This window comes from Amycolatopsis sp. DSM 110486, from assembly GCF_019468465.1.
Taxonomy (GTDB): domain Bacteria; phylum Actinomycetota; class Actinomycetes; order Mycobacteriales; family Pseudonocardiaceae; genus Amycolatopsis.
Map to the genome: position 1 here is coordinate 5,266,365 of NZ_CP080519.1, position 55,842 is coordinate 5,322,206.

The 55,842-nt window shown below is 70.5% G+C and carries 56 protein-coding genes and 1 pseudogene (1 of these 57 cut by a window edge); 32 read left to right on the forward strand and 25 right to left on the reverse strand.

Going from position 1 to position 55,842, the window contains the following annotated elements:
• Positions 1-105: 105 nt before the first annotated feature.
• The 3 genes from K1T34_RS25685 to K1T34_RS25695 all read left to right on the forward strand — a co-directional run bounded on the left by K1T34_RS25685 (position 106) and on the right by K1T34_RS25695 (position 7,233).
• A complete protein-coding gene (locus tag K1T34_RS25685) occupies positions 106-1,419 on the forward strand; it encodes a Bcr/CflA family multidrug efflux MFS transporter (RefSeq protein WP_255638709.1) in 1,314 nt (437 codons plus the stop codon).
• Positions 1,420-1,540: 121 nt separating this feature from the next.
• Positions 1,541-6,643: a DUF6531 domain-containing protein gene (locus K1T34_RS25690; RefSeq protein WP_220246727.1), complete on the forward strand. Its 5,103-nt coding sequence runs from the start codon at positions 1,541-1,543 to the stop codon at positions 6,641-6,643.
• Positions 6,644-6,687: 44 nt separating this feature from the next.
• Positions 6,688-7,233, forward strand: coding sequence for a type VII secretion system-associated protein (locus K1T34_RS25695; protein ID WP_220246728.1), 546 nt, complete (start codon positions 6,688-6,690; stop codon positions 7,231-7,233).
• A gap of 4 nt (positions 7,234-7,237) precedes the next feature.
• On the opposite strand, the gene K1T34_RS25700 is transcribed toward K1T34_RS25695, so the two are convergent.
• A complete protein-coding gene (locus K1T34_RS25700) occupies positions 7,238-8,095 on the reverse strand; it encodes a sigma-70 family RNA polymerase sigma factor (RefSeq protein WP_220246729.1) in 858 nt (285 codons plus the stop codon).
• 64 nt (positions 8,096-8,159) lie between these two features.
• Between K1T34_RS25700 and K1T34_RS25705 the strand changes: the two genes are divergently transcribed.
• The gene (locus K1T34_RS25705) at positions 8,160-8,633 is read left to right on the forward strand and encodes a nuclear transport factor 2 family protein (RefSeq protein WP_220246730.1); all 474 of its coding nucleotides are present in this window, start codon (positions 8,160-8,162) and stop codon (positions 8,631-8,633) included.
• Here the strand turns inward: K1T34_RS25705 and K1T34_RS25710 are convergent.
• Complete coding sequence (locus K1T34_RS25710) at positions 8,625-9,080, reverse strand: hypothetical protein (protein WP_220246731.1); 456 nt, start codon at positions 9,078-9,080, stop codon at positions 8,625-8,627. The two genes, K1T34_RS25705 and K1T34_RS25710, sit on opposite strands and share 9 nt — an antisense overlap.
• Before the next feature lie 173 nt (positions 9,081-9,253).
• On the opposite strand from K1T34_RS25710, the gene wrbA reads away from it, so the two are divergent.
• Positions 9,254-9,904, forward strand: coding sequence for an NAD(P)H:quinone oxidoreductase (wrbA, locus tag K1T34_RS25715; RefSeq protein WP_220246732.1), 651 nt, complete (start codon positions 9,254-9,256; stop codon positions 9,902-9,904).
• Between the two features lie 16 nt (positions 9,905-9,920).
• On the opposite strand, the gene K1T34_RS25720 is transcribed toward wrbA, so the two are convergent.
• Both K1T34_RS25720 and K1T34_RS25725 read right to left on the reverse strand, forming a co-directional pair.
• The gene (locus K1T34_RS25720; protein WP_220246733.1) at positions 9,921-11,279 is read right to left on the reverse strand and encodes an MFS transporter; all 1,359 of its coding nucleotides are present in this window, start codon (positions 11,277-11,279) and stop codon (positions 9,921-9,923) included.
• Positions 11,245-12,069 carry a MurR/RpiR family transcriptional regulator gene (locus K1T34_RS25725; protein ID WP_220246734.1) on the reverse strand — a complete coding sequence of 275 codons (825 nt, stop codon included), beginning with the start codon at positions 12,067-12,069 and terminating at the stop codon, positions 11,245-11,247. The genes K1T34_RS25720 and K1T34_RS25725 overlap by 35 nt, the downstream gene beginning before the upstream one ends.
• Before the next feature lie 83 nt (positions 12,070-12,152).
• Between K1T34_RS25725 and K1T34_RS25730 the strand changes: the two genes are divergently transcribed.
• Both K1T34_RS25730 and K1T34_RS25735 read left to right on the forward strand, forming a co-directional pair.
• Positions 12,153-13,604: an aromatic amino acid ammonia-lyase gene (locus tag K1T34_RS25730; protein WP_220246735.1), complete on the forward strand. Its 1,452-nt coding sequence runs from the start codon at positions 12,153-12,155 to the stop codon at positions 13,602-13,604.
• 275 nt (positions 13,605-13,879) lie between these two features.
• Positions 13,880-15,013 (forward strand): hypothetical protein, encoded by a 1,134-nt coding sequence (locus K1T34_RS25735; RefSeq protein WP_220246736.1) that lies wholly within the window; start codon positions 13,880-13,882, stop codon positions 15,011-15,013.
• Positions 15,014-15,016: 3 nt separating this feature from the next.
• Here the strand turns inward: K1T34_RS25735 and K1T34_RS25740 are convergent, their stop codons facing one another.
• Together K1T34_RS25740 and K1T34_RS25745 are read right to left on the reverse strand one after the other, a co-directional pair.
• Positions 15,017-16,066 carry a class I SAM-dependent methyltransferase gene (locus K1T34_RS25740; protein WP_220246737.1) on the reverse strand — a complete coding sequence of 350 codons (1,050 nt, stop codon included), beginning with the start codon at positions 16,064-16,066 and terminating at the stop codon, positions 15,017-15,019.
• Between the two features lie 52 nt (positions 16,067-16,118).
• Positions 16,119-16,877: an IclR family transcriptional regulator gene (locus tag K1T34_RS25745; RefSeq protein WP_220246738.1), complete on the reverse strand. Its 759-nt coding sequence runs from the start codon at positions 16,875-16,877 to the stop codon at positions 16,119-16,121.
• Positions 16,878-17,028: 151 nt separating this feature from the next.
• Between K1T34_RS25745 and K1T34_RS25750 the strand changes: the two genes are divergently transcribed.
• Both K1T34_RS25750 and K1T34_RS25755 read left to right on the forward strand, forming a co-directional pair.
• Positions 17,029-17,739, forward strand: a complete 711-nt coding sequence (locus K1T34_RS25750) for a CoA transferase subunit A (protein WP_220246739.1) — start codon at positions 17,029-17,031, stop codon at positions 17,737-17,739.
• Entirely contained in the window at positions 17,736-18,362 is a 627-nt protein-coding gene (locus K1T34_RS25755) for a 3-oxoacid CoA-transferase subunit B (RefSeq protein ID WP_220246740.1), read from the forward strand. Before K1T34_RS25750 ends, K1T34_RS25755 begins: the two co-directional genes overlap by 4 nt.
• A gap of 61 nt (positions 18,363-18,423) precedes the next feature.
• On the opposite strand, the gene K1T34_RS25760 is transcribed toward K1T34_RS25755, so the two are convergent.
• Entirely contained in the window at positions 18,424-19,428 is a 1,005-nt protein-coding gene (locus K1T34_RS25760; protein WP_220246741.1) for a YdcF family protein, read from the reverse strand.
• A 71-nt stretch (positions 19,429-19,499) separates the two neighbouring features.
• Entirely contained in the window at positions 19,500-19,691 is a 192-nt protein-coding gene (locus K1T34_RS25765; RefSeq protein ID WP_220246742.1) for a hypothetical protein, read from the reverse strand.
• A 59-nt stretch (positions 19,692-19,750) separates the two neighbouring features.
• Here K1T34_RS25765 and K1T34_RS25770 point away from each other — a divergent pair, with 59 nt between their 5' ends.
• The 3 genes from K1T34_RS25770 to K1T34_RS25780 are packed head-to-tail and all read left to right on the forward strand — an operon-like array spanning position 19,751 to position 20,693.
• Positions 19,751-20,116, forward strand: a complete 366-nt coding sequence (locus K1T34_RS25770; protein ID WP_220246743.1) for a glyoxalase — start codon at positions 19,751-19,753, stop codon at positions 20,114-20,116.
• Complete coding sequence (locus K1T34_RS25775; protein WP_220246744.1) at positions 20,116-20,553, forward strand: DUF6518 family protein; 438 nt, start codon at positions 20,116-20,118, stop codon at positions 20,551-20,553. The genes K1T34_RS25770 and K1T34_RS25775 overlap by 1 nt, the downstream gene beginning before the upstream one ends.
• Positions 20,502-20,693: a hypothetical protein gene (locus K1T34_RS25780; RefSeq protein ID WP_220246745.1), complete on the forward strand. Its 192-nt coding sequence runs from the start codon at positions 20,502-20,504 to the stop codon at positions 20,691-20,693. Before K1T34_RS25775 ends, K1T34_RS25780 begins: the two co-directional genes overlap by 52 nt.
• On the opposite strand, the gene K1T34_RS25785 is transcribed toward K1T34_RS25780, so the two are convergent.
• Positions 20,654-21,808, reverse strand: a complete 1,155-nt coding sequence (locus K1T34_RS25785) for a TetR/AcrR family transcriptional regulator (protein ID WP_220246746.1) — start codon at positions 21,806-21,808, stop codon at positions 20,654-20,656. The genes K1T34_RS25780 and K1T34_RS25785 overlap by 40 nt on opposite strands.
• A 67-nt stretch (positions 21,809-21,875) precedes the next feature.
• On the opposite strand from K1T34_RS25785, the gene K1T34_RS25790 reads away from it, so the two are divergent.
• Complete coding sequence (locus tag K1T34_RS25790; RefSeq protein ID WP_255638710.1) at positions 21,876-22,757, forward strand: tryptophan 2,3-dioxygenase; 882 nt, start codon at positions 21,876-21,878, stop codon at positions 22,755-22,757.
• Positions 22,758-22,759: 2 nt separating this feature from the next.
• Here the strand turns inward: K1T34_RS25790 and K1T34_RS25795 are convergent, their stop codons facing one another.
• On the reverse strand, positions 22,760-23,701 hold the full coding sequence (locus tag K1T34_RS25795) for a D-2-hydroxyacid dehydrogenase family protein (RefSeq protein WP_220246747.1): 942 nt from the start codon (positions 23,699-23,701) through the stop codon (positions 22,760-22,762).
• A gap of 73 nt (positions 23,702-23,774) precedes the next feature.
• Here K1T34_RS25795 and K1T34_RS25800 point away from each other — a divergent pair, with 73 nt between their 5' ends.
• Both K1T34_RS25800 and K1T34_RS25805 read left to right on the forward strand, forming a co-directional pair.
• Positions 23,775-25,178, forward strand: coding sequence for an amidase (locus K1T34_RS25800; protein WP_220246748.1), 1,404 nt, complete (start codon positions 23,775-23,777; stop codon positions 25,176-25,178).
• The gene (locus K1T34_RS25805) at positions 25,159-26,109 is read left to right on the forward strand and encodes a VOC family protein (protein WP_220246749.1); all 951 of its coding nucleotides are present in this window, start codon (positions 25,159-25,161) and stop codon (positions 26,107-26,109) included. The genes K1T34_RS25800 and K1T34_RS25805 overlap by 20 nt, the downstream gene beginning before the upstream one ends.
• Positions 26,110-26,146: 37 nt before the next feature.
• On the opposite strand, the gene K1T34_RS25810 is transcribed toward K1T34_RS25805, so the two are convergent.
• Genes K1T34_RS25810 through K1T34_RS25820 form a run of 3 tightly spaced genes read right to left on the reverse strand, consistent with a single transcriptional unit; the run spans position 26,147 to position 29,789 of the window.
• Positions 26,147-26,911 (reverse strand): citryl-CoA lyase, encoded by a 765-nt coding sequence (locus tag K1T34_RS25810; protein ID WP_220246750.1) that lies wholly within the window; start codon positions 26,909-26,911, stop codon positions 26,147-26,149.
• Positions 26,912-26,932: 21 nt separating this feature from the next.
• Positions 26,933-28,453, reverse strand: a complete 1,521-nt coding sequence (locus K1T34_RS25815; RefSeq protein ID WP_220246751.1) for a class I adenylate-forming enzyme family protein — start codon at positions 28,451-28,453, stop codon at positions 26,933-26,935.
• Between the two features lie 13 nt (positions 28,454-28,466).
• Positions 28,467-29,789: an MFS transporter gene (locus tag K1T34_RS25820; protein ID WP_220246752.1), complete on the reverse strand. Its 1,323-nt coding sequence runs from the start codon at positions 29,787-29,789 to the stop codon at positions 28,467-28,469.
• A gap of 98 nt (positions 29,790-29,887) precedes the next feature.
• Here K1T34_RS25820 and K1T34_RS25825 point away from each other — a divergent pair, with 98 nt between their 5' ends.
• Both K1T34_RS25825 and K1T34_RS25830 read left to right on the forward strand, forming a co-directional pair.
• Positions 29,888-30,682 carry an IclR family transcriptional regulator C-terminal domain-containing protein gene (locus K1T34_RS25825; RefSeq protein ID WP_220246753.1) on the forward strand — a complete coding sequence of 265 codons (795 nt, stop codon included), beginning with the start codon at positions 29,888-29,890 and terminating at the stop codon, positions 30,680-30,682.
• Between the two features lie 236 nt (positions 30,683-30,918).
• Positions 30,919-32,067, forward strand: a complete 1,149-nt coding sequence (locus K1T34_RS25830) for a M48 family metalloprotease (protein WP_220246754.1) — start codon at positions 30,919-30,921, stop codon at positions 32,065-32,067.
• A 26-nt stretch (positions 32,068-32,093) separates the two neighbouring features.
• Here the strand turns inward: K1T34_RS25830 and K1T34_RS25835 are convergent, their stop codons facing one another.
• From K1T34_RS25835 to K1T34_RS25845, 3 genes are all read right to left on the reverse strand, one after another.
• The gene (locus K1T34_RS25835; protein ID WP_220246755.1) at positions 32,094-32,675 is read right to left on the reverse strand and encodes a dihydrofolate reductase family protein; all 582 of its coding nucleotides are present in this window, start codon (positions 32,673-32,675) and stop codon (positions 32,094-32,096) included.
• 298 nt (positions 32,676-32,973) lie between these two features.
• A complete protein-coding gene (locus K1T34_RS25840; RefSeq protein ID WP_220246756.1) occupies positions 32,974-33,837 on the reverse strand; it encodes a LysR family transcriptional regulator in 864 nt (287 codons plus the stop codon).
• 269 nt (positions 33,838-34,106) lie between these two features.
• Complete coding sequence (locus K1T34_RS25845; RefSeq protein ID WP_220246757.1) at positions 34,107-34,490, reverse strand: nuclear transport factor 2 family protein; 384 nt, start codon at positions 34,488-34,490, stop codon at positions 34,107-34,109.
• Positions 34,491-34,777: 287 nt separating this feature from the next.
• On the opposite strand from K1T34_RS25845, the gene K1T34_RS25850 reads away from it, so the two are divergent.
• Complete coding sequence (locus K1T34_RS25850; protein ID WP_220246758.1) at positions 34,778-35,497, forward strand: hypothetical protein; 720 nt, start codon at positions 34,778-34,780, stop codon at positions 35,495-35,497.
• Between the two features lie 55 nt (positions 35,498-35,552).
• Here K1T34_RS25850 and rox read toward each other — a convergent pair whose 3' ends face one another.
• Entirely contained in the window at positions 35,553-36,968 is a 1,416-nt protein-coding gene (gene rox / locus K1T34_RS25855; RefSeq protein ID WP_220246759.1) for a rifampin monooxygenase, read from the reverse strand.
• A 186-nt stretch (positions 36,969-37,154) separates the two neighbouring features.
• Positions 37,155-37,250: pseudogene (locus tag K1T34_RS25860) on the reverse strand (DNA-binding response regulator); the annotation flags it as partial.
• Between the two features lie 435 nt (positions 37,251-37,685).
• On the opposite strand from K1T34_RS25860, the gene K1T34_RS53495 reads away from it, so the two are divergent.
• The 3 genes from K1T34_RS53495 (at position 37,686) to K1T34_RS25875 (ending at position 40,013) form a co-directional block, all read left to right on the forward strand.
• Entirely contained in the window at positions 37,686-38,042 is a 357-nt protein-coding gene (locus tag K1T34_RS53495; protein ID WP_255638711.1) for an alpha/beta hydrolase, read from the forward strand.
• A gap of 123 nt (positions 38,043-38,165) precedes the next feature.
• The gene (locus tag K1T34_RS25870) at positions 38,166-38,771 is read left to right on the forward strand and encodes a dihydrofolate reductase family protein (RefSeq protein WP_220246760.1); all 606 of its coding nucleotides are present in this window, start codon (positions 38,166-38,168) and stop codon (positions 38,769-38,771) included.
• A 72-nt stretch (positions 38,772-38,843) separates the two neighbouring features.
• Complete coding sequence (locus K1T34_RS25875; RefSeq protein ID WP_220246761.1) at positions 38,844-40,013, forward strand: N(5)-(carboxyethyl)ornithine synthase; 1,170 nt, start codon at positions 38,844-38,846, stop codon at positions 40,011-40,013.
• 25 nt (positions 40,014-40,038) lie between these two features.
• Here the strand turns inward: K1T34_RS25875 and K1T34_RS25880 are convergent, their stop codons facing one another.
• The gene (locus tag K1T34_RS25880) at positions 40,039-40,578 is read right to left on the reverse strand and encodes a carboxymuconolactone decarboxylase family protein (protein WP_220246762.1); all 540 of its coding nucleotides are present in this window, start codon (positions 40,576-40,578) and stop codon (positions 40,039-40,041) included.
• Between the two features lie 228 nt (positions 40,579-40,806).
• Between K1T34_RS25880 and K1T34_RS25885 the strand changes: the two genes are divergently transcribed.
• Both K1T34_RS25885 and K1T34_RS25890 read left to right on the forward strand, forming a co-directional pair.
• On the forward strand, positions 40,807-41,628 hold the full coding sequence (locus tag K1T34_RS25885; RefSeq protein ID WP_220246763.1) for an alpha/beta fold hydrolase: 822 nt from the start codon (positions 40,807-40,809) through the stop codon (positions 41,626-41,628).
• A gap of 148 nt (positions 41,629-41,776) precedes the next feature.
• Positions 41,777-44,620 (forward strand): helix-turn-helix transcriptional regulator, encoded by a 2,844-nt coding sequence (locus K1T34_RS25890; protein WP_220246764.1) that lies wholly within the window; start codon positions 41,777-41,779, stop codon positions 44,618-44,620.
• Here the strand turns inward: K1T34_RS25890 and K1T34_RS25895 are convergent.
• The gene (locus tag K1T34_RS25895) at positions 44,617-45,105 is read right to left on the reverse strand and encodes a MarR family transcriptional regulator (RefSeq protein ID WP_220246765.1); all 489 of its coding nucleotides are present in this window, start codon (positions 45,103-45,105) and stop codon (positions 44,617-44,619) included. The genes K1T34_RS25890 and K1T34_RS25895 overlap by 4 nt on opposite strands.
• Before the next feature lie 126 nt (positions 45,106-45,231).
• Here K1T34_RS25895 and K1T34_RS25900 point away from each other — a divergent pair, with 126 nt between their 5' ends.
• Entirely contained in the window at positions 45,232-45,675 is a 444-nt protein-coding gene (locus tag K1T34_RS25900) for a nitroreductase family deazaflavin-dependent oxidoreductase (RefSeq protein WP_255638712.1), read from the forward strand.
• Between the two features lie 69 nt (positions 45,676-45,744).
• Here the strand turns inward: K1T34_RS25900 and K1T34_RS25905 are convergent, their stop codons facing one another.
• From K1T34_RS25905 to K1T34_RS25915, 3 genes are all read right to left on the reverse strand, one after another.
• Positions 45,745-45,921, reverse strand: coding sequence for a DUF1508 domain-containing protein (locus tag K1T34_RS25905; RefSeq protein WP_220246766.1), 177 nt, complete (start codon positions 45,919-45,921; stop codon positions 45,745-45,747).
• Between the two features lie 103 nt (positions 45,922-46,024).
• Positions 46,025-46,432, reverse strand: a complete 408-nt coding sequence (locus tag K1T34_RS25910) for a VOC family protein (protein ID WP_220246767.1) — start codon at positions 46,430-46,432, stop codon at positions 46,025-46,027.
• An 81-nt stretch (positions 46,433-46,513) separates the two neighbouring features.
• Positions 46,514-46,849, reverse strand: a complete 336-nt coding sequence (locus tag K1T34_RS25915) for a hypothetical protein (protein ID WP_220246768.1) — start codon at positions 46,847-46,849, stop codon at positions 46,514-46,516.
• Positions 46,850-47,133: 284 nt separating this feature from the next.
• On the opposite strand from K1T34_RS25915, the gene K1T34_RS53500 reads away from it, so the two are divergent.
• From K1T34_RS53500 to ligA, 4 genes are all read left to right on the forward strand, one after another.
• Positions 47,134-47,256 carry a hypothetical protein gene (locus tag K1T34_RS53500; protein WP_255638713.1) on the forward strand — a complete coding sequence of 41 codons (123 nt, stop codon included), beginning with the start codon at positions 47,134-47,136 and terminating at the stop codon, positions 47,254-47,256.
• On the forward strand, positions 47,243-47,812 hold the full coding sequence (locus tag K1T34_RS25920) for a hypothetical protein (protein ID WP_220246769.1): 570 nt from the start codon (positions 47,243-47,245) through the stop codon (positions 47,810-47,812). The genes K1T34_RS53500 and K1T34_RS25920 overlap by 14 nt, the downstream gene beginning before the upstream one ends.
• Before the next feature lie 122 nt (positions 47,813-47,934).
• On the forward strand, positions 47,935-48,321 hold the full coding sequence (locus tag K1T34_RS25925; protein WP_220246770.1) for a hypothetical protein: 387 nt from the start codon (positions 47,935-47,937) through the stop codon (positions 48,319-48,321).
• 99 nt (positions 48,322-48,420) lie between these two features.
• The gene (gene ligA / locus K1T34_RS25930) at positions 48,421-50,412 is read left to right on the forward strand and encodes an NAD-dependent DNA ligase LigA (RefSeq protein ID WP_220246771.1); all 1,992 of its coding nucleotides are present in this window, start codon (positions 48,421-48,423) and stop codon (positions 50,410-50,412) included.
• Here ligA and K1T34_RS25935 read toward each other — a convergent pair.
• Positions 50,409-51,380, reverse strand: coding sequence for a hypothetical protein (locus tag K1T34_RS25935; protein ID WP_220246772.1), 972 nt, complete (start codon positions 51,378-51,380; stop codon positions 50,409-50,411). The two genes, ligA and K1T34_RS25935, sit on opposite strands and share 4 nt — an antisense overlap.
• A gap of 356 nt (positions 51,381-51,736) precedes the next feature.
• On the opposite strand from K1T34_RS25935, the gene K1T34_RS25940 reads away from it, so the two are divergent.
• Positions 51,737-52,363, forward strand: coding sequence for an oxidoreductase C-terminal domain-containing protein (locus K1T34_RS25940; protein ID WP_220246773.1), 627 nt, complete (start codon positions 51,737-51,739; stop codon positions 52,361-52,363).
• 63 nt (positions 52,364-52,426) lie between these two features.
• Here the strand turns inward: K1T34_RS25940 and K1T34_RS25945 are convergent, their stop codons facing one another.
• Positions 52,427-53,761 (reverse strand): LuxR C-terminal-related transcriptional regulator, encoded by a 1,335-nt coding sequence (locus tag K1T34_RS25945; RefSeq protein WP_255638714.1) that lies wholly within the window; start codon positions 53,759-53,761, stop codon positions 52,427-52,429.
• Positions 53,762-53,832: 71 nt separating this feature from the next.
• Here K1T34_RS25945 and K1T34_RS25950 point away from each other — a divergent pair, with 71 nt between their 5' ends.
• From K1T34_RS25950 to K1T34_RS25960, 3 genes are all read left to right on the forward strand, one after another.
• Positions 53,833-54,918 (forward strand): S-(hydroxymethyl)mycothiol dehydrogenase, encoded by a 1,086-nt coding sequence (locus tag K1T34_RS25950; protein ID WP_220246774.1) that lies wholly within the window; start codon positions 53,833-53,835, stop codon positions 54,916-54,918.
• Positions 54,915-55,547 (forward strand): MBL fold metallo-hydrolase, encoded by a 633-nt coding sequence (locus tag K1T34_RS25955; RefSeq protein ID WP_220246775.1) that lies wholly within the window; start codon positions 54,915-54,917, stop codon positions 55,545-55,547. Before K1T34_RS25950 ends, K1T34_RS25955 begins: the two co-directional genes overlap by 4 nt.
• A gap of 114 nt (positions 55,548-55,661) precedes the next feature.
• On the forward strand, positions 55,662-55,842 hold the start of the coding sequence (locus K1T34_RS25960) for a LuxR C-terminal-related transcriptional regulator (RefSeq protein ID WP_220246776.1). The gene runs 2,120 nt beyond the window's last position; the window shows 181 of its 2,301 coding nt (coding positions 1-181); the start codon lies at positions 55,662-55,664; its stop codon lies beyond the right edge, outside the window.

Below are 55,842 nucleotides of genomic sequence, written 5' to 3' on the forward strand. Positions count from 1 at the left end.
GAGGCGTCACGCGGAGAAAGGCGCGGTGTGATCTGGGAAGGATGTCGGAATAGGCGAGCCCCGTTCGTCGTAGGAGTGAGGTGGCTACCGACTGAGGGAGATGCTGTGACGAACAGGCTGGAAGCCGCACCCGGCGCAGGAGTGTCCGCTGGGGGCGGACAGCTCAAGCTGGTGCTGATCCTGGGTGTCCTCGTGGCACTCGGCCCGCTGTCCATCGACATGTACCTGCCCGCGCTGCCGACCATCGCGCAGGACCTGCTCACGTCCGAGTCCACCATCCAGCTCACGCTGACCGGCACCGTGCTCGGGCTGGCGCTCGGGCAGCTGCTGGTCGGGCCGCTGTCCGACGCGTTCGGACGGCGGATCCCGCTCATCACCGGCAGCTTGATCCACGTCGCCGCCTCGCTGCTCTGCCTGGTGGCGCCGAACGTCGAGCTGCTCACCGGCGCGCGCATCCTGCAGGGCCTCGGCGCCTCCGCGGGCGCGGTGCTGGCGCTGGCCGTGGTGCGTGACCTCTACACCGACCGCAACGCGGCGAAGCTGCTGTCGCGCCTGATCCTGGTGATGGGTGTGTCGCCGGTGCTCGCGCCGACGCTCGGCAGTGCCCTGCTGAGCTGGACCGAGTGGCGTGGCGTGTTCGTGGTGCTCGCCGTGATCGGGCTCGCAAGTGCGATCGCCGCGGCGCTGGCCCTGCCGGAGACGCTGCCGAAGCAGCGCCGCCAGCCGTGGGAGCTCAAGGCGACGGTCCGCTCGTACCGCGGGCTGCTCACCGACCGCTCGTTCATCGGCCTGGTGATCGTGGCCGGCCTCGCGATGGCCGGGCTGTTCGCGTTCATCAGCGGCGGCTCGTTCGTGTTCCAGCAGGAGTTCGGTCTCAACCAGCAGCAGTTCGGCCTGCTCTTCGGCGCCAGCGCGATCTGGCTGATCGCCGCGACGCAGGTCAACGCGCGGCTGATGAACCGATACGAGCCGGCTCAGGTGCTGGTCGTCGCGAGCGTGGCGGCCGTCGTGGCCGCGGCGGTCCTGCTGGTCACGGCGCTCACCGGCTTCGGCGGGATGTTCGGCGTCGCGGTGCCCGTGTGGGCGGTGCTGTTCTTCGCCGGCCTGATCCTGCCCAACGCGCCCGCGGTCGCCCTCAACTCCCACGGTGACAACGCCGGCACCGCGGCCTCGCTGCTGGGTGCCGTGCAGTTCGGCATCGGCGCGGCCGTGTCGCCGGTCGTGGGCCTGATCGGCAACAACGCCGCCGCCATGGGGATCGTGATGTTCAGCGGCATCCTGCTGGCCGGCGTCGTCCTGTGGGTTGTTGCCCGGCCGTGGGAGCTCACGGTCCCGGACGAGTCGGCCGGCGACGAGCGGGTGACCGAGCCCTCGGCCCAGCCCGAGCCCAAGGCCGTCGCCTGCGCCGACGCGGTCTGACCGCCTCACGATTGCGGGCATTCTGCCCTCCCTGCCAGGCAGGCTGTATCAAAGGGGCACCAACGAGTCAATAGCCCATCGCGCAAGCGATCAGCCCGTTCGGCGCTGCTAGCTTGACGCGGTGAGTAATCCGCTGATCGCGCCGACGCAAGACTCCACCAAGGCGTATTCGGGTATTTCGCTGCTGGAATCCGCGAATGACTTGTCGACGGCCATCGAGTCGGGTGACTGGGCGTCGGTGGCGATGGGTGCGGTCGGGACGGCGCTGGATGCGTTGTCGATGGCGATGGACCCGTTCGGCGCGATCCTGGCGGCCGGTGTGTCGTGGTTGATGGAGCACGTCGGTCCGCTCAAGGACGCGCTCAACGGGTTGACCGGCAACGCGGATCAGATCAAGGCGCAGTCGGAGACGTGGGGCAACGTCGCGAAGGAGCTGGGTAGCGTCGCCTCCGACCTCAACGACGCGATCAACGCGGATCTGCAGTCGTGGTCCGGTTCGGCGTCGGACGCCTACCGGCAGCGGGGGCAGGATCTGGCGACGTCGTTGCAGGCGGCGCAGAAGGGCTGTGAAGGCGCCTCGTCCGGGGTGAAGACCGCGGGCGAGGTGGTGGCCGCGGTCCGCACGCTGGTGCGCGACATCATTTCCGAGCTGATCGGGCACATGATCAGCTGGGCGTTGCAGGTCGTGTTCACCCTGGGCATCGGTTTGGCCTGGGTGGTGCCGCAGGTCGTGAGCGCGGTGGCGAAGACGGCGTCGCAGATCACCGGCCTCGTGACGAAGCTGGTGAAGGCGCTCAAGGCGCTGGTGCCGTTGCTGAAGAAGGCCGGGACGCTGTTCGAGGACGCGGGCAAGGCGTTCAAGGGTCTCAAGGGCGGCAAGGTCACTCCGCCGCCGAAGACGAAGGACCTCTCCGGCACCCCGAAGGCCCCGCCGGTGAAGACCCCCGGCGGCGACGGCGGCGGCACGCCCAAGGGCGGCGGCTACGAGGGCACGCCGAAGGACTACACCCCACCCCCGGGCAAGTCCGGTGCGGACGACTCCACGAAAAGCTCCGGCTACGAGGGCACGCCGAAGGACTACACGCCGCCGCCCGGCAAATCCAGCGGCGACGACAGCACGTCGGCCTCGGGCTTCAGCGGCGACGCCAAGGACTACACCCCGCCGCCGGCGTCGAAGGGTGGCGACGACTCCACCCACGCATCAAGCTCGGGCGGCGGTGGCTCTTCCGGAGGTGGTGGTGGAACTCCGCCGCCGGTGAAGAGCGACCCGCCCCCGCTCAAGACCGATCCGGACCCGGTGCCGGCGGGCGCCGGCGGTGGCGGCACCCCGAAGGGCGGCACGCCCAAGAGCGCTCCGCCGTCGAACAAACCGGACAACCCGCGCGACACCTCGGTCGACAAGGACAGCCGCTTCTGTGCGTCGGACCCCGTCGACGTCGCCACGGGCGAGATGATCCTCGACCAGACCGATCTGGTGCTGCCGCTGGACCTCGAGCTCTCGCTCGAGCGCACGCACGTCTCCTCGTACCGCGCCGGGCGATGGTTCGGCCGCTCCTGGGCGTCCACAGTGGACCAGCGCCTGGAGGTCGACGACGAGGACGTCTGCTACTTCTCGCCCGACGGCATGGTGCTCGTGTACCCGCTGCCGGCGCCGGGCGCCACGGGCCTGCCGGTGGAGGGGCCGCGGCTGCCGCTGACCCGGCGGCTCGACGGCGGCTACGTGCTGGAAGAACCGTTGCGTGGCACCAGTCTCCGCTTCGACCCGGTGGTGGGAGAAGCTCCCGGCGTGCTGCCGCTCACGGCGGTGGCCGGGGCCGGGCAGCGCTTCGACGTCGACTACGACCGGACGGGGCGCCCGGCGCGGATCCGCCACTCCGACGGGTACGAGGTCGCCTTCACCGTGACCCGCGACCGGATCACCGCGATGTCGGTCGTGAACCCCGCCTCGGGTGAGAGTGTGCTGGTCACCCGCTACGGCTACGACACCGACGGCCGGCTCACCCAGGTCGTGAACTCCTCGGGCCGCCCGATGCTGTTCGACTACGACACCCAGGGCCGCGTCACGGGCTGGCAGGACCGCACCGGCACCTGGTACCGCTACGTTTACGACGCGGCCGGCCGGTGCGTGAAGACGGTGGGGGACAAGGGTTTCCGCGACGGCACCTTCGCCTACGACCGCGAGCGCCTCGTCACCGTCTACTCCGACTCGCTCGGCCACCGCACCGAGTACCACCTCAACGAGGCCAACCAGGTCGTGCGGGAGGTCGACGCGGCGGGCCACGCCACGGAGTCCACTTGGGACCGTTACGACCGGCTGCTCATGCGCAGCGACAAGCTCGGGCGCACCACGTCCTTCGAGTACGACGACGCCGGCGCGCTGAGCCGCGTGGTCCGGCCCGACGGCAGCGTCGTGCAGGTCGCGTTGCGCGGCGGACTCGTCGCGGCCATCGCCGTTCGCGACGGCGAGCGCACCTGGACCCGCACGTACGACGAACCGCTTGACCCGTTCTCGGCGCGCCTCGGCGTGGCGGGGGAGTTCCGTCCCGAGGGTGTCGGCAGCGCGGCCGTGCTGCCCGACGCGGTCGCGGAGGCCGAGCGGACCACCAAGGGCTACGTCCCCGACTTGTTCGGCCGGCCGGCGCTCGTCGACACGCCCGGCGGGCAGGTGCGGCTCGACTGGACGGTCGAGGGCCTGCGGGCCGCGCGCACCGGCCCCGCCGGCGGACGCGAGCAGTGGTCGTATGACGGCGAAGGCAACGACGTCGCCCACGTCAGCGAGACGGGCGCCGTCACGCGGCGCGAGTACGGCCCATTCGACGTGGTCGTGGCCGAGGTCGACGAGGCCGGCGGGCGCACGACGTACGCGTACGACACCGAGCTGCGCCTGCTGGCAGTGACCAACCCGCTCGGCCTGACCTGGCGCTACGTCTACGACCACGCGGGCCGCGTCACCGAAGAGCGCGACTTCGACGGCCGCACGCTGCGGTTCGAGTACGACGCCGCCGGACAGCTCACCCGCGCGTTCAACGGCCTCGGCGAGCTCACCGAGCTCACCTACGACACGCTGGGCAACGTCGTCGCGCGGCGCGCGCCCCACGGGCTCACCACGTACTCCTACGACCCGGTCGGGCGGCTCCGCCGCGCGGAGAACGCCGACGCGGTCATCGAGTACGAACGCGACGACCGGGGTCGCGTCATCGCCCAGACGACCAACGGCCGCACCACCACGTTCTCCTACGCGCCGGACGGCACCCTGGTCACCCGGCGGACACCGTCCGGAGTGGACAGTTCGTGGTCGTTCGGCGAGCGGGGCGCTCCGGTCGGCCTCGCCGGCGGGGGACACGTGCTCGCCTTCGACCGTGACCCGGCGGGCAAGGAGACGGGCCGTTCGCTGGACGGCACGGTCGTGCTGACCCAGGCGTACGACGCCGAGCAGCGGCTCACCGCGCAGGAGGGCCCGAGCCTGCGCCGGCGCTACGACTACCGGGCCGACGGTCACCTCGTCCGCACCTCCGACAGCCTCTCCGGCACCGCGGACTTCCGGCTCGACCCGGCCGGCCGCGTCGTCGAAGCGATCGCGGCCGACCGGCGCGAGGGCTTCCGCTACGACGTGGCGGGCAACATCGTCTTCAGCGGCGTGGCGGGACAGGCGGCGCCCGAAAGCGGCCCGCGGGCCTACCTGGGCAACACCCTCACCTCGGCGGGCGCGATCTCCTACCGCCACGACGCACAGGGCCGGGTCGTCCAGCGCCGCGTCGGCGAGCTCGTGTGGAGCTACGGCTGGGATGGTCAGGACCGCCTGACGGGCGTGACGACTCCGGACGGCACGCGGTGGCGCTACCGCTACGACCCCGTCGGCCGGCGCATCGCGAAGCAGCGGTTCGGGCCGGGCGGCGAGATCGCCGAACAGGTCGAGTTCGTGTGGGACGGCGGGAAACTCGTGGAGGAGTCGCATCGGCTCGCCGACGGCACCACCCGCGTGCGCACGTGGGACTACGACCCGGACACCGACGCCCCGGTGGCCCAGCACGAGAGCACCGGCGGCGTCCGGCTGTTCCACACCATCGTGACCGACCCCGTCGGACGGCCCGCCGAGCTGCTCGACGCCGAGGGCCGGCCGGTCTGGTCGGGCCGCACCACGGTGTGGGGCCGCGACCTGCCGGGCAACGGTGGCGCGACGGCCACCCCACTGCGTTTCCCTGGGCAGTACCTCGACGCGGAAACCGGGCTGCACTACAACCTCTACCGCTACTACGACCCCGCTTCGGGCCGCTACGTCAGCCAGGACCCGCTGGGCCTCGCGCCCGCGCCCAACCCGGCGGCGTACGTGAGCAACCCGCTCCGCATCGCCGACCCGCTGGGGCTGGCACCGACGAGCTGCAAGTCGGGAGGCGGCACCGGCACCACGTCGAGCCGGGCGGGCAGCACGGACGAACCCGCCCACGTCGGCGACACCGGCAGCACGCCGAACCCGTCGCGCGAGCCGGCGCCGGAGCCCGGGCCGTCGCACAAGTCGGGTGACGCGGACACCTCGGCCGATGCCGGTCCGTCGAACTCCGCGGCCGACGGGAAGAAGCACCAGGACGCGCCGGACTTTTCGCACAACCCGGGACCGGACAAGACGCCGAAGTACGTCTACCACGGTTCGGGCGCGCCGCCGGAGACCATCTTCAAGGACGGCCTCACGTCCGACGCGATCAGGCAAGGCGCGGGCCCGAAGGGTCCGAACTACGACATCGCCGGGCACCAGCACCGGTCGTACGGTTCCGGGAGTGGGTACGTGTCCACGTCGGGCGACGTCGAGACCGGATACCAGTTCGTGCCGCAGAAGGTCGGCGGGGAAATCACGCAGTCGACCAAGACCGGGTTCTGGGGCAAGTCCGACGACACGATGTTTTTCAAGCACGAGGGTTACATCTACGAGATCGAAACCGATCCCGGGAAAATGGTCCACTTGCCCTCGCACCCGGACCACGTGCCCACCATGGACGGTCAGAACGAATGGGCCGCGGTTGACCACATCCCGGGCTCGCAGATCTCCGGCGCGTACAAGGTGGACGGGTACTACAACGTCGGCGCCGGGCAGCCGGGCGCGCACCCGAACATCATCTATCCGAACGATCACAAGCTCGTGCCCCAGCTGCAGTACCAGGAGAATCCCGGCTTCGTCCCGAGGCCGGTGCCCAAGGACACGCCGCCTCCGCCCGTGCCGCCCAAGGACTGAGCACACCGAGCTAGCCTGAGTCTGACGACGGATCGGAGAAAGTTGTGGATACCGCCCCGGACCCGCTGCCCGCGGAGCTGCGTGAACGTGCGCGGCAGTCGCCGGACAGCTGGCTCTACGTGGTGGACCCCGCGATGGAGGGCGCCGAGAACGTGCCGGGCGCCGCGATCGCCGGCGCCTACCGGGTCGACGAGCACGGCGAGATCGCCGGTGAGTTCGTCCCCAACCCGGACTACCGCCCGAGCCCGCTGGCGCTGGGCATTCCCCAGCCCACCAACGAGCTCGAGGCCGCGCTGCAGGCGGTCGTCACCGGCACCGGCGACAACGCGGGCGTCCACTCGGCACTGGTCGACGCCACGGTCTACGTGGTGACCGAACCGGACCGCCCGGTGGTCGCGACGCCGTCCGAGAACGGTGAGGTCGTGCCGGCCTTCACGTCCGAGGGTTACCTGCCCGAACCGCAGCCCGGCCAGGAGTTCCGCCCGGTGGCGGTGCGTGAGCTCGCGGCCGAGCTGGCCACCCGGGATCTGCTGCTCAACCCGGGCAGCGCGCTCAAGGTGCAGGTGCCGGGAGCCAGCCTGGCCGGCTGACGCGTCACAAGTTCAGCTGCGCGAGCCGTTCCGGGTCGGCGAGGATGTTGATCTCGACGATCCGCCCGGCGTGCACGGTCGGGCAGAACACCGACATCGGCTTGCCGTCCATGAGCGCGACCAGGCCGGCCGCGCCGTTGACGAGCACGGGCCGGCTTTCGGCGCCGAGCTGCTCGAACAGCACGGCCTGGTTGGCCACCGCGGCGGCACCGCGAACGAGCCGCGAGCCACCGGCGACGCCGGCGTCGGCGCGGAGCACGACATCCGGGTCGAGGACCGCGAGCAGCGCGTCGAAGTCGCCCGAGCGGGAGGCGGCCAGGAACGCGTCGATCACCTCGCGTTGCGCGGCGACGTCGGCGTCCGGCAGGGCAGCGCCCCGGACGCGGCGGCGCGCGCGGCTGGCCAGCTGCGCCGCGGTGGCGGGAGTGCGGCCGACGATCGGCGCGATGTCCGCGAAGGGCACACCGAACAGGTCGTGCAGCACGAACGCGAGCCGCTCGGCCGGCGACAGCGTCTCCAGCACCACGAGCAGCGCGAGCCCGACGGAATCGGCGAGCACAGCCTCGTCCGCCGGATCCGGGTCCGCCGCGGCGACGATCGTGTCCGGCACGTGCGTCTCCAGCGGTTCCTCGCGACGGGACTTGCGCGAGCGCAGTACGTCGAGGCACACGCGGCTGACGACCGTGGTCAGCCAGCCGCCGAGGTTCGCCACGCCGCCCGTGTCGGCGCGCGAAAGCCGCAGCCAGGCCTCCTGCACGGCGTCCTCGGCCTCGGTCACCGAGCCCAGCATCCGATAGGCGACCCCACGAAGGTGGTCGCGGTGCGCTTCGAACTGCTCCACCAGAACTGCGTCCACTGTCATGTTCCTCCGTCGTGGTCCGTCAGAGGGTTGACGGACCACGGACGAAGGATGTGACAGGAGAACCATGACCGACTTCCAGGCCATCGCCGACCGCGTCGAGCTCGGCGCGCTGTGCGCGGAGTTCACCGACGCCGGGATGATGCGCGACTTCGACCGCCTCGCCTCGCTCTTCGACGAGGACGGCATCTGGCGCATTCCCGAGGCCGGCATCGAGCTCGCCGGTAGAGACGGGATCCGCCACGGGATCGAGCGCTCGCGGCAGATGTGGGAGTACTTCCTGCAGACCGTGCACCCGGGCTCGATCCGCCTCGACGGCGACACCGCCACCGGACGCGCGTACATCGTGGAGTTCGGGCGGCTGCGCGACGGCACTTCACACCTCAACCACTCCGTGTACCACGACAGCTACCGGCGCACGGCCGACGGTTGGAAGTTCACCGAACGCGCGTACGAGATGCACTACGTCGACAGCACCCCGCTCACGGGAAAGGCCTCACCCGCGCTGGGTGAGGTCTTGCCCGGGAAGCTCTCAGACTGAAGTTTCGGGTTGCGAGGAGTGGGCGATCACGGCCCAGATCACGAGGACGTCGAGCACGATCACGATCAGCCCCCACGCCGGGGCGGCCGAGAGGAACGCGAGCATCGCCAGCGCGTTGAACCCGGCGAGCACCACCACGACGACCTTGGCCCAGCCGGCGCCGCTGAACAGGGCGGCGCCGGCGGCGGCCGCGAGCGCGCCGACGATGAGGTGCAGCCAGCCCCAGCCGGTGAGGTTCAGCACGAGGTAGCCGCCCGGTGCGGCCACGTAGTAGTTGTTCTTGAACAGCGCCACGAGCCCGATGATGATGTTGAAGAAGCCGGCGAGCATCGCGATCGTGGCCGCGAACACGGTCCACCCGTTCGCCGCGCGCGGTTCGGCGAAGCCCGGCCGCGCCGAGTCCATCGCCCGCGGGTCCGTTCCCTGCATCCGGATGTAGTCAGACATAGCGGTGCCTCTCGTCGGTTTCCCGTCGCCCCACGGTGGACCGGCCGCGCGCGGGAGTCCTCGCCCGTGCGGGATGAGGTGGGCGTCGCGTTGGTTAGTGTCAGTCAATGTTTCAAGTGCAACTGTATCTAATGATACGATCTTGCGTGCCGGAACAGCGAGGGGAGCGGGTCATGTCCGAAGGGTGCTGCAGGATCGCTGTCGTCTACTACTCCGCGACCGGGACCGTGTTCACGCTGGCGGAGGCCGTGCGCGAAGGTGCGGTGGCGGCGGGGGCCCAGGTGCGGCTGCGGCGCGTCGAGGAGATCGCGCCGGCGAGCGCGATCGCCCGCAACCGCGACTGGCGTGAGCACCTGGCCGCGACCGGGCACGTTCCCGTTGCCACGCAAGAAGATCTGCTCTGGGCCGACGGGATCGTGTTCGGCACGCCCGCGCGGTTCGGCAACGTTGCCAGCCAGCTCAAGCAGTTCTTCGACACGCTGACCGGGCTGTGGGCGCGCGACCTGCTCGTGGACAAGGTCTACAGCGGGTTCACCTCGAGCGCCTCGGCCCACGGCGGGCAGGAGACGACGTTGCTCGCGCTGTACAACTCCGTTTACCACTTCGGTGGCGTGCTCGTGCCGCCCGGTTTCAAGGGCCACGCCAACGACTCGGGCGGAAACCCTTACGGCGCAAGCCACAGCACGGGCGAGGACGGCTCGATCGCGGTCGACGAACCGGCGCTGGCCGCGGCCCGCGCACAGGGCCACCGCGTGGCGACGATGGCCGCGGCGTTGAAAACCGGCCTCGCGCAGCCCCGACTGGCGGCCGAGGCTGCGCGGTAGATCAGTCCGCGGTGGGTCAATCCATCGTCGAGTTCTTCGTCTCCGGCGCCCACAGCAGCGAGACGACCAGGCCGCCGACAAGTACCAGCGTGAGGATCAGCATGGTGGGGGAGAAGCCGATGCCGTCGAGGGCCAGGGGCAGCAGGAAAGTGCCGATGGCCGAGCCGACGCGGCTGAGGCCGTTGAGCAGGCCGACGCCGGAGCTGCGCAGGTCGGTGGGGAACAGCTCCGGCGGGTAGACCTGGTCGAGGTTCACGGCGGCGGACATGGTGAACGTGAAGACCAGGAACAGCGGGAAGACCAACGCGGTGGGCGCGTCGGGCCAGATCGCCATCGGCGCCATCGTCGCGATGAGGACCACGAACGACCAGATCGTGAGCCCGCGCCGCGACATCTTCGCCACCAGCCACAGACCGCCGAGACTGCCGGCGAGCAGGAACAGGTTCAGCAGGCCGTCGCTGGTCGTGTCCTCCTCGCCGACGCCCATCTTCAGCAGGACCAGCGGCAGGAACGTGTAGATGGCGAAGTACGGCACCACCTGGGCGTTGTAGAAGATCGTGCCGAACGCCGTGTTGCGCCAGTACTTCTTGCCGAACAGCTCGCGGTAGCGCACGCGCCGCGCCGAGACGTGGTTGCGCACCAGGTCTTCGAACGCCTCGACGTCGCCGCGCAGCCGCTCGACGACCGCCCGCGCCTGGTCGACGCGGCCCTGCGACAGCAACCACCGCGGCGACTCCGGCACGCCGATGCGCAGCAGCACCACGGCGATCGCGGGGATGCTGCTCGACGCGAGCAGCCAGCGCCACGACTCGGCGCCGAGGCTCACGACGTAGTTGCCGAGGAAGAACGCCGCGACGTAACCGACCGTCCACAGCACGGTGAGCGAAGCCAGCAGCCCGCCGCGGTACTTGCGGGGCACGAACTCCGCGACGAGTGTCGGCCCGAGCGCGTAGTCGGCGCCGATGCCGATGCCGATCAACAGTCTCAGGATGAACAGCTGCGTCGGGCTGGTCACGAAGAACTCGGCGGCCGACGCCACAGCAATCAGCAGGAAGTCCACTGTGTATAGCCGCTGGCGGCCGATCTTGTCCGCCGCCCAGCCGACGACGATGCTGCCGAGGAAGATCCCGATCAGCGCCGACGCGCCGAGTAGCCCCTCCCACACCGTGCCGAATCCGAGCTGCGCCGCGATCAACGGCAGGGCGATGCTGATGATGCCGAGCTCGTAGCCGTCGGAGTAGTTGGCGCAGAAGGTCAGCGCGGTGATGCGGAGGTGGAAGCGGTTGAGCGGGACGTCGTCGAACCCTGAAGAATTTGACGCTGCGGACCCTCCTCCCTCTTTACTCGGGGAGGAAGAGGTCTTGCTCTGCGGCATAGTCTTCGAAGCCTTCCAGTCGTTGCCGGGCCAGGGCGCCGGCCGCGTCGGCCATCGCCTCGACGAGCGCCACGGTCAGGGAGGTGACCGCGGCGTGGGAGTCGAACACGAACTCGGAGGCGACGCCCGCGTGCAGCACGTCGTCGGCGAGCGGAGTGAGCGCCGAGACGGGCCGGTCCGTGATCAGGAGCGTGCGCAGGCCCAGTGCGCGAGCCTGCTCGAGGGCCGCGGCGCTCTCCCGGGGGTAGCGGGGGAGCGCGACGAGGACGAGCGTCCGAGCGCCACACCGGTGGGCGTGGCGCAGGGCGTCGCCGAAGACGCTGCCGGGGTCCGTGAGCAGGCGGACGTCCGGGTGGATCTTGGTGGCGAGGTAGGCGAACGACGCGGCCTGCGCGGCCGAGACGCGGTAGCCGGCGACGACGAGCGGCACGGAGTCCATGAGGTTCGCGGCGATCGTTCTGAGGCGGGTGTCGTCGGCCAGCTGCGCGCGCAGGGCGGTGAGGTTGCGCAGGTCGGCGTCGATGGCGTCCTGGAACTTGTTGCCGCCGCACTCGGGCTCGGGCTCGGCCGCGGCCTCGCGCAGGTAGCGGCGGAACCCGGCGTAGCCGTCGAACCCGAGCAGCGCGACGAACCGCGTGACCGACGGCTGGCTGACCTGCGCGTACTCCGCGAGCTCGCCGCTGGTGAGCGCTGCCGCCTCTGCGGCGTGGTCGGTGAGGTAGCTGGCGATGCGCCGCTGCGCCGGGGTCAGCCGATGGGCGGTGAGCAGCTCGTGCAGCGACCGGGACAACCCGGGCCTCCCTTGCCAGCGGAGCGAATGAATAGTTTCATGTCACCATAGGAATGAATGAAAACTTGTCAAGAGGGGTGGCGATGACCGACTCCAGCCGCATCGAGATCAGCGGGTCCGGCCTCCGCTGTGCCGACGTGGTCCGCGTGGCTCGTCGCAGCGCGTGGACGGAGCTGGCGCCCGAAGCCGTGACCGGCGCCGCGGCGAGCTACGAGCTGGCGGTGGAGCTGGGCGCCAAGCGCGCGGTCTACGGCCGCACGACCGGCGTCGGCGCGAACCGGCACACGGTCGTCGACCCGGAGTCGGCTGACCACCACGGGTTGCGCTTGCTGCGCAGCCACGCCGGCGGGACGGGCGAGCCGCTGGCGGACGAGGTCGTGCGCGCCGTGATGGCGGTCCGGCTCAACCAGCTGGCGGCCGGCGGCAGCGGCGTGCACCCGCGGCTGCTGCGTGCTTTGGAGACGGCGTTGCGGGTCGGGGCTCTGCCCCTGGTGCACTCGCGCGGCGCCATCGGCACCGGCGACCTGACCGCGTTGGCCGAGGTCGCCCTGACGCTGGCCGGCGAGCTCCCGTGGGCCGCCGGCGACCTCGACCCGCTGCCGATCAGCCCCGGCGACGCGCTCGCGTTCATCTCCAGCAACGCCGCCACTCTCGCCGAGGCCGTCCTGGCCTGGCACGACCTGCGCCGCTTGCTGTCCGCGTCGCATGTGGTGACGGCTCTGACATTCTGCGCTCTCGGCGGCTCTGCCGAGGCCTATTCGGCGCGCGTCCACGCCGCCCGCCCCCATCCCGGCGCCGTGTTCTGCGCCGCCGAACTCCGCCGGCTGCTGTTCGAAGGCGACGAGGTCGTGGAGGGCCGCCGCCTGCAGGACCCGTTCGGCCTGCGCGCTTTCCCCCAGGTCCAGGGCCCGGCCCTCGACGCGGCGGCCTCGGTGGAGCGCGTCCTGGACATCGACATCAACGCCGCGGCCGAGAACCCGCTGATCGACGTGGAAACCCAGCAGGCCTACCACCACGGCCAGTTCTCGACGGCCCACGTCGCGCTGGCTTTCGACCACCTGCGTGCCGCTCTGCACCACGTCGCCGAGCTGTCCACCGCCCGCCTCGGCGACCTGGTCGAGCCGGATCTCAGCGGCTTGCCCCCTTTTCTCGCCCAGGGCCCCGCCGGAAGCTCCGGAATCATGATCCTGGAATACGTCGCCCACGACGCCCTGGGCACCCTCCGCCACGCCTCGTCCCCCGTGACACTCGGCACCGCGGTCATCTCCCGCGGCCTCGAGGACCACGCGAGCTTCTCCACGCACGCCGTCCGCAGCACGGTCGCCGCGACCGCCGCCTACCGCACCGTCCTGGCCTGCGAACTCCTCGCCGCCGTGCGCGCCCTGCGCCTCTCCGGGGTCGCCCTGCCGAACACCCCGCTGCGCGAAGCCTTCCGCCTCGCGGAGGGGACCCTGCCGTACCTCGCGGAGGACCACCCGCTGAGCGCCGAGATCAGCCTGGCGGAGCGGTTGTTGGACCGGCTCGCTGTGCTGTGATGTTTCGCCTCCCGGACGGCATTGCCGTCGCGAGTTGGCGCGGGGGCCGGTTCATGCCCGAACGTCATCGCCGGTAGCGGCGTTCTTGAGATGACCTGAGGCGCTGGTTAGCCTGGCCGCACCCGAGTCACGTGGGCGGCCCGTCGGTGTTCGCGGTGCGGCGTTCTTGGGACTGGAACGTCGAGGACAAGCGCGGTACCGCGGAGGACGAGCATGGAACTGCAGCCAAGGCGACAGGCGTGCGGGCTCGTGACCGACGGAGGGTACGGCTCACGGTGAGCGGCAGAGCGGAAGGCACCGGCCAAGCAGGGACCGCGACACCCCACCCCGCGATCAGCCGCCGCGAACGGCACCGCCGAACCGACCCGGCCGGACCCGGCACGTCGCGCTGGTCCCGGCAACCAGGGCTCGGCCTGGCGGGCCTCCTGCCGGTGGTCGTCGTCGCGGTGCTGATCGCCATCGGGGCCGGGGGTGCGGAGTCGTCGTTGCTGGTGCTCGCGCCGATCGTGACGTTCGCGCTGCCGGTGGTGTCGATGATCGCGTTCTGGTGGGAGGACTGGCCGGGCACGCGGCTCGGGCCGGATTGGGCCGGGTGGGCGGACACGGCGCTCATCGTGGTCGCCGGGATCGGGCTCACGCTCTTCGGCGAGGCCGTGGTGGGCCACCTGTCGTTCGCCGCGATCTTCGACCCGACGCCGGAGAACCTCGAGCTGAGCACGTTCCCCGTGACGATGCCGCTCGCGGGCGCGGCGTTCGTGGTGATGCTCGAACTGACGCTGGTGAGCGAACACTGGCCGCTGCGTCTGTGGCTCAAGCCCATCCCGGGCGGGATCTGCGCGGTGGTGCTGTCGTGGGCGATCTCGATCCTGCTGTACGTGTTGCTGCTCGGCGGAACCCCGTTCAAGGGCGGCGGCCAGGGGCTGCTCGATCCCGGCGTGTTCGGCGCGGTGCTCACGTTCATCGGCGTGTGGCAGGTGCTGCTGTTCGTGATGTGGCGCGGCTGGCCGTTCCACTACGTGCGCAAGCAGTGGGTGCGGTTCGTCTGCGCGAACGTCGCGACGATTGGCGCCGGCATCCTCACCTACGTGGTGCTGCGATGGTTGCCCGTCCCGACGTTGTCCGCGCTCGCCGGCGACTTCGTGGCCGCGGGGCTGGTGGTCGGCATGCTCTTCGAAGACGCCCTGCCGGCGCGCTGGCCCGCGTGGCTCGAACGAACCGTGTCCTTGCTGCTGACGCTGGCCCTCGCCGCGGTGCTGCACGTGGTCCTGCTGGCGCTGGCCGAAGAACTGCACTGGAACCGCGGCACGCCGATCGGCTGGGTCGGCCACGTCACCCTCAACGCCATCGGCGTGTCGGTGATCCTGCACGTCGCGATCGGCCGCCGCTGGCCGCTCGCGCGCAAGAACTGAGAGCTACGCGGGTTTGCGCGCGACGTAGTAGAGGTCCATCACGTCGTCGGGACGCTTGCCGGTGGTCACGTCGGTGAAGCCCGCCGTCGCGAGGCGCGCCAGCGCGTCCTGCTCGCCCCACATCGTGCCGAGGCCGACGCCGCCTTGGGCGAGGGAGACGCTCATGCAGTAGAAGACGGAGAACGTGTACAACGCGGGCGCGAGCGGGTGCGCGATGTTGTCCTCGAGCCGCGTCGAGCACGCGGTGTCCTGCATGAGGTAGGTGCCGCCGGGGCGCAGCACGCGGTGGATGGCCGCGAGGACGTCGTCGGGCGCCGCGGAGTCGTGGATCACGTCGAAGGTGGTGACGAGGTCGTACTCGCCTTCGAGACGGGTGGCGTCGGAGACGGCGAACGAAGCGTTCGTCAGCCCCCAGGCCCGTGCTTCTTCCCGCGCGGCGGCGATGCCGGCTTCGGAGACGTCCACGCCGGTGAAGGTGCTGGCGGGGAACGCGCGTGCCAGTAGGTTGACGGCGTGGCCCTGGCCGGTGCCGACGTCGAGCACCGCGATCCCGCGGGTCAGCCGCTCTGCCAGGCCGGGCGCGAGCGGCAGGACGGTGGTGAGCAGCTCGGCGTCGAAGGTGCGCGCGGACTCTTCGCCCTGCAGCTTCTGGAACCGCGGGTACGCCGAGTACGGCACGCCGTCGCCGTCCTTGAACGCGGCCACCACCTGCTGCTCGACCTCGCCCATCATCGCGAGGTACTGCAGCATCGAGGCCTGGTTGCCCAGGCCCGCGGCGCGGGTGAGCGACGCGGCGTGCTCGGCCGGCAGCGTGTAGCGACGAGTCTCAGGGTCGTAGGAGACGATGCCGCTGACTGTCATCGCGGCGAGCCATTCCCGGACATAACGCTCGTTCAGGGCGGCGGCCCCGGCGATCTGCTCGCTCGTCGACGGGGCCAGGCCGGCCAGCACGTCGAACAGGCCGGTCTGGTGCCCGACGCTCACCTGCAGGGCGAGGCACGCCTCGTTGAGCATCGTTTTCATGCGCTCGGCGAAGGCCGGTGTCTCGGTCACTGCTGCGCTCCTCTTGCCGTGGTCCACTGTGGACGAAAGTCTCGTGGCGAGCCTACGCCGAGGACAGTTTCCGGGTCAGCGCATGGGCCTCACGCAGCAGCAGCGCGCCCAGCTCGGTGAGCCGCTCCGGCGGGAAGCGGAACTGCACGCCCGTCAGCGAAAGCGCCCACGCGGGCGCGCCCGAGCGGCCGAACACCGCGGCCGCCAACCCCCAGCTGCCCTCGACGACGAGGCCCGGGTTGAGCGAATAGCCCGTCTCGCGGGTGCGCGCGATGCGGGCGCGGAGCTCGTCCGCGCTGTGCGCCGCGCCCCACTTCTGCCTCAGGTCGACGCGGCCGAGGTACTCGTCGATGTCGCGGTCGGGCAGGAAGGACAGCACGACGAGTCCCGCCGAGACGACGCCGAGGGGAAAGCGCGCGCCCTCGTACAGGACGAAGGAGCGGATCGGGAAGCTGCCGTCCTCGCGGAGGAGACACACGGTTTCGTCGCCCCGGCGGGCGGAGAAGAACGCGCTCTCGCCCGTGGCCTCGGCCAGGCGGTGGACGCTCGCGCGCGCGTGCTCGGTCACGTCGTAGCGCTGGGCGGCGACCTCGCCGAGCAGGTACAGCTCCGGGCCCAGGTGCCACTGCCCGGTGCGCTGGTCACGGTCCACGAACCCCTCGTCGCCCAGCGCGGTAAGCAGTCGGTGCGCGGTCGGGCGGGCCAGACCGGCGGCGCGCGCGACTTCGGTGGTCGTGGAGCCCTGGCCGTGAGAAAGCGCGCGCAGCACCGCGGCCGCGCGGCCGACGAGGTGGTCCGGGGCGTTGCTCATGCTCTGCAGCATACGTTCACACGTTCACTGAGTGAACGCCGCTCTCGACCGGCGACCATCGAGTGAGAGGCCCAGGCGGCGTCGTTGACCAGGCGCAAACCCATGCTCTTGAGTGACGCCGTCCGATCATTCAGTGGACGGAAGGAACACCATGCCGACGATCTACCCCAGCGCCACCGAAGCACTCGCCGGCGTGCTCACCGACGGCGCGACCCTCGCCGTGGGCGGGTTCGGCCTGAGCGGCAACCCGACGGGCCTCATCGAGGCCGTGCGCGACTCCGGTGTGCGCGACCTGACCGTGGTGTCCAACAACATGGGCGTCGACGGCCAGGGCCTCGGGATCCTGCTCGAGAACCATCAAGTGTCCAAAGTGGTCGCTTCCTACGTCGGTGAGAACAAGCTTTTCGCCCGCCAGTTCCTCGACGGCGAGCTCGACGTGGAGCTCGTCCCGCAGGGCACCCTCGCCGAACGCCTGCGTGCCGGCGGCTCCGGCATTCCCGCGTTCTACACGCCGACGGGCGTCGGCACCCCGGTGGCCGACGGCAAGCCCCACGCGGACTTCGACGGCCGGACCTACGTGCTCGAACGCGGCATCGTCGCCGACGTGTCGCTGGTCCACGCCCACACGGCCGACCGCGCCGGCAACCTCACATACCGCTTGGCGGCACGCAACTTCAACCCGCTCGTCGCTTCCTGCGGACGGGTCTGCCTCACCGAAGCGGAGATCCTGCTGGACGACTTCGCCGACCCGGAAAGCGTGATGACGCCGGGCGTGTTCGTCCAGCGGCTCGTCCTTGCGAGGCAACGGGAAAAGGCCATCGAGAAACGCACCGTCCGCCCGAAGGAGGTGGCCCGCGCATGAGCTGGACCCGCGACGAAATGGCCGCCATCGCCGCCCGCGAACTACGCGACGGCGACTACGTGAACCTCGGCATCGGCATCCCGACGCTGGTCGCGAACCACGTGCCCGACGGCGTCCACGTCACGCTGCAGAGCGAAAACGGCATCCTCGGCCTGGGCCCGTTCCCGGTCGAGGGCGAGGAGGACGCCGACCTCATCAACGCCGGCAAGCAGACCGTCACCGTGGCCCCGGGCGCGAGCTTCTTCGACTCGGCCACGTCGTTCGCCATGATCCGTGGCGGCCACATCGACCTGGCGTTGCTGGGTGCGTTGCAGGTCGCCGCCAACGGGGACCTCGCCAACTGGAGCGTCCCCGGCACGCTGGTCAAGGGCATGGGCGGCGCGATGGACCTGGTCGCCGGCACGAAACGCGTGGTCGTGCTGACCGATCACGTCACGAAGGACGGCGAGCCGAAGCTGGTGTCGCGCTGCACGCTTCCACTGACCGGTACCGGCGTGGTCGACCGCATCATCACCGACCTCGCCGTCCTCGACATCACCCCGGACGGCCTGCGGCTGGTGGAAGTGGCGCCAGGGGAGGACGCGGCCGGTGTTCGGGCGCGGACCGGTGCCCCGGTGGTGTGAGAGTGTCTTCGGCAGATTCATCGCGGCCGATTCCCCGGCGCCGACCCGGTGTCCCAGCGGCTCAGAAGGCCAGCGACACCGGGTATGCCCCCGCGAGGAGCACGATCACCACGCCGTTGAGGATCCGGTAGTCGCGCAGGATGCCGATGAACTCGCGGATCGTGGCGCTCGGCACGTAGTACCAGGCGGTGTGGGAGCCGACGACCTGGCCGTTGACCTTGAGGCGTCGCGCCAGCATCGCGGTGCGGAAGGCGTGGAAGTTGTTGGTGATGAGCAGGCAGTGGTAGCCGGGTTTGCGTTCGGTCATGAGCTCGCGGCTGTAGATCAGGTTCTCGCGCGTGGTCGTGGAACGGTCCTCCAGCACGATCTCCTCGCGCGGAATGCCTTGCGCCACCAGGTAATCGGCCATTGCCTCGGCTTCCGGCTGCGTCTCGTCGGCACCTTGACCGCCGGACGTGACGAGCGTGGGCGCCGCTCCTCGCGCGACTCCCGCGTCGTACAACGCCCGCCCCCGGTCGAGCCGGCTGGCCAGCAGCGGCGGCACCGCACCGCGGATCAGCCGCGACCCGTGCACCACGATGAAGTCCGCGCCCTTCGGCGGCCGCAGCAGCCCGTACCCCACCGAACACAGCACGAACGCGGCGAACGCGAGGCTGAGGTAACCGAGCACAATGGACACACTGATGATCACCACCTCCACCGCGCGCGGCACCGCGTTCTTCCCCAGCACCAGCAACGCGGGTGCGAAGGCGAACATCGCCAGCCCCGCGAGCAGCGACAGCAGGTTCCCCAGCCGCCGCCCCTCGCGGCGCACCATCTGCAGTCCGTTGAGCACCAGGAACGCCGGCAGCAGCACCGCGACCACGAGGAAGAACGCGATCGCCAGCACGCTGCCGTCGACCACGTCGTGGACCGCGGGGATGTCCAGCAGCGCGAAGATCACGCCGATCGCGAGGAACAACAGCCCGGCCAGCAACAACACGCCGTTCAGCAGCCGCCGCCGCTCGAAGCGGAAGCTGATCGCGAAGCCGGCGAAGAACGGGATCGACGTGAGCAGGTAGGCCACGCTCCGAAGATAAGGCGATCATGGCCGGGCAGGCGGCCCGAGTGACTTCCCGTTCGAGTGAACCGCGCGGGTCAGCCGCACCAGCCCCAGTCGCTGTGGACGTAGGCGTAGGTGCCACCGCTGTTCGCACGGCTGTAGATGTAGCCGCCGAACATGACACACGAGCCCGGCGCGGAGACGTAGTCGCTGGCGTAGTGGGAGAAATTGCCGCTGTCGTAGCCGCCCGCGCCGTTCTGGGCATCAACGTAGGCCGTGGTGGTCATGGCGACGCCGGGCCTGAAGCCGATGGTCGTCGCCTTCGCTGCCGGGTAGCCTCGATGCCGTGATCCACCACGTGCAAGTGGCCTGCCCGGCCGGGGCGGAGGACGCGCAGCGCGCCTTCTACACCGGGGTGCTCGGGTGGCCCGAGCTGCCGAAACCGCCGCTGCTCGCCCGGCGCGGCGGGTGCTGGTTCCGCGTGCCCGGGGTCGGCGGGCCGGACGGGGAGCTGCACGTCGGCGTCGAACAAGACTTCCGGCCCGCGGGAAAGGCGCACCCGGCGTTCGTGGTCGACGTGGACGCCACGGCGGAGGCGGTGGCGGCCGCCGGGCACCGGGTGGTGTGGGCGGATCCGGCGGAGATCCCCGGACGGCGCCGGTTCCACACGTTCGACGCGGTGGGCAACCGTCTCGAGTTCCTGGAAGGCTGATGCAGAAAATCGTCGCGTTGGCCGGTGGCGTGGTGCTGGGCGCCGGCACTTACCTGACGCAGCTGACGCCGTTCGGCTGGACGACCAACTCGATCGCGACCTGGTCCGCGCTCGCCTTCCTCGTCGGCTGCGCCGGCGGGCGGCCGTCGTGGCGGGTCGCCACGGCGGCGGTGGGTTCGCTGCTGCTGGCGCTCGTGGTCTGGTACGGCGTGGCCCAAGCCGTGAACGGCCTGTATTCGGCGAGTGCGCTGGTCACCGCCGTCGTGTGGGCGGTCGGTGGGGTGCTCGCGGGGATCGTCTTCGGCCTCGGCGCGGCGTGGTGGCGGCCCGGCCGGACAGCCGGCCCGGCGCCGTCGGCCTCGCGCTGCTGGTCGCGCTCTTCGCGGTGGACGGGCTGTACCGGCTCGTGGTCCTCGGCTCGCCCGGCGCGGGCGTGACGATGCTGGTCGTGGCCGCGGTGCTGCTCGCCGTCCTCAGCCGACACTCGTGGCGGCCCGCCGCGGCCACCCTGCCGCTCGTGGCCCTCGGCACCGGCGGTTACGCCTTGCTGGGCTTGGTGTTCGGCGGCGGTTCGTAGAACTTCAGGAACATCGCCACCCCGGACTCGATCACGTCTGGCGAACCGGGCTGCACGCACAGCGCGTACAGCTGGCTCACCGCCGCGGCCGGGTCGGGAATCCGGATGCCCGGCAACGCGCGCACCGCGGTTTCGAGCACCCGCCGCAGCTCCGCCGGCACGCGACCGAGCCACGCCGCGGTGTCGTCGGGGAACCGCTTTGCCTCCGCCTCCAGCACGGAGTGCAGGTTGACCATCGCGGGTGACGTCAGCACGTCGACGCACGCTTCGCACAGCGCGCGCAGATCGAACTCGCCCGACGACAGCTTGCGCGCCGCCGCGACTGCCTCGTCGAGCTGCTCGGTGATCACCGTGCGGAACAGGGCTTCCTTGCTCGTGAAATGGCTGTAGATGGTCACTTTCGACACGCCGGCGCGCTCGGCGATCTCGTCGAGGCTCACGCGGAACCCGTGCTCGGCGAACGCCGCGAAGGCCGCGCGCACCACGGCGTCGCGCTTGCCCTGCTGCGGCGCCGGTTCGGCCACGACGCCCCGGCGTCCGGCGGTGCCGAACGCGAGCGCGGACATCAGCTCCACCGCGACGTCGTCGCTCAGCCCGCCGCGCGGCACCAGTGAGCGCCAGGTGCTGAAGTCCAGCGCGTGCCGAGCCGTCGCACGAGCCGGCTGGTCTTCACCCGCGATGTGCGCGATGTCCTCGAGCAGCGCCCGGTACTCCTCCAGTGAGCGCTCGACGACCGGCATGAACCCGGCGTCGCGGGTCAGGTTCGCGAGCATGTCGGCTGTTTCGCCGTAGTACGCGTACACGGCGCTGAGGGCTTCCTCGAACCGGCACTGCGGTTCATCGACCTGGCGCCACCGTGCGGGGTCGGGCAGCGGGTGCAGCGACCAGAAGTGCTCGGAGCACGCTGCGAAGAGCTCGTCCTCGGTGGGGAAGTGGCGGTACAGCGTGTTTCGCCGGACGCCGGCGAGCTCGGCGACGGCGGAGATCGTGGTGCGGGCCGGGCCCAGGCTGCCGTGCAGCTGCATCGCGGCCTCGGCGATGCGCGTGCGGGTAACCAGCACGTCGTCGGCGCGCTTGCCGAGGTCGTAGTTGCGCGACCGCACTACCTGAGACATCGCTGTTAGTCCAAATCCTTGACTATACCCGCCGGTCCCGGCTAGGTTCCGTATTCACTATACGCAGGTGATCCGCGAAATCCGGGACGAGGAGCTGGTCATGGGCGCTGTCGGACGGAAACACGCGATGCTCAACGAGCTGGGCCCGGACGCGCCCGGCGAGCGCACGCCGTACGCCGCCTACGTCCGCAACGAGGAGCTGCACACCCTCCAGGACCTGGTCAGCGACAGTCCGGCCGAGCCCGCGTTCCTGGTGAACGCGCAGGTCATGGAGCTGTACTTCGGTCTCGTCGTCCACGAGCTGCGCACCGCCCAGGTCGAGCTGCGCGCCGACGACCTCACCCGCACGCTGGCCACCCTCCGCCGCGCCGCCGCTCACCTGCGCGCGTTGAGCGGGATGTGGGACTCGCTCGCCTGGCTGACGCCGGCCGACCTCCTGCCCGTGCTGCGCGGCCTCGCCGAACGCCACGGCAAGGACAGCGCCCTGCAGTCGTGGATGTACCGCCGGCTGGTCTTCCTGCTGGGCCTCAAGACGCGCGACGACCTCACACCGTTCGACGCCACGCCCACCCGTCAACACCAGCTGCGGGCCGCGCTCAGTGAGCCCAGCCTGTACGACGACGTGCTGGCTTACCTCGTCCGCCGCGGCCATCCCGTGCCGGATGAGCAGCGCGACTTCGCCGAGCCGTATGTCCCCGACGCGGCCGTCGTCGAGGTCTGGCGCGAGGTCTACGAGAAACCTCGCGGCGACCTGTTCGCGCTGGGTGAGGCCCTGGCGGACGTCGCCGAGCAGTTCACGAACTGGAAGTACCGGCACCTCATGTCCGTGCGCCGGACGTTCGGCGACCGCGCCGCGTACCACGGCGAACCCGGCGTGACGTGGTTGTCGCCGACGCTGGACGAGCTGCCGTTCCCGGAGCTCTGGACGGCCCGGGCGGCCGTCGGATGACCTCAGCCCATCAACCGGATCGGCTCACCGGCCTGGAACGCGGCGATGTCCTCCACGGCGTCGCGGTAGAACGTCGTATACAGCTCCTTCGCGACGTATCCGATGTGCGGCGTGAGGATCGCGTTGTCGAGGCCGCGCAGCGGGTGGTCGGCGGGCAGCGGCTCGAGGTCGAACACGTCGAGCGCGGCGGCCGCGATCACCTTGCGGCGCAACGCGTCGAGCAGTGCAGCCTCGTCGACGATCGGGCCGCGCGAGGTGTTCACCAGCAGCGCGGACGGCTTCATCCGCGCCAGTTCGCCGGCGCCGATGAGGCCGCGCGTCTGCCGCGAGAGCACCACGTGGATCGACAGGACGTCAGCCCGTTCGAGCAGCTCCTCCCTGGTCACGGCCGTGGCGCCGTGAGCCGTGGCGCGCTCCGGCGTGAGGCTGCGGCTCCAGGCGAGGATCTTCATGCCGAACGCCTGGCCGATGCGTGCGACGGCCGACCCGACGTCGCCGAGCCCGAGTACGCCGAGCGTCTTGCCCTGCAGCGTCGTGCCGACGCCGACCTGCCAGCCGCCCTCGCGCGTCGAGCGGAACTCGGCGGGGAGGTTGCGCGCGGCGGCGAGGATCAACGCCCAGGTCAGCTCCACCGTCGAACGCCCGTCGTAGCCGGTGCCGGACACGGCCGCGCCGTTGCGCTCTGCCGCCGCGAGATCGATGGCGGCGTTGCGCAGACCGGTGCTGACCAGCAGTTTCAGGTCCGGCAGGCGGTCGAGCACCTCGGCGGGGAACCGGGTCCGCTCGCGCATCGCGACCACGACGTCGAAGCCGGCCAGGCCGGCCACCACCTCGTCCGGTCCGGTGAACGGCCGGGTGAAGACCCGCACTTCTGCGCCGAGGGAGTCCCAGTCGGCGAAGGTCAGCGCGACCTGCTGGTAGTCGTCGAGGATCGCGATCTTCATCGGGCTCTCCTTCATCGGGTGCGGCGCGCAGGGGGCGTAGCGCTGAGCCTAGATCGACTGTACGGTGCAGTACATGCCCGACGGGATGAGTCCCCTCACACCGGGCGGAGCACCTCCTCCGCCCTCGTCCGCGACCGCCCTGCTGGCCGCCTTCCGTGCCGGTCACCTGTCCCCCGTGGAGGTGGTCGAAACACTCGCTCGCCGCGCGGCGGAGTGGGAACCGAGCCTGAACGCCTTGACCACGGCGAACTTCGAGGCCGCGGCACGCCATGCCGCAGGCGCCGAACTGCGGTGGTCCGACGGCACCGCGCGGCCGCTCGAAGGCGTCCCCGTGCTCGTCAAGGACCTGATCGACACCGAAGGCCTGCGCACCACATACGGATCAGCGATGTTCGCCGACCACGTGCCCACCGCCGACGCCGAGGTGGTGGCGGCCATTCGCCGCGCCGGGGCGATCGTGCTGGGCAAGACGGCCACGCACGAGTTCGCGTGGGGCCTCACCACCGACAACCCGCACTTTGGCCCGACCCGCAACCCGTGGGACCCCTCGCGCACGCCGGGTGGTTCGAGCGGCGGCTCGGCGGCGGCGCTCGCGGCCGGGTACGCGCCGCTCGCGCTCGGCACGGACACCGCGGGGTCGGTCCGGCTGCCGTCGGCGTTCTGCGGGCTGACAGGTCTTCGGCCGACGTTCGGCGCGGTCCCGGTCACCGGCGTCCGGCCGCTGGCACCTTCGGCCGACGTGGTGGGCCCGATGGCGCGGACGGTCGAGGACCTCCGTCTGTTGTGGACGGTCATCGGCCCGGCATCGCCACCGAACACCACGACGGTGCGCGTTGGACTGCTGCCGGCCGACCCCACCACCGAGGCCGCGCAGGTGTGCACCACCATCGCGGACCTGCTGGCGAACGCCGGATTGCCCGTCGTCGAGCTTGACGCCGCTACGCTCCCCGCCGCGAACCCGTTGCTGGGCACGACGATCCTGGCCGAAGGCCGCCGCGGCCACCTGCGGGAGGGCCTCTGGCCGGACCGCGCCGACGAGTACGGCGCCGACGTCCGCGCGAGGCTCGAACTGGCCGACGCGGCCGACCCCGCCGATTACCTCGACGCCCAAGAGGGCCGTGCATACGTGCGCGCCACCTGGGCCGAGCTGTTCACCCGCGTCGACGTGCTCCTCTCGCCCGCCGTCCCCATCGCGCCGCCACCGATCGACGCCATCCCGCCCGACTTCCGCGCCATCATCCTCCCGGGAATTGCCGCGCAAAGCCTCGCCGGACTACCCGCCCTCGTCGTCCGCGGCGGTTTCGATCCCGCCGGACTACCCATCGGCATCCAGCTCACCGCCGCGCCGTGGCGCGAAGAACTGCTGCTGGACACCGGCGAGCTCGTGCAACGGCTGACCGGGCCCGTGCAGCACCGGTGGCCGGAAAACGTGAACACCACAGAAAAGGAGAGCCTGAATGTCGTACCTCAACGGTAGCCACCACATCACGATGTCGGTGGCCGGCGCGCAGGAGGACGTCGACTTCCACGTGAACGTCCTCGGCCTCCGCCTGATCAAGCGGACCGTGCTGTTCGACGGCAAGATCCCGATCTACCACCTCTACTACAGCAACGCCGACGGCGACCCGAGCGCCGTGCTCACCACGTTCCCCTTCGGGCAGGCCGGGATCAACGGCCGTCGCGGCACCAACCAGGCGCGCGAGGTGCTGCTCGCCGTCCCGTCGGGTTCGCTGAACTTCTGGGCCGACCGGCTCAAGGACCGCGCGGCCGACGTGCACGACGCGACCGTGTTCGACCGCCGCCGCGTGCTGTTCCGCCACCCGTGCGGCATCGAGTACCAACTCGTGGAGGTCGACGACGACCCGCGGCGCGGCTTCACCGGAGGGGGAGTGCCGCAGGAGTACGCCATCCACGGCATTTACGGCGTCGGTGTGCACGTGACCGGCCCGGACACCGCCGTCGAGTTCGCCGCCAACCACCTCGGCGCGCGGGAGGGCCTGGCCGAGGGCGACCGGTTCGCGCTGGAGGCGGGCCGATCCGGGCTCGGCGGCGCGGTCGAGCTCGTGGTCAACCGCACCGACGGTCCCGGCACGTGGATCTACGGCGCCGGCACCATCCACCACTTCGCGTGGAACGCCGACAACCTCAAGAACCAGGACGAGCTGAAGTTCGAGATCGAGGGCGCCGGCTACACGGACCTGTCGGAACTGCGGGACCGCAAGTACTTCAAGTCGATTTACGTCCGGTCGCCGGGTGGCGCGCTGTTCGAGCTCGCCGTGACGCACAACGAGGGCGGCTGGGACTGCGACGAGTCACCGCAGGAGCTCGGTAAGCGCTTCCAGCTGCCGGAGCAGTTCGAGTCCCGCCGCGACGAGATCCTCGGCCGGCTGGAACCGATCGACAGCTGAGCGCGTGGGGCCGGGCCCGAGCCCGGCCCCGTGGCGCTCACTCGTGGTGGCGGGTCGCGGCCTCGTCGACCTCACGCCAGATGGCGGGCGCGGTCGGCCTGCGGATCTCCTCCAGCACGTGGCCGACGAGGCCGACGGCCCGCGCCATCACGCCGATGCCGCGCGCGGCCCGCCAGTCGATGCCCAGCCGCGACGCGATGGCGCCGATCGCGCCGGTGACGTTGACCGGGAGCTCCTTGCCCAGCGCGAGTCCCGCCTGGCGCGCGACTTCCCGGATCAACGCGACCTCCGGCCCGGTGAGGCCGGCCTCGTCGAGCAGCGTGAACAGCCGTTCCGCCCGCGGGTCGAGCGGCTTGTGGATGGGGTGGCCGATGCCGGGGATGAGCGTCTTCGCGGCGACGAACCGTTCGACGATCACGCCCGCCTCCGCGGCGAGGTCGCCTTCGAGGTCCGCTTCCTGAACGTACCGCGCGGCCCCTTCGATGGACCCGACGAACGTCGTCCCGAGTCCGAGCAGCCCGGCCGCGACGGCGCTCTGCAAGGAATCCGGCGCGCCGTAGTGCGTCAGCCGCGAAGCGATCGCGCTCGGGGTCATGCCGTGTTCGACCAGGCTGACGGTGAGCGCGTTGAACACGGTGGACTCACCCGGCGTCGGCAGGCGGCCCGTCAGCTCCAGGAACCCCATGTCGCCCAGGTCGACCTTGCCCACGAGATCGTCGACCAGGTCGTGGCCGAACACCGTGATGCTCTTCGACGTGCTCCAGCTGATGTCGGAGCGGAACTCCGGTGAATCACCCAACATGCGTGTTCCTTCCTTCGACGCTCAGGCTTGCTTCTCGAGCTCGCCGCGGACGACCTTCCCGGACGCGTTGCGCGGCAACGTCTCCGGCGCCACGAACCGGATCTCGCGTGGCCGCTTGTACTTCGCCAGCCGCTCGCCGCACAACTCGATCAGGTCTTCGGCGGACACGGCCGCCTCGGCGGCGCGCGCCACGAACGCGACCGGCACCTCACCCCACGTCGGGTCGGCGCGGCGGACGACAACGGCTTCGAGCACTTCGGGGTGGCGCAGCAGGGCGCGCTCGATCTCGGCGGGGTAGATGTTCTCGCCGCCGCTCTTGATCAGGTACTTCGCGCGGTCGACGAAATCGAGCGTGCCGTCGGGGTTGCGCACGAAGACGTCGCCGAGGTGGAACCAGCCGCCGCGGAAGTCGTGCGCGGTGGTGGCCGGGTCGTTCCAGTAGCCGCTGAACACCGTGGGCCCGCGCATGCAGATCTCACCGGGTTCGCCGTCGGCGACGTCTTGGTCGTCCGGGTCGACGAGCCGGATTTCGCAGTAGCCGCTCTGCACTTTGGACAGTGACCGCGGCTCGACACCGACGGCAAGGGCATCGCCCGAACACGGCGGGCACCCGGTTTCGGTGGTGCCGAAGGTGTTCGCGAACGGCGCGTCGAGCCGCGCGGTGATCTCGGCGATCTCGTCCGGCCCGATGAGGTCCGGCATCACCCCGCACAGGCGCACCCCGGCGGGCGTGATCTGCTTGTCCCGCAAGACGTCCGCGAAGCGCCGGACAGTGCCGGGCATGAGCAGTAGCCACCCGAGCCGTTCGGTGGCCACGACGTGGGCGAGCTCGGCCGCGTCGAAACCGTCGACGACCACGACCTTGCCGCCGCTGATGAGCGTGCTCACCGAGTTGTCGAACGCGCCCATGTGGCTCAGCGGCGACCAGGCGACGAACGCGTCGTCACCCGCGAGCCGGTACTCCGCACGCGTCGCGGAGCTGCGTGCGATCTCGGCGCGGTGGCTGATGGCCGCGCCCTTCGGCACGCCGGTGGTGCCGCTGGTGTAGATGATGATCAGGACGTCTTCCGGCCGCGCGGCAGACGGTCCGGCCCACGGGGTCGTCGCCGCGAGCTCCGCTTCGAAGGCCTCGCCGAGCAGCAGCCGCGGCCGGGAACCCAGTGGTGCGGCGAACTTCTCGTCGGCTCGCGGCGACGTCACCAGCACCGTGGGTTCGACGAGGTCGAGGCAGGCCACGAGTTCGTCCGCGCCCGCCCGCAGGCCGGGGCACGCGACGATCGCGCCCAGCAGCGCCACGGCGAGCGTGATCTCCAGGTACTCGGTGCGGTTCTCCGAAACCAGTGCCACCCGGTCGCCGCGCCGCACGCCCCGGCTCGCCAGCAGCGCGGCGATCCGGCGGCTGCGCTCGGCCAGCTCCCCGTAGGTCACCTGCCGCTCGCCGGACCGCAGCGCGACGCGGCCGGGGTGCGTCCGGGCGCGGTCTTCGAAGAGCGTGCCCACTGTGCTGCCGGCGGCGTCGAGCACAAGGTTTCCCGTTGTCATACGCGGTTCCCGTTCAGATCAGGGCCGAACCGGCGCGGCCGGACTCGGTGACGACGTCTTCGGCCGCGTGGTGCGGGCGCACCAGCAGCACTCCGCCGATGCCGATCAAGCTCGTCAGCGTCATCCAGCCGGCGATCGCCCAAGGGCTGCCGTGGAGCCAGCCCAGCAACGCCGTGGCGATCAGCGGCGCGAGGCCACCGCCCACCACGGTGCCGCCTTCGCGGCCGACGGAGATGGCGCTGTAGCGGCTGCGCGTGCTGAACAGCCCGGCGAAGTAGCCGGCCTGGATGGCGTCGGTCGCCGCTCCGGCACCGGCGATCCCGACCGTGACGGCGATGATCACCGGCGCGACGCCCTTGCTGTCCACGAGCAGGAAGAACGGGAATGCGAACACAGCCTGGAAGAGCAGGCTGACGATCATCACGCGGCCGAAGCCGAAGCGATCGCCGAGGTGGCCGTATACCGGGCAGAGCACGCACGCGACGGCGGCGCCGATGACCGTCGCCCACAGGATCTGTGATTTGCCGAGGCCGAGTTGCTTGGTCGCGTAGGTGAGGATGAAGACGGAGACGATGTTGAACGTGGCGTTCTGGCCGACCCGCATGAGGAAGATCGCGAGCATGTTGCGTGGCTGCTTGAACGCTTTGACCAGCGGCGCGCGCTCCTGCTCGCCGGCCTGCTTGATGCGGGCGAACTCACGCGTCTCCGGCAGGCCCTTGCGCACCCACAGGCCCACGCCGACGAGGATGACGCTGAGCAGGAACGGGATGCGCCAGGCCCACGACAGCAGCTGTTCGTTGTTCACCAGCGCGCCGATCACGACGTAGACGACCGACGCGAAGATCAGCCCCACGAACACCGCGCTGGACAGGAACCCGCCCCAGAACCCGGGCCGGCTGCTGCCGTTCTCCTTGGTCAGCAGCGCGGCGCCGCCCCACTCGCCGCCGGTACCGATGCCCTGCACGATCCGCAGCACCACCAGCAGGATCGGGGCCAGCGCGCCGATCTGCCCGTACGTGGGCAGCAGGCCGACGGCCAGCGTTGCCAGACCCATGGCCAGCAGCGTGATGACCAGCGCGTTCTTGCGCCCGATGCGGTCGCCGACGTGCCCGAAGATCGCCCCGCCGAGTGGCCGGGCGACGAACCCGGTGGCGAAGGTGGCGAAGGACAGCAGCGAACCGTTGAGCGAGCTGGCGGACGGGAAGAACAGGCTCGGGAAGATCAACGCGGAAGCCGTGCCGTAGAGGAAGAAGTCGTACCACTCGACCACGGTGCCGAACGTCGCGGCGATGGTCGCCCGTCTGGTCAGGTGTGCCGATTGTTCATTGGTTCGCACGCCGAGCCTCCTCGTTGAGCCGGAGCAGTGCTAAAGTTTCGCCTAGCGAATATTTTTCCGCTAGGCGGTAAACGGAGATTAGGAAGGGCAGCGCGACGATGTCAAGCGCGGACAAGGAACAGTTCGTCACCTCGCTGGCCAGGGGATTGACCGTATTGCGGGCGTTCGGGCCCGATCAGCCCGAAATGTCCCTGAGCCAGGTCGCCGCCGCGACAGGCCTCAGCCCGGCCGCCGCGCGCCGCTTCCTGCTCACCCTCGTGGAGCTCGGCTACCTCGCGCAGGTCGACAAGCGGTTCGTCCTCACTCCGCGCGTGCTGGAACTCTCGGCGGGCTACACGCGCGCGATGAACCTGAGCAGCCTGGCGCAGCCGCTGCTTCAACGCGTCCGCGACGAAACCGGCGACAGCGTTTCTTTGACGGCTCTGGCGGGCACGGACATCCTCCACGTCTGCCACGTGCAGACAGACCGGTTGATGCGCTTCGCGATTACGCCCGGGGCTCGGGTGCCGGCTTACGTCAGCGCTTCCGGTCGCGCGATCCTGGCGCACGAGCGTCCGGCTGTGGTCGATGCCTTTTTCGCCGCTGCCACGCTCGCCCCCCGGACGGCCTCCACGATCACCTCTGCCGAGTCGCTGCGTGGTTCGCTGGCCCAAGCCCGCCAGGACGGCTACGCGGTGGTCGTCGACGAGCTCGACGTCGGCATCACCGCTCTGGGCTGCCCGGTGTTCGGCGGCACGGTGGTCGCGGGCGTCAGTTGCTCGACGGTGTCGGGCTACCTGCCAGTGGACGAGTTCGTGGCCACGCGGCTGCCTTTGCTGAAAGAGCTCGCTTCGCGGCTGGGGGAAGCATTCGAGCGTTTTCCGGCGTTGCTGCACTCATTCGAAATGCAGTGAGCCTGGCGCGAAAAGGTTGTGTCCGAACCGCTGTTTCCCCTGCCTGGCTCAGAACTTTCGTCGGTCGTTGTTGACGACCGGTTCAGACCTAGTACTTTTGGCTACGCGAACCCGCCGAATGGTGTAGGCCATCTCGGGGGTCTTCGAGTGACGCCCGTTTCGGGGCCTGAGTCCGTCCTAAGGTGATCTTGCTTGTCGATCTTGATCCCGGGTCTTTTCTCAGGAGGGGAACACCTGTGCCAAAACTTCCACGCACGCTCAGCAGAACTCTGGCCGCGGCGGGCACGCTGTGCGCGCTCACGGTGGCCACGGCCGTGCCGGCGTTCGCGGCCGAGCCGGCGCCGTCGACGGTCGAGCAGGACGTGACGCAGCTGTACCAGAACGTCGTGGACCTGTACAACGGCATTCCCGCGAGCGCGCGGGCCGGCGTCGACGCGTTGATCGACTCGCCGATCGACCACATCGGCCAGAAGCAGGGCAACGCGAAGCAGAAGCCGGCCGCGGACTGCACCGAGGGCGCGCTGCTCACGTATGCGAACCAGCTCGCCTCGCAGCTCACGCCGGTCGAGGGGCAGGCCTTCGACGCGCTTTCCGCGCTCGGCCAGCTCTACGCGCAGGGTGTCGCCACCGACAAGCAGCCGCAGGTGTTCGGCACCGACGGGCAGTACACGTCGCGCGCCACCTCGGCCATCTCGAAGTTGCGCGGGTTCTGGGACATCGAGAGCTGGAACGTGCAGCTCGTCGCGTGGAAGGGCACCGACCTCGGCAGCCCGGCGAAGATGGCGCAGACCTTCGGCCTCGGCCTCGCGCCGGCGCGCGTGAAGGACGCGGCCGCGCTCGCCAACAAGGTGCTCTTCGAGCTCCCGGTGCTGCAGGGCGGGCGCAACCCGCTGCTCACGCTCAACGCGTTCTCCGCGCCCGCCGACAGCTTCGGCGGCAAGCGCGTGATGCTCGGTGACGGCATCCTCGACACCACCAACCTGCTCGGCTTCGACGACGTCGCGGTGGAAGCCGTGCTGGGCCACGAATACGGCCACCAGGTCGACTTCGCCCACGACAACTTCCCGCGCAACGAGTCCGGCGAGATGGGCCCCGACGCGTACGGCGGCTACTTCGTCGCCCACGCCAAGGGTGAGGCGTGGGACGCCCGCACCCAGCAGGAAGTGACCTACCTCAACGCTTCCATCGGCGACTGCCAGCACAGCCACGGCACCCCCGACCAGCGCAAGGCCGCCGGCGCGTGGGGCGAGAAGCAGGCCACCGGCCAGGGCAACCCGAACAAGATCGTCCCCTCCGCGACGATGATCACCAAGTTCCAGAAGGAATACCCGAAGCTCGTCCCGCCGGCCACCGACCAGTCCCAGCTGGCCGCGGCGCACAGCTGATTTCCTGACCCAGCGGGCCGCCTCCGTCAGCGGGGGCGGCCCGCCACGGCATAACGCAGGTGCGTGACGTCCCGATCGGTCAACTGCCGGACCTGCCGCAGCTCGACGCGCGTGTCGTCGAACAGCCGTCGCCCACCGCCCAGCAACACCGGCACGAGGTGGATCTCCAGCTCGTCCAGCAAACCCGCGCGCAGCAACGCCTGCGCCGCACCCGCGCCGTGCACCAGCACCGCGCGCCCACCCGCGGCGGCTCGCGCCTCGGCAACGCACTCGCCGACGTCGGTGAAGAACCGCGCGCTGCCGGGCGGCCGGTCGTCCGGATCGACGTGGTGCGTCAGGACGTTGATCGCCACGCCGTCGTGGTGGTCGCCCTGCCACCGTCCGGCCAGCTCGAACGTCCGCCGCCCCGAGATCACCGCGCCGGTCGCCATGGCCTCGCGGAAGATCCGGCCACTGGGGCCGTCTCCGTGGCGGTCGTCGAGCCAGTTGAACAGCCTCCCGCCGCCCTTTCCGAGCTCCTGCCCGGCCCGATCGTCGGGCCCGGTGATGAACCCGTCGAGTGACATCGACATGTAGAGCCTGATGGGACCGTTCGTGTCGTGCGCCATGTGTTTCCTCCTCGCATCGGTCACGGGTACGTCGAACGGCGTTCCCCGAAATCGACACGCGTCCTGATTCAGCTCCCACACAGCTGAATACCAGCAAAATTCTGCGTTGGACTCGCTGACCCGGCCAGGCGAATACTCGACGGCATGGACACCGAGACCACGGACCTCGTCCGCCTGTTGCGGCGCTTCGGCGTGCGCGCGCTGGCGTTGGCGGCGGTCGCGGCGCTCGTGGGCTACACGACGGTGGCCATGGCGCTCGCGCTCGTGGGGTGTGGGCTGCTGTTCGCGAGGCCCAAGGTCAGGAGAGCAGGTGCGCCAGAAGGGCCCGCGCGGCCGGGTTCGCCGGAGCCGGACCCCGGCCCGCCAGGTGGATCGCGCGGCTGAACGTGGGTTGCTCGATCCGCGCGAACGGCAGGCCGGACCGCTCGGCCACCGGCTCCGGCACGATGCTGACGCCCAGCCCGGCGGCGATGAGCTCCACCAGCAGCGGCATGTGCGTGGCCTCGCAGACGCGGTTCTGCCGCAGCCCCGCGTCGGCGAAGCGGCGCGCGACCATGGCCTGGATCCCGCTGCCGCTGAAGTCCAGGAATGGTTCGTCGTCGAGCTCCGCGAGGCGGACGCGGCGGCGCCGGCCCAGTCGGTGGCCCGGGTGGCACAGCAGCACCAGGTGCTGGCTCCACTGCGCGAAACTGCTCAGCTCGTCGGTCAACGGTTCCTCGCCCGCGAGGAACGACAGGTCCAGCTCACCGCTGGCGACCGCCGCCGCCAGATCGGGCACCAAACCCTCGCGCACGTGGATGCGCACGCCCGGGTACCGCGTGCGGAACACGCCGAGCTTGGCCGGCAGGTCCACGACCGTCAGCGTCTGGATGGTCCCGATCGACACGCGCCCGCTCGCGAGCCCCGCGACGGCCGCCACCTCGCCGCGCGCGGCCACCACGTCGGCGACGATCCGGTGCGCCGCCGGCACGAGCGCGCGCCCGGCCTCGGTCAGCGCGACCCGCCGCGTGGTCCGCTCGAACAGCGGCGTGCCCAGCTCGCCCTCGAGCTTGCGGATCGACGCGCTCAGCGCCGACTGCACCACGTGCACCTCCTGCGCGGCAGCGGTGAAACTCCCGCACCGCACCACCGCGAGGAAGTGCTCGACCTGCCTCAGCTCCATTCAGCGATCCTAGTGCTCAATCACCGAGCAACGATCACCAAGTAGCCGTCCGGCAGAGGAATAAGTCTCGGGGCTCTCGCCGCCCCGTCAACGGTCTTCGACGGCGCTCCCGCCCAGGAAGGCGGCGGCGCGAGCCCGCCCAACGCGCCGGCGCAGCAAGCGGCTTGGCTGCACAAGCTGAGGCCGGGGGAGAAGCCCCCGCAGTTCGTCCTCTTTTCCGCCTCTCCCGGGACGCTCGCCCGTCCGGCACCGACCGGGCGGGCGAGTGTTCACGCGGGTTCGCGAGCCGCGGTGCCGAAGGGATTGTCGATCACGAACCGCCAGCGGCCGTCGGTGCCGCGGCGCACGATGTCGGTGGACACCCCGGAAACGTCGGAGCCTTCGAGGCGCCAGTCGAGCGCGAACATCGCGACCTCGCCGGCCACGAACGCGTGGCGCACTTCGCAGTTCATGGGCAGCTTCCGCTCGAGGAACACGGCGAGCTGTTCGCGGATCGCCGGCCAACCGCTCACCGTGGTTCCCGGGTTGGTCACGAATACGGCTTCGGGCGCGTAGAGGTCTTCCATCGCGTCGACGTCGCCGGAGTTGAAGCGGGCGAGCAACGCGTCGGGGATGCCGTCGGCTGACGTGGGCAGGGGAAACGAGGGGGCCACGGGGAGAGCTCCGTTCGGGGCGACGAGCCGATTTTCATGACACGCGGGTGTTCGACGGAATCAGACGGTAGCCCTCGGCGCACTCTCCGGTCAACATCACTGCACACAGTTGTGTTCTCAAACTCGCAGCCATTGTGGACAGTTCACCCGGTCGGCTCTTCTTGTATCGCTTGTTGTTGACGACCGTCGCAAGTGAGGCATATGGTGTGCGTCACTGAAAGCCCGAGGTGGCACGGACTTCCGTGCTGTAGTCAGCGGCAACCACCACACACCGACAGGGACGACGCATGACCTCTTCGACGACGATCCCGCAGACCCTCACCGTGATGGAGGCGTGCTTCACGCTCAATCCCGGTGTCGACGAGCAATTCTGGGCAGCGCAGGACAAGTTCGGTCCCGTGGCGGCGGCGTCGCCGGGGTTCCGCGCGGTGATCGGCGGGCCCATCGCCAACTCGCCGTGGCTGTACTTCTGCGGCAAGTGGTCGACGCCGGCGGCGATGGACGACTGGTACCACGACCGCGCGCACACGGCCGTGCAGAACAAGGCGCACCGGACGTGGTTCAAGTCGGTGTACCTGCGCAAGTGGCGCCTTCCCTCGGAAGGCGAGGAGATCCAGGGCCGAGTGTTCTCCGAGATCGCCCTCGCGCGCCAGACCCCGCTGTCGGAAACCGAAGCCGCGCAGGTGCTGTCGGAGCTGACCGAAAGCCTGCCCGGGTTCGGCGTGCGGCCGTTCGAAACCGTGGTCGGCGAGTTCGAGGCGCAGCCGTTCCAGCTCGTCGGGCCGCTGCAGGAGTTCCCCGAGCTCGCGCCCGTGCGCTACCTCCTGCTCACGCACTGGGACTCACCCGCGGACCTCGATGCCTGGCTCGCGTCCCCCGGAGTCGCCGCGCTCAAGGAACTCGGCGAGTTCGAAGCGCAGCGCTACCTGCCGATCTTCCATGCCCCGGGCGAACGCGAGGGCCTCACCTCGGACGGCTTCCAGCGCGGCTGGGGCAGCGAGGCCTGACCGTGCGGACGCGGCCGGCGGCTCGAAGAGAACGCCGGCCGCGTCGAACCCGGAATCAGGCGCCGAACCACCGCGAAAGCCGGGTCGCCAGCTCCTGCTGGTCGTCACCGAGCCACACCACGTGCCCGTCCGGCCGCAGCAGCACGGCGGGCGCGTCCAGCTCCTCGCTGACGTCCACGACGTGGTCCACGCGATCCGCCCAGCCCGCCACGGAAAGCGCGCCGGTCTGGTCGAGCAGCAGCCCGCGCCCGGCGTGCATCTGGGCGTAGAGCGGGCCGCGCTTCAGGTTCACGTTGCGCAGCCGCCGGCCGAGCAGGCCGGGGCCGTCGCCGAAGTCGTAGCGGATGCCGATCGCGGTGACCTTCTCGATCAGGAACCGCCGCACTTCTTCGAAGTCCATCAGCTCCGACACGAGCCGGCGCACGGCCTGCGGACCTGGCTCCAGCGACATCAGCTCGGCCTGCGCGCGCGTGTTGTCGAGCACGGACGCGGCCACCGGGTGCCGCTCGGTTTCGTAGGTGTCCAGGAGGTCGTCCGGCGCCCAGCCGTGTACCGCGGCCGCGAGCTTCCAGCCGAGGTTGAACGCGTCCTGGATGCCGAGGTTGAGGCCCTGCCCGCCCATCGGCGGATGGATGTGCGCCGCGTCGCCGGCCAGCAGCACGCGGCCGGACCGGTAGCTCTCGGCCAGGCGGGTGGCGTCGCCGAAGCGCGACAGCCAGCGCGGCGAGTGCATGCCGAAATCGGTTCCGGCGGTCGCGCGCGTGGCGTCCCGAAGCTCCTCCAGCGTCGGCGGGCGCGTGCGGTCCTCGGCCACCTCCAGTGCGGGCGTGACGAGCCGGTAGCCCCCGGTCTCCAGCGGGCCGGCCCCGAATCCGAGCTGGGTCTTGCGGACCTCCGTCATCACGGCGAGCACCTCGTCGGCGGGCGCCACCAGCTCCACCTCGCCGAGCAGCCACTCCCGCCGCGACGGGTGGCCCGAGAAGTCGATCCCGAGCAGCTTGCGCACGGTGCTGCGGCCGCCGTCGCAGCCGACGAGGTAGCGCGAACGCAGCTGCGAGCCATCGGCCAGCTCTGCCGTCACGCCTTCGTCGTCCTGGCTCAGCCCGACGACCTCGCACCCATACCTCAGGTCGGTGCCGACCTCGAGCGCGTGCTCCCTCAGCAGCCGCTCGACGACGGTCTGCGCCAGGCCGAGCGTGTGCGGGAAGGCGGTGTCCAGGTTCGGCGGGATCGGCTTGGCGATGCCCGCGAATCCCCCGATCGGGTAGGTCGTACCGAGCTCCAGGAACCGCTCCAGCAGCCCGCGCTGGTCCAGCACCTCCAGGCTGCGCGTGTGCAGGCCCAGCCCGCGCACGATCTTGCTCGGCCCGGCGTCGCGCTCCAGCACGACCACGTCCAGGCCCTGCAGCCGCAGCTCGGATGCCAGCATCACGCCGGTCGGCCCGCCACCGGCGATGAGCACATCGATCACGAAAACTTCCCCCGCTTCACTTTCGACTCCGGGCCGGACACCCGGGTTCCGGCCACGGTGGACGATTGTGCGCCGTCACCAGGGTCTTGCCGCAAGCCCCGGGGTGCGGTATACGTTGGAAGTGGCAGGAGAAGTATTCCTGCCTTTCTTTGTGTCTGCTTGTTTCAGGTCCGCAGTGGACGGACGCTAGAGCCAGTCGTGCTCACGCGCGTAGCGGGCGGCTTCGTGCCGCGTCCGGGTCTGCGTCTTCTGCACCGCGTTCGACAGGTAGTTGCGCACGGAAACGTCCTTCTCTCAAGGGTTCACGAGCTGCCGAGGGCGCGGAAGACATCGTCGAGCCGCGTCGGGCCGGCTTGGAGGTCGAGCAGCTGCACCGCGTGGTCCTGGGCCCAACCGCCTCGCCACGCAGCTCGATCGGCAACCGCTCGGGACGCTGGACGGTTCTGTGTTCCGGCAGAGCAGCTTCTCCTTGGTGTACAGCAACTCCAGCTTCCCCACGCTGGCGCAGCTGTGGCAGGGCCTGCAGAACGGCGAGGCCGGCCCGCTGCCCGCGCCCGAGGGCGGGGAAACCGACTTGCAGAGCCAGAAGAGCACCATGATCTCCGTGGTCTGCGGCGACAACGCGTGGCCGCGCTCGATCGACACCTACCAGCGCGACGTCGCGACGGACCGCGTTCGGCACCCGCTGTTCGGGGCCGCCGTGGCGAACGTCTGGCCGTGCGCCTCCTGGCCCAGCGCGCCGCTCGAGAAGCCGGTGCGCTTCAGCGACCAGGGTCCGTCGAACTGCTGCTGGTCAACAACACCCGCGACCCGGGCACGCCGCTGTCCGGCGCGCTGGAGACCCGCCGCCTCTTCGGCGACCGCGCGCGCATGGTCATCGTCGACCAAGGCGGCCACGGAGTCTGGCTGCCGACGCTCAACGGCTGCGGCTACAACGCCGTGACCCAGTTCCTGGTGGACGGCACGCGCCCGGCGGCGGACAAGTTTTGTGGCGCGGAGGTGGCTTCGGCGCGACAGGTAACTCCTTCGCAGGCCGATGCTGTTTCGAAGGTGCAGACGCGGTTGGCCGAGTAGCTTCGCCGGGGCCTTCTCGGGGGTCGGCCCTGGCCCGCCCCGCCGGTGCCGCCACGGGTTTTCCGTGGCGGCACCGGCTCTGAGCTGGGCAGAATGGGCAGTCCCGGACCGAAGGAGACCGCCATGAGCAAGGTCATCACCGCCCACGCCGTCTCGGTCGACGGTTACCTCAGCGGCCACACGCCTGAAGGCCAGGCCGAGTTCGGCCGCGGCCTCGGCGACGCTGCCATGCTCTTCGACTGGTACTCCGACGGCGACACGCAGAGCACCACGTTCGACGGCTTCAGGCTGAGCGAACCGAGCGCCCGCTTCTTCGACGGGCTGGCCTCCCGCCTGGGCGCCGCCGTCGCCGGCCGGACGACCTACGAACACTCCAGCCACTTCAGCGGCGGCAGCCCCCACCCGACGGCGCCGCTGGTCGTCGTCAGCCACCACGACGTGCCCGAGATCAGCGAGGCGCAGACGTTGGTGACCACCGGTATCGCGGACGCCATCGCCGCCGGGCGGGAGATCGCCGGCAGCAAGGACGTCGGCGTGATGGGCGGAGCACTCGCCAGCTCGGCCCTCGCCGCCGGGCTCGTCGACGAGGTCGTGCTTCACCAGGTGCCGATCCTGCTGGGCAGAGGCCGCCCGTTCTTCCACGAGCTGCCGGCGCACGTGAACCTGCGCCTGATCGAGGTCGTCCCGGCGCCCGGCGTGACCCACCTGCACTACGAGGTCGTCCGCTGATCCTCGCCACCGGCGGCGTTGCCCGCAGGCGCAAAAACTGTGTTAAGACTGGGGTCTACCAAAGGGGCCCTTGTGCACCAGTTATCTCTCGGCGTCATCGCGCGATCACGGAAAGAGAACGAACGGCGGTTGCCGATTCATCCTCGGCATTTCGGCCGGATCGACGCCGATCTCCGGAAGAACATCTTCGTCGAGCACGGGTACGGGGAGCGGTTCGGTGTGCCGGACGCGGAGCTGGCCGCGTTGGTCGGGGGGCTGAGGTCGAGGGAAGAGCTCATCGCGGAGACCGACGTCGTGCTGCTGGCGAAGCCGCTCTGGAGGGATGTCGCGGAGTTGCGGTCCGGGCAGGTGTTGTGGGGCTGGCCGCACTGTGTGCAGGACGAGCAACTGACGCAGCTGGCCGTCGACAGACGGCTGACGGTGCTCGCGTTCGAGGCGATGAACCACTGGGGCCGTGACGGGTCGTTCGGCCTGCACGTGTTCCACAAGAACAACGAGCTCGCCGGCTACAGCTCGGTGCTGCACGCCATGCACCTCGCCGGCTCGACCGGCGACTACGGCCGGCGCCTGCGCGCGGTCGTGATCGGGTTCGGTGCGACGGCACGCGGGTCGGTGACCGCGCTCAACGCGCTGGGCGTGCACGACGTCCACGTGCTCACCCACCGCGGCGTCACGGCCGTCGGCTCGCCCATCCACTCGGCGACGATGGTGCACCTGGACCACGACGTCACCGACACCGGCGACCTCCGCCGCAGCCACGCGCTCACCCCGGAGGGCGCGGTGCCGCTGGCGGATTTCCTGGCCGGACACGACATCGTGGTCAACTGCGTGCTGCAGGACACCGCCGCGCCGCTGACGTTCCTGATCGACGAGGACCTCGCCGCGTTCGCGCGGGGCAGCCTGATCATCGACGTGTCGTGCGACCTGGGCATGGGGTTCAGCTGGGCCCGCCCGACCACGTTCACGCAGCCGACGTTCGTGGTCGGCGACGACGTCACGTACTACGCGGTGGACCACAGCCCGTCCTACCTGTGGAACTCGGCCACCTGGGAGATCAGCGAGGCACTGCTGCCGTACCTGCGGGCGGTGCTGGGCGGCGCCAACGCGCGGACGGCGAACGAAACCCTGCGGAGGGCCGTCGAGATCGAGGACGGCGTGATCCAGAACCCCGCCATCCTCACCTTCCAGAACCGCGCCGACGCCTACCCGCACAGCCGGCCCCAGAGTCTCACCGCGGGGTAGTCCGGGGCCGACTGTCCAGAGTGGATCAAACGGTGACGACGACCGGCCAGTCGATGTCCACATCGGACAGGACGTTGAAGTAGTTGGTCAGCACGTTCAACGCGACCTGGCCGACGATCTCGGCGATCTCGCTGTCCGTGACCCCGTCGGCGCGGGCCTTGTCGAGGACCTCCGCGCCGACGTGTCCCTGAGTGCGCACGATCGCGTCGGCCAGCCCGAGCACGGCCGCGGTGTGCGGGTCCGCCGACGTCGCGTGGCGGGCCCGCTCGAGCTCGTCCGGCGAGACCTTCGCGACGTGCTCGCCGAGGTAGCTGTGGGCGGACAGGCAGTAGGAGCAGCCGTTGTACTGGGCGACGGTGAGCGCGAGCTGGTCGCGCACGCCGGCCGGGAGGGTGCCGCCGGCGAGGGCACCCGACAGGCCGAGGTAGGCCTGCAGCAAGGCGGGGCTGTTGGCCATGGCCCTGAAGCTGTTGGGCAGCCGGCCGAGCTTCTTTTCGGCCTGGGCCAGCAGATCGGCGGCGGGACCGGGCGCGGTGGTCTTGTCGAGAAGGGGCAGGTTGGGCATTGTCGACTCCCTCGTGAGTGCGGATGCCTCGGAGTCAACCGGCGCGAAACCCGGTCGCCCACCGCGTCGAGTCGATCTCCTGCGTTCGCGTGAGAAATGGGTGCACTCTCGCTGCGCCGACGTGGGTGGTCGTCAGGTGGATCTCCTGTGTTCGTCCGATGCCGGTGCCGCCGCGTTCGCGGTTGGCTGTGCCCCAGACCAGCGAAAACGCACTCGAGGAGCACAACGATGAACCGATGGAAGATCACCGCCGCGGCCGCGGCCGGCGCCCTCGCCCTGGGCGGGGTCATCGTCACCACGGCGTCGGCGGACCCGGCGCAGCCCGCGCACGCAGCCGTTGCCGACAGCCACAAGGCCAAGCCCACCATCGTGCTGGTCTCCGGCGCGTTCGAGGAGTCGGCAAGCTGGACCGGCGAGATCACCCAGCTCCGCCGCGCCGGCTACCAGGCGATCGCGCCCGCTGTGCCGCTGCGCGGGGTCGCCTCCGACGCGGCCTACCTGACCACGATCGTCCGCAGCGTCACGGGACCGGTCGTGCTCGTCGGCCACTCCTTCGGCGGCAACCTGATCACCGAGGTCGCCGCGCAGGACCCAGCGCAGGTCAAGGCGCTGGTCTACACCGCCGCGTTCATCCCGAAGGCCGGCGAAAGCGCCGGGCAGCTGCTCGCCCAGTTCCCGGGTTCGCTGCTCGGCCCGGACACCACCTACACGGTGAACTACCCCGGCGGCGCCAGCGACACCTACGTCAAGCCCGAAAGCTTCCGCTCGCTGTTCGCCGGCGACCGCTCCACCACCGACGCCGCCGTCGACGCCGCAACCCAGCGCCCCATCAACTCCAGCGCGCTCGGTGAGCCGGCCGCCGCCGGAGTCCCCACGGGCATCCCGGTGTACGCCATCGTCGCCGCCCAGGACAAGGCCATCCCGCCCGCGGCCGAACGCTGGGAAGCCCAACGCGCCGGCGCCACCGTCTACACCGTCAACTCGGCCCACGACCTGCCGACCTCCCACCCCACCGAGGTCACCCAGGTCATCGAGCGCGCCGCCCGCTGACCGTCTTCGGTTCGCTCGCGGTGGCCCGTTTTGCCGGGCCGCCGCGGGTTTGGCCGTTCGGACCGGGTTTTCCGGTCGTTCGATCAGCTCTGTGGTCGCAACCAGGACGAAAACTCGTCGCCATGCCGCCCCGCGTATGGTCGAGGCCGTGACGGGGGAGTACCCGAGGACGAGCACACTGTCCGGATCGGACGTTCGATCCGGACACACGCTGCGTGGCCGTTCCGCCGAACTCGGCCTGGTGCTCGAAGCGCTGCGGACCGTGCAACGCGGGCGCCCCGCCGTGATCGTGCTCAGCGGTGAGCCGGGGATCGGGAAGACCGCGCTGCTGCGGACCGTCGTGGAGCAGGCCGGGCGGCTGGGGTTCCGTACGGCCCACAGCGCGGCCCACGAGGACGATCGCGTCACCCCGCTCGCCTCGCTCGGGCCGGCGCTGCGGTTCGGCGTCGCGCCGCTGATCGGGTCGGCGGACTTCATGGACCTGGCGGGCCTGCACGAGCAGCCGCTGTGGCTCGTCGAACGGCTGGCGACGCTCGTCGAACAGCAGGACGGCCCCGTGCTCCTCGCGATCGACGACGCGCAGTGGTGCGACCCCCTCACCGGCTTCGCGCTGCGCGTGCTGCCGAAGCGGCTGCTCGTGACGCCGATCGCGTGGGTGCTGGCGTCGCGTCCGGTGCCCGGCGGCGGCCCGGCGGAGAAGGTCGCCGAGGCGGCCGCGCCCGACCTGCCCGTGACCACGGTCGAGCTCACCCCGCTGAGCCGCGACGCCGTGCTCGCCGTCGCCGCCGACCGGCTCGGCGCCGCCCCGGACGCCGACGTGCTGCGCCGCCTCACCGGGGCGCGCGGCAACCCGTTCCTGACCGTGCAGCTGCTGGAGGGCCTGTTCGAACCCGGCGCCGCTTCGGGCGGGGGTTCGCGGGTGCCGTCCGGCCTCCTCGAAGGCGTGCGTCGAAGGTTGGCCGCCACCTCGGCACCCTGCCGGGAGCTCATGCGCATCGCGGCCGTCGTCGGCCCGAGCTTCCTGCTGTCCGACGCCGCGGCCCTGCTCGGCTCAGCGTCGTTGAGTGTGTTGACCGAGCCCCTCATCGAGGCCATCGACGCCGGACTCCTCGCCGACGACGGCACCACCGTCCACTTCCGCCACGAACTGCTGCGCGACGCCGTCTACGAGGACCTGCCGCCCTCCAGCCGGCACGCCATGCACCGCGCGTTCGCCGACCGCCTCCTCGCCGGGGGCCGCGGCTACGCGGCCGCCGCCCCGCACGTCCTCGCCACCGCCACCCGCGGCGACGCGGCCGCCGCGGACGTCCTGCGCCGCGCGGCGTACGAGGTGCTGGCCAAAATGGCGGTCACCTCGGTCACCTTCATCCGCGAAGCCTTCGCCCTCACCAACGGCGACGACCCCGCCTGGGGCGAGATCGGCGCGGAGACGGTCGCGATCCTGGGCTCGGCCCACCAATACGCGGAGGCCACGCGGTTCGCCGACCTGCTGCTCGCCGCCCCCCTCCCCGCCGACCTGCACGCTCGCGTCCGGCTCCTGCTGCTGCCCCGCCTCTGGGCGACCGGGCAGGTGGACGAGCTGGCGGACCGCTCGCGCGAGCCGTCGGGGGTGCCGGAGCTGGACGCGCGCTTGGCGGGCTACCGCGCCCTCGCCGCGGGCCTGTCGTCGGCGCCGGATGGTGCCTCGAACACCCACCGCGGCTCGGATCCGGCCGCTTCGGGGACCGCGACCCAGCCGGGCGGCGATCCGATCGCGGGCGCCGCGGTCGCCCAGCGCGGCGCCGTGGCGGCAGCAGCTGGCCCGATCGCCGAAACCGCCACCACCGCGGATGACCCGATCGCCGCCGTCCTCACGACCACCGCCGCCGCGCAGCTCGCAGGGCGAGCCGAAGACCGACGCCGCGCGCACGCCCTTTTCGCCGCGGCCCGAGTCGCAGCCCAGGGCGTGACCGGCTACGGCGCGCCGGAAACCGGGCAATTGGCCGCGCGCGAGATGATCGCCCTGGCCCGCACCGACGACATCGACCGAGCTCTGCGTGGCCTCGGCGACGAAACCCTCTTCGCCGACTCCTGGCAAGCCCCGCAACTCGCCCTGATCCGTGCCCAGCTCGCCCTCGGCGCCGGTCGCGTCAACAAAGCCGCGAGCGCAGCCGCCACCGCCGCCGAACTCATGGCGGAGCTGCACAACCGGACGTACGAACCACAGCTGCGCGAGCTCCTCGCAATCCTGGCCCTCCTGCGCGGCGACAACGCCGAGGCTCGGACCCACGTCAGCCCCGAGACGACCCTCGCCCGCGCTCTCCTCGCCGACGCCGACGGCGACCCCCGCGGCGCCGCCGAGATCGTCGCCGCGGTCCGTACCCACGGCGCCCTCTGGCCCGAAGACTGGCTCGTGGCCGCTGCCTGCACGGCCCACCACCGGGGCGACACCGAGACCGTGCACGCGAGCGCCGCCCTCCTCGCCGACCTGGCCGAGCGCAACCCGGACGTCCGCGGCCTCGCAGGAGCCCACCTCCTGGTCCAAGCTCTGTCCACAGCAGACTTCGCCGTTGCCAGGAAAACGCTGCAGGACAGCCCAAGAGCGCTACTGTCCGCCCGTGCCGACGAGGAATTCGGCCGCTTCGCCCTCGACACCGTCGATCGCCCGGCAGCCATCGCCGCCCTGGACACCGCCCGCGATCGCTACGCAGAACTCGGCGCCACGGCCTCCGCCACCCGCGTGCAGCGCATCCTCCAAGCCGCCGGTGTCCGCCGCCGCCGCTGGGCCGCGGTCCCGCAACGTCCTGGCACCGGCTGGGACGCCCTCACCGACATGGAACGCCGCGTCGCCGTCCTCATCGCCGACGGCCACACCAACCGCTCCGCCGCCGAAGAACTCGTCCTGTCGCCCAGCACGATCAGCACCCACTTGCGCGCGGTGTTCGGCAAGCTGGACGTCCATTCGCGCGTCCAGCTCGCGAACCTGGTGGTACGCAAGGACAAAACGCTCTAGGGCGCCAGCTCCTCAGCTGAATCCTCCCCAGCCGTAGACGTTCGGCGGAGAAAGTCGGCGATCACCTCGAGCTCGGCGTCGGTGTAGCGGTCGCAGAGGTCGTCCATACGCGTGTTCATGCCGGAGAAGACCTGGAACAGCTCGGCGTTGCGTTCGCGCACCCCCCGTAGCGTCACGGCGCGGCGGTCGGCCGACTCGGGGTCGCGCTCGCGGACGATCCAGCCGCCCTTCTGCAGGCGGTCCAGGATGCCGGTCAGCGTCGCGGGGTGCAGCCCGGCGCGGCGCGCGAGCTCGGTCGGCGACAGCGGGCCGTGGCGGTTGATGAAGTCGAGGCAGGTCCAGTCGACATCACGCAGCTCCACACGGCTGCCGAAGCGCCGGTTGAGCAGCGACAGCTGGATGTTCAGGTCGCGGACGGCGTCCTTGACCGACGTCGTCAGCTGCCGTCGCCGCCGTGCCGTGGCCCGGTCGGGGGCTGGACTCATGCCGCCGTCCCCTCTTGGTTCGTATGGAATCCATAGGGTATCGCGGCCGAAGCTGCGCCGGCGTCCTGGTGATATACGTGTTCGATATTATATCGTTCTCGTACAGCTGGGAGTACCATCGGCAGCATGAGCACAGACAGCTACCGCCGGATGACCAACACCATCAACAAGATCATCGTCGGACTCCAGCGCGGGGGGATCGCGTTCGGGCCGATGCAGCTGCTCACCGTGAAGGGCCGGCGCACCGGGCAGCCGCGCACGTTCCCCATCGCCGTCAACGAACTCAGCGGCGGCCGCTACATTTTCCAGGCCTTCCCGAAAGCGGCGTGGGTCGCCAACGCACGCGCCGCGGACACCGTGACGCTCACGAGAGGCCGAAAAGCCCTGACGGCGCGGCTGGTCGAGGTCCCGGTGGAGGACCGTCGTCCGCTGCTGCGTCAACTGGTCGCCACAAGTCCCGCGAGCGTGGGCAAACGCTTCGTGACCACAGGGCTGGCCGGGGCCGCTTCGCCGGACGCGGTGGCCGAGTCGGCCGACCGGATCGCGGTGTTCCGCGTCGAACCTGCCTGATCTTTCTTGTGTGCCGGGGGTTGGGCGAGCCGGGTGGTCGGTCTGAAAAGGACAGACCATCCGGCTCGCTCACGCGTCGACGACAGCCGCACCGGCCGCCGCGCGCTGAACCGCTTCACATCCGGCCTTCGCCGCCTTTTTGCTTTCGTACGCTTCACCCGTGGCGACGATCTCACCGTTGCCGGCCTTGAGGCGGAACCGGAATTTTCCAGCCTTGTCTTGGTATACCTCGAACTTTCCGGCCATGACGACCTCCCTGCTCGCTGCGGTCCATCACTTTCGACGGTAACCCCGGCTCGTGGGCCGTGCGGGTTGCGTCGCCGGCTTCGCTCGGGTAGGTGACCGGGGCCTACCGTGACACCGCAACGAACTTCGCGACGGCCTCCTCGGTGACCGGCGTGAAAATGTTGACGAGATTCCCGTCGGGATCGCGGAACAACAAGGCGCGATTCCCCCACGGCATTGTCGTCGGCGGGGTCACCACTTCCTCCAGCCACTCACTCAACTCGGCATACCGCGCGTCCACATCGTCCACGATGAACTCGACGATCACCGACCGGTTCACCCCGGCCTCCGCCGACCCGGCCCCGAACAGTCCGACCGTGCGCGTACTCCCGATCGCCAACGTGCACGAGGGAAATCCCACTTCGGCGAAATCGGGCGTGCTCCACCTTGCCGCGTGTCCGCTGACCCGCTCGTAGAACGCGACGAGCCGCCCGACGTCGCCGGTGATGATCCGTAGGGATGCGAAGTTCACTGGGTTCCTTCCCACTGCTGCTTTCAGACCTGGCCGAGGCTAGAACCAATCGCGGACAGCCTCGGTCCTCGTTCGTGAGCGTCAGCCAGGAATGAGGAACAACACGTCGACCGCGACGACAGCGGCCGGCACCGCACCGAGTGCGAGGCAGGGGAGACCCGTCAGCCAGATCGCCCGGGTGCGTGCTCGCCGGGAGGCCCGGATCGCCGCTGCCCCGCCCAGGATCGTCCACGCTGCCGCGAGGCCGAACGTCGTGAACATTCCCCCGGAACCGGCGAAGTCACGATTGCTCTGTGCCAAGGCCATCAGGAACACAAGCCCCGTCGCGGCGGCGACTCCCAGCGCGACCAGGAATCCGCCCAGAACCGTGATCACGATCTTCGCGACTCGCTCACTCCGGACGTTGTCTTCGCGCACGACCAAAACCCTACTGCGGCCGCCGTGAAAACTCCGGCTTTGTGGCGGTGACCGGCACTGAGCGCGCACCCACCTCGTGCGCACGGATGCCGCCCTCGTCCTGCAGTTCCGCCACAGCCACGAGGTTCCACACCGTTGTTCTCGCGCACTTCGGCCGTCTCCGTGAGTGACCTCGACCAGGGACTCCGCCACGTACCGTGATCCGGCAGCGTCCACATCGCGCCCAGAGGGGGCCGGCATGGCACTCACCACCGCGGGGACGACCACCCGCCTCAGCCACGGCAGTGCCCGGCTTCCTGGTCTGGGACCTGGCGGGGCTGCTCGGCAGCGTGGCCTGGGGGCTGTGGGTGGCCGCGCTCGGGGTGACCATGCTGCTGATCAGGGGAGATGCCGATGATGCCGCGTAACTCGTTCCTCGCGACGTGGGTGCTCTGGACGGTCGGGTTCCTCGCCTTCCCCCTCGGCGGCGTGGCGGGCGGCGTCGTCGTCGGCCGGGTCGACAGCCCGTTGGCCGCGCTTTTCGGCGGCGCGGTGACCGGACTGGTCGTCGGCACCGGCCAGGCCCTCGTCAGCCGCCGTCGGCTCGACCCACTGCGCTGGATCCCCGCCACCACCGTCGGCATGGGCGCGGGCCTGTTCATCGGCGCGGCCGCTGTCGACTACGGAACTTCACCGGCCGACCTCGCGATCATGGGCGCCTTCACCGGCGTACTGCTGGGCGCCGCGCAGCTGGCCGCCCTGCCCCCGGCCGCGCGCCACCGCTGGGCCTGGGTCGTCGCGATGCCCGTGCTGTGGTGCCTGGGCTGGGTGATCACCACATCGGCCGGCATCAAGGTGGACGAGCAGTTCACGATCTTCGGCTCGGCGGGGGCCGTGACGGTCTCGGCTCTGTCCGGGCTGCTGCTGCACTGGCTTCTGCCGTACTGGCCGGCGGTTCCTGTGTCGCGGAAGAAGGTGAGATGAGAGTCCACAATGTACTCGCCGCCCGGTACGGATCCCGCCACGTCATTGTTTCGGGCGTCAAGAACGCCTTGCCACCATAAATCTGTCGATCGCCGAGTCGCTCCCTGGAACGATGTCAAGGGATGGATATCGTCGAGAACAAGTCCGGGCCGGGCGACGACCACGATGCCCTGCGCTGGGCGAAAGCCTGGTTCCTCCACGTCGAGAAGCTCGACAGCGATCGCACGCTGCCGCCAACCGACCACACTGTGTGGACCGAACACGACCTGGCCGCCGCGCTGTTCATGCGCGACTTCGTCGAGGACGCGCTCGCCGGCCTCGAGCCCGGGCTCGCCGATCGGGTCCGTCCGGACGTCACTTCGGCCGACGACCTGTTCCGGTCCTTCACCGTCGAAGACTCCGGCGACCGGATGGCGAAGGTCGCGGACATCGACCTCGCCGGTCGGGGATGGTGGTGGTTTCGCGTGCCCGCCTCGGGCCCGATCGCGCAGGCCCTGGCCCGGTACTGACGTGGCCCCGGCGGGCCCCTTCGCCGGCGAAAAAATCACCCTGGCCGTGACCAGCCACAGCGTCACTTCTGTCGGTGCGCCCCGGTAGCGTCCTCAGCCGTGGATGCTCGGAAGCGGATTCAGGAACTCGCCGATCAGATCGTGGTGCTGCGCGACGCGTACTACCGGGGCTCGCCGGTGGTGGCGGACGCGGAGTACGACGTGGTCGAGGACGAGTTGCGGGGGTTGATCGAGGCCAACCCGGCGCTGGCGCCCGACCCGAACCCGCTGGAGCAGGTGGGCGCGCCGGCGGTGTTGCACGCGCCGATCCGGCATTCGCGGCCCATGTTGTCGTTGGAGAAGGCGACGAAGCCCGAGCAGGTGGCGGCGTTCTTCGACCGCTTCCCCGGGCAGCCCGTCGTGGTGATGCCGAAGCTGGACGGCCTGTCGCTGGCGCTCGTCTACGAGCAGGGCCGCCTGGCCCGCGCGGTCACCCGTGGCGACGGGACGACCGGCGACGACGTGACCGTCCTCGTCCGGGCCCTCACCGACGGCGTGCCCGGAAAAGTCGACGCGCCCGGCAGGGTCGAGGTGCGCGGGGAGGCGGTGATGCTGCGCTCCACGTTCGCGGCCTACAACACCGCCCACCCCGACAAACCGCTGATCAACCCGCGCAACGCCGCCGCCGGCACCCTGCGCGCGAAGGACCCGGCGACGGTCGCGGAGCGGCGCCTGCGGTTCTTCGCCTTCGACCTGGACACCGACCCCGACAGCGCCGACACCGACCTCGCCCGCGCCCTCCAGGCGCTCGGCTTCACCGCCGCCGACATGCGCCGCTGCGCCGACGCCGAGGCCGCGCAGGCGGTGATCACCAAGATCGAGCAGCAGCGCAACGACCTCGACTACGACCTCGACGGCGCCGTCCTGCGCCTGGCCGACCGAGACGCGTACGCCGCCGCCGGCACGCGTTCGAGCTCACCGCGGGGCGCGCTGGCGTTCAAGTTCGCCGCCGAGGAGAAGACCACGGTGCTGTCCGATGTGGTCTGGGACGTCGGCAAAACGGGCAAGATCGCCCCGGTCGCGTGGCTCGAGCCGGTGTTCGTGGGCGGCACGACCGTCACCCGCGCGACCCTGGCCAACCAAGAGGTCATCCGCGCCCGCGGCATCAAGATCGGCGACACGGTGCTGGTGCGCCGTGCGGGCGACGTGATCCCGTTCGTCGCCGGGGTGCTCGACGCGTCGAAGCGCACGGGCGCGGAGCGGGACATCGTTCCGCCCACCCGGTGTCCGTCGTGCGAGCAGCCGCTGACGGAGCAGGGCAACAGCCGGGAACTGTTCTGCACCAACGTCGCCTGCCCCGCCCAGACCGTGCGGCGGTTGATCCACTGGGCTTCGCGCGCGGCCGCGGACATCGACGCCATCGGCGGCGTGTGGATCGAACGGCTGGCCGAGATGGGCATCCTGGAGCACCCGTCCGACTTCTACCGGCTGACCAAGGAACGGCTCCTGGAGTTCGACCGCATCGGCGAGGTCTCGGCCACGCGCATGATCGAGTCGATCGACGCCAGCCGCCGGGTCGGTCTGCGGCGGGCGTTGATCGGGCTCGCGATCCCGATGGCGTCGGAAGGCACCGCGGCCCGGCTGTGCCGCGCGGGCTTCGGCTCGCTGGAGGCGGTCGCCGAGGCCGGTGAGGACGGGCTCGTGGCGGTCGAGGACATCGGGCCGAAGGTCGCCGCGTCACTGATCGAGCACCTCACGCGGCTGCGGCCCGAGCTCGAGCGGCTGCGCGAGCGCGGCGTTTCGCTGGACGTCCTGGAGGAAGACCTCCCACCGGTCGTGGCCGCCGGCGCGCCGCTGGCCGACAAGACGGTCGTGATCACCGGCGGCATCAGCGACCCGCGGTCGGGCGAGAAAGTTCCCCGCCCGACCTTCCAACGGCTATGCGAACAGGCCGGCGCGACCACCGCGTCGTCGGTCTCGGCGAGCACCGACTTCCTCATCACCGGCGCCGACGTCGGGGCGAGCAAGCTCACCAAGGCGGAGAAACTCGGTGTCGAGGTCGTGGACCAGGGCGTGATCTGGCAACAGCTGATCGAAGCTGGCGTCGTCTAGCCGGGGGTGCTGTGGCAGTTGTCCAGGGTGGGCATCGGCTTGCTGGGGTCGAACCGGCCGGGCTCGGGCGACACGGACGTGCCGGAGTAGTCGCGTTCGCTGAACGCGGGCGTGAGCTTCTCGTCATTCGTGCACGCCACGCTGTCGTAGTACGAGCTGGTCTTGTCCACCGTCAGCCCGCGGCTCGACGCCTGCCACTGGGATCCGCTACGCACCGCGTAGTCGGCGTCGACGCGGACGAAGGGCACCAGGTCGCCGGGGCCCTCGACCGGGCGGTTGCCGGGGTCGAACGCGTAGGCCACGACGTAGGACGTGTGGATCAGCAGCTCCCCGGTCCGGCCCGGCTTCACCGTCATCGACCCGGTCATCCTCGGCGAGACGGGCAGCAGGTGATAGCCGTCCGCCAGGAAGATCATGTAACCCCGCGGGTCTGCCTGGATGTCCGGCCTCTCTGCCGGCGCGATCAGCGCGACGTACTTGGCCGGGTTGTGGCGATCCAGCGTGTCCGGGTCGAACTGCGCGGCGGTGATCGCCTGCTTCACCTGGTCCTCGGCCTGCCCGACCTGCTTCGCCGAGAATGAGCCCACCTTCGCCGCCGCCGGGATGGTCAGCCCCGCGATCCCCTCGGCCCAGTTCTGCGCCGGCGTGTCCTCGAACGGCCGCGTCAGATCGACGTGCCCTTCCTCCGGCAGCTCGGTCGGCGCGGCCTCCGTCGTCACGACCGACGAGGACGCCGGCGCGCCGACGTCCGCATCCGTGCTCTGCTCGGCCGTCGACTTCCCCCACACGTACAACCCGGCCCCGGCCCCCACCACGACGACCACCACGATCGCCGAGGTCACCAGCCACTTGAGCCACTTCCCCCGTCTTCGGTTGCGCCGCAGATCGACCCACGCCTCCTTCTCGGCGTGCCGCCGCCAGTCCGGGTCCATCAGGTCCGGATGGTTCTCGATGTCGTAATCGTCCACTGTGTACCACCCAACCTCGTTGACCTCGCCGCAAAACATCGGCGACGACGACCGGTCGTTACGGCTTCAAGTGGCGGAGACGGCAACGTTTCGGACACGCTTCACCGAGGGTCGAACCCGCTGATCCCGGTCTTCCCGTCGTAGCGGCGGCGGTGATACCGAGCGTGACGGCGCTGCGTTGTCCGTCCATATGTGACAGACATGGTGGCGGCCACTGTGGACATACCAAGCCCACGGGAACACGCAGCCCCAACGGTCAGGAAGTGTTTCCCCCGAACGGGATCAGGACCGATCCGGTCATGACCACGCGCCGATGGCTGTTGCCGGTGCGGCCCGGACGGACCGATGATGTGGTCATGTCCACTGCTCGAAGCACCTTCCCCGCCGAGCTCCCGGCGTCACTTCCGCCCATCGCGGCGGTCCACGGACTGTCCGCGGACGAGCTCGACTTGCTCGCCGACGCGTGGGAGGCCCGGCCCTCGGACGCGCCGACGGTCGTGCGCCGCCTGGACCCGGCCGCGTCCCGGCTGCGGCGCTGCGTCGCGCGGAGAGGCAGTCCCGGACCTGCCCGGTGTGCGTGTTCGACGAGCTCGACACCCCGCCCTACCTCGCGTTCGAAGGCCGGCGCACGCATGCGCGTCGAGGCCTGGTCCAACGCGACCGAGCAAGGCGCGGCGGCGGCCCGGAACCTGCTCGCGGCGCAGGACAAGCGGCAACCGTTCGCCTCGGTCCCGTACCTCTGGTCCGACCAGTACGACACGTCGATCCAGTTCGCCGGACGGCCGGGTTCGCAACGCGTGCCGATCGTCGAGGCCGACGGTCCGAAACCCGCGTTCCTCGTCCTCACCGGCGAGGGCGGCACGCTCACCGGGGTTCTGTCGGTCAACTCCCCGCGGGTCTTCCTGCGGATCCGTCGGATGATCAAGGCCAGGGAAACCCTCGCTGACGCCGCTGATGCGGCCCGCGCGTTCCTGTCCCGTTGATCCGCTCGCAAGTGTCGACGGCCGGCCGATCTCGACCACGCGGTCACCGATCGGCGCACACAATCAGTCAGCAGTGGCGATTCCCGCCGCCAAAGCGAGCGCGGCAGCCTCACCCCGCGAACTCACTTCCAGCTTCTTCAACACCCCCGCCACATGGAACTTCACCGTGCTCTCCGTGATGCCGAGAGCCTCAGCGATCGCCTTGTTCCGCTGCCCCCTCGACACCAGCCGCAGGACTTCCAGCTCACGCCGGTTGAGCGTGGACAGCAGGGCGTCATCCGGCTGATCCGAGGCAGGCTCGAACGGCACGGCGATGGCGACGCGGCTGCCCCAGCCGGGGACGGCGTCGACCTCGACGGTGGCGCCCAGGGTTTTCGCGCGGCCGTCGAGTTGGCGGCGGAGGCCGGCGGCGTCGAGGTGGCCGGATTCGCGGTCGCGGATGTCGAGGTGGAGCGTGGTGGTGTCGGTGGACCAGGCGACCCTCAGGCGGGTCAGGTCGGGCTGGGTGGTGAAGGCCAGCACCGCCGTGCAGGTCATGGCGCGGGCCGCGTGGGCGATTTCGCCGGGCAGCGGGTGCGCGTCTTTCGGCGGGGTGACGAACTCCAGCTCCGCGTCGTGGTGGCGGAGCATCTGCCGGACTTCGCGGCGGAGCCTGGTGAACGCGCTGTGGGCCGGCTCTTCGGACAGGGCGAGGTCGGACGTCTGCGCCGAGCGCAGGGCCACCAGCGCGGCCGAAGCGGAGTCGGTCGCGGCGAGGCGGGCGGGGCGGTCGTCCAGACGGGTGGAGCGCAGCGCCGTAAGGATCGTGACGAGCGCGGTTTCGTGGGCCGCGGCCATTTCTGCGATCGTGCGGGCCCGTTCGGTCGAGGCCGCCCGGGATTCGGCCAGGTAGTCGGGGCTGGCCTGCTCGACCTGCTGGCGGATGGAGGTCGCGACGATCCCGAACAGCGCGCCCAGCAGCGCCGGCTGCGGGCACCGCGCCCGTGGGGACCGCGGGACGAGCGCGAGCAGGGTGCCGCCGGCGTCGAGAGCGGCCCAGACGGTCCGGTCGGCGCCGCCCAGACCGGCGTGCGTGGTCAGCTGGCTGTCGTGCGGCACGGCGGCTTTGAGCTGCTCGAGCTCGGCGATGGTGATCTTCCCGGTGATCGCCGTGGCACCGGCGACTTTGCGCGGACGCCCGGTGCACTCGAGGGTGAAGATGACGAGCGCCTGGTGCGGCCAGCGGTCGGCGAGAAACCGCGAGAACCTCGCGGCGATCTCGCGCAGCGGGCCCTCGACGACCTCCCGCAGCTCGGTCAGCTCGATGTGGTCGGACACCAGGATCACGATAACGACCGCCGACCCTGGCCGGAAGACCAGGTTTCCCTCGACCAACGACCAGGTCGCACCCGTGGTCACCCGTTCTAGGGTCGCGTCAGGCATGCGTTTCCACGCATGCCTCGGCTGGTCACCAACGGAGGTTTCAGGGCATGCCACAGCAGGTGCGCGGGGTGATCGCCCGGTCGAAGGGCGCGGCGGTCGAGCTGACCGACATCGTGGTCCCGGACCCCGGCCCAGGTGAAGTGGTCGTCGCGATCGCGGCGTGCGGCGTCTGCCATACCGACCTGACCTACCGCGAAGGTGGCATCAACGACGAGTTCCCGTTCCTGCTCGGCCACGAGGCCGCCGGCACCGTGGAAAGCGTCGGTGCCGGGGTGGAATCCGTGCAGCCGGGGGACTTCGTGGTCCTCAACTGGCGCGCGGTCTGCGGGCAGTGCCGGGCGTGCAAACGCGGCCGCCCCCAGTACTGCTTCAACACGTTCAACGCGACGCAGCGGATGACGCTGACCGACGGCACCGAGCTGACCCCGGCGCTGGGCATCGGCGCGTTCGCGGACAAGACCCTCGTGCACGCCGGGCAGTGCACGAAGGTGGACCCGACCGTGGACCCGGCGGTCGCCGGCCTGCTCGGCTGCGGCGTGATGGCCGGGCTCGGCGCTGCGGTCAACACCGGCGGCGTGGGCCGCGGCGACTCGGTGGCGGTCATCGGCTGCGGGGGAGTGGGCGACGCCGCGATCGCCGGCGCCCGCCTCGCCGGCGCGACGACGATCATCGCCGTCGACCGCGACGACCGGAAGCTCGCCTGGGCGCGGGACCTCGGCGCGACGCACACGGTCAACGCCTCGGACACCGACGCGGTCGCCGCCGTCCAGGAGCTTACCGGCGGCTTCGGCGCAGACGTCGTGATCGACGCGGTCGGGCGCCCCGAGACGTGGCAGCAGGCGTTCTACGCGCGCGACCTGGCCGGCACTGTGGTGCTCGTCGGCGTCCCGACCCCGGACATGCGGCTGGAGATGCCGCTGCTGGACTTCTTCGCCCGCGGTGGCTCGCTGAAGTCGTCCTGGTACGGCGATTGCCTGCCGGAGCGCGACTTCCCGATGCTGATCGACCTGCACCGCCAGGGCCGGCTGCCCCTGGACAAGTTCGTCACCGAGCGGATCTCCCTCGACGACGTCGAAAAGGCCTTCCACACCATGCACGCGGGCGAGGTGCTGCGGTCGGTGGTGATCCTGTGAGCGGCGCGCTGCGGATCGACCGCGTCGTGACCTCGGGCGTGTTCGAGCTCGACGGCGGCACGTGGGACGTCGACAACAACGTCTGGCTCGTCGGTGACGACGACGAGGTGGTGGTCGTGGACGCCGCGCACGACGAGAAGGCGATCACCGAGGCGGTCGGCGACCGCCACGTCGTCGGCATCGTGTGCACCCACGGCCACAACGACCACGTCACCGTCGCCCCGCAGCTGGGGGAGCACCTCCACGCGCCGGTCCTGCTGCACCCGGCCGACCGGGAGCTGTGGGAGCTGACCCATCCCGGGCAGCGGTTCTGGCGCGCCGAGGACGGAGAACGCATCGCGGTCGCGGGCACCGCATTGGAGTTCATCCACACGCCGGGGCACTCACCGGGCTCGATCTGCCTGCACCTACCGGAGGCCGGCGCCCTGTTCACCGGCGACACGCTGTTCGCCGGCGGCCCCGGCGCGACCGGCCGCTCGTTCTCGGACTTCCCGACGATCATCTCGTCGATCCGGGACCGGTTGCTGGTCCTGCCGGAGGGCACCCGAGTCCACACCGGACACGGCGACGGCACGTCGGTCGGCGAAGAATCGCCGCACCTGGACGAGTGGATCGCCCGCGGCCACTGAGCGAGCCGAGCACCGCCGGCGCAGGTTGACCCCCATCGGGTTCGAACTCATCATGGGCAGAACCGTCGACCAGGCAGCGCGCGCCTGATCGTTCTGCCGACCCGTGGAGGCGCCGTGGCCAAGGCGAGAGCTCGCAGTGGCAACGTTCCCTTCACCGCGACCAGCTTTGTCGGCCGGCGTCAGCAGCGCAAGGAAATCCGCGACCGGCTGTCGGCCGGGCGGCTCGTGAGCTTGATCGGTCCGGGGGGAGTGGGCAAGACCCGGCTGGCGTTGCAGTTCGCCGACGAGATGAACC

Bases quoted from the DNA above. Each gene is read 5' to 3' on its own strand.
- K1T34_RS25825 (WP_220246753.1), top strand. From the start codon at position 29,888: ATGTCAAGCGCGGACAAGGAACAGTTCGTCACCTCGCTGGCCAGGGGA.
- wrbA (WP_220246732.1), top strand. From the start codon at position 9,254: ATGTCCGAAGGGTGCTGCAGGATCGCTGTCGTCTACTACTCCGCGACC.
- K1T34_RS25730 (WP_220246735.1), top strand. From the start codon at position 12,153: ATGACCGACTCCAGCCGCATCGAGATCAGCGGGTCCGGCCTCCGCTGT.
- K1T34_RS25750 (WP_220246739.1), top strand. From the start codon at position 17,029: ATGCCGACGATCTACCCCAGCGCCACCGAAGCACTCGCCGGCGTGCTC.
- K1T34_RS25850 (WP_220246758.1), top strand. From the start codon at position 34,778: ATGACCTCTTCGACGACGATCCCGCAGACCCTCACCGTGATGGAGGCG.
- K1T34_RS25700 (WP_220246729.1), bottom strand. From the start codon at position 8,095: ATGACAGTGGACGCAGTTCTGGTGGAGCAGTTCGAAGCGCACCGCGAC.
- K1T34_RS25885 (WP_220246763.1), top strand. From the start codon at position 40,807: ATGAACCGATGGAAGATCACCGCCGCGGCCGCGGCCGGCGCCCTCGCC.
- K1T34_RS25785 (WP_220246746.1), bottom strand. From the start codon at position 21,808: ATGTCTCAGGTAGTGCGGTCGCGCAACTACGACCTCGGCAAGCGCGCC.
- K1T34_RS25940 (WP_220246773.1), top strand. From the start codon at position 51,737: ATGTCCACTGCTCGAAGCACCTTCCCCGCCGAGCTCCCGGCGTCACTT.
- K1T34_RS25920 (WP_220246769.1), top strand. From the start codon at position 47,243: ATGATGCCGCGTAACTCGTTCCTCGCGACGTGGGTGCTCTGGACGGTC.
- K1T34_RS25840 (WP_220246756.1), bottom strand. From the start codon at position 33,837: ATGGAGCTGAGGCAGGTCGAGCACTTCCTCGCGGTGGTGCGGTGCGGG.
- K1T34_RS25775 (WP_220246744.1), top strand. From the start codon at position 20,116: ATGCAGAAAATCGTCGCGTTGGCCGGTGGCGTGGTGCTGGGCGCCGGC.
- K1T34_RS25765 (WP_220246742.1), bottom strand. From the start codon at position 19,691: ATGACCACCACGGCCTACGTTGATGCCCAGAACGGCGCGGGCGGCTAC.
- K1T34_RS25900 (WP_255638712.1), top strand. From the start codon at position 45,232: ATGAGCACAGACAGCTACCGCCGGATGACCAACACCATCAACAAGATC.
- K1T34_RS25755 (WP_220246740.1), top strand. From the start codon at position 17,736: ATGAGCTGGACCCGCGACGAAATGGCCGCCATCGCCGCCCGCGAACTA.
- K1T34_RS25795 (WP_220246747.1), bottom strand. From the start codon at position 23,701: ATGAAGATCGCGATCCTCGACGACTACCAGCAGGTCGCGCTGACCTTC.
- K1T34_RS25815 (WP_220246751.1), bottom strand. From the start codon at position 28,453: ATGACAACGGGAAACCTTGTGCTCGACGCCGCCGGCAGCACAGTGGGC.
- K1T34_RS25800 (WP_220246748.1), top strand. From the start codon at position 23,775: ATGCCCGACGGGATGAGTCCCCTCACACCGGGCGGAGCACCTCCTCCG.
- K1T34_RS25905 (WP_220246766.1), bottom strand. From the start codon at position 45,921: ATGGCCGGAAAGTTCGAGGTATACCAAGACAAGGCTGGAAAATTCCGG.
- K1T34_RS25810 (WP_220246750.1), bottom strand. From the start codon at position 26,911: ATGTTGGGTGATTCACCGGAGTTCCGCTCCGACATCAGCTGGAGCACG.
- K1T34_RS25895 (WP_220246765.1), bottom strand. From the start codon at position 45,105: ATGAGTCCAGCCCCCGACCGGGCCACGGCACGGCGGCGACGGCAGCTG.
- K1T34_RS25950 (WP_220246774.1), top strand. From the start codon at position 53,833: ATGCCACAGCAGGTGCGCGGGGTGATCGCCCGGTCGAAGGGCGCGGCG.
- K1T34_RS25925 (WP_220246770.1), top strand. From the start codon at position 47,935: ATGGATATCGTCGAGAACAAGTCCGGGCCGGGCGACGACCACGATGCC.
- K1T34_RS25720 (WP_220246733.1), bottom strand. From the start codon at position 11,279: ATGCCGCAGAGCAAGACCTCTTCCTCCCCGAGTAAAGAGGGAGGAGGG.
- K1T34_RS25870 (WP_220246760.1), top strand. From the start codon at position 38,166: ATGAGCAAGGTCATCACCGCCCACGCCGTCTCGGTCGACGGTTACCTC.
- K1T34_RS25880 (WP_220246762.1), bottom strand. From the start codon at position 40,578: ATGCCCAACCTGCCCCTTCTCGACAAGACCACCGCGCCCGGTCCCGCC.
- K1T34_RS25805 (WP_220246749.1), top strand. From the start codon at position 25,159: ATGTCGTACCTCAACGGTAGCCACCACATCACGATGTCGGTGGCCGGC.
- K1T34_RS25710 (WP_220246731.1), bottom strand. From the start codon at position 9,080: ATGTCTGACTACATCCGGATGCAGGGAACGGACCCGCGGGCGATGGAC.
- K1T34_RS25705 (WP_220246730.1), top strand. From the start codon at position 8,160: ATGACCGACTTCCAGGCCATCGCCGACCGCGTCGAGCTCGGCGCGCTG.
- K1T34_RS25745 (WP_220246738.1), bottom strand. From the start codon at position 16,877: ATGAGCAACGCCCCGGACCACCTCGTCGGCCGCGCGGCCGCGGTGCTG.
- K1T34_RS25835 (WP_220246755.1), bottom strand. From the start codon at position 32,675: ATGGCGCACGACACGAACGGTCCCATCAGGCTCTACATGTCGATGTCA.